Below are 57,671 nucleotides of genomic sequence, written 5' to 3' on the forward strand. Positions count from 1 at the left end.
ACATCACCAGTAACACGGTGACGGTGGAGGTGACGGCAGCGGTGATAACCGCGATTACCGTGACCCCCGCGACCGTTGATGTGGCCCGTGGGTCAAACACAGCAGTTAACCGCCACGGCCACCTACAGTGATCGCACATCATCCGATGTGAGTGATTCTGTGACATGGTCGGTGGGGAATACTGCGACGGCCACGGTGACGCCTACGGGCTTGTTGGATGGGGGTTGAAGCGGGTAGCACCACCCTCACGGCCACAAAAGATGATATCACCAGTAACACGGTGACGGTGGAGGTGACGGCAGCGGTGATAACCGCGATTACCGTGACCCCCGCGACCGTTGATGTGGCCCGTGGGTCAAACACAGCAGTTAACCGCCACGGCCACCTACAGTGATCGCACATCATCCGATGTGAGTGATTCTGTGACATGGTCGGTGGGGAATACTGCGATGGCCACGGTGACGCCTACGGGCTTGTTGGATGGGGGTTGAAGCGGGTAGCACCACCCTCACGGCCACAAAAGATGATATCACCAGTAACACGGTGACGGTGGAGGTGACGGCAGCGGTGATAACCGCGATTACCGTGACCCCCGCGACCGTTGATGTGGCCCAGGGTCAAACACAGCAGTTAACCGCCACGGCCACCTACAGTGATCGCACGTCATCCGATGTGAGTGATTCTGTGACATGGTCGGTGGGGAATACTGCGATGGCCACGGTGACGCCTACGGGCTTGTTGGATGGGGTTGAAGCGGGTAGCACCACCCTCACGGCCACAAAAGATGATATCACCAGTAACACGGTGACGGTGGAGGTGACGGCAGCGGTGATAACCGCGATTACCGTGACCCCCGCGACCGTTGATGTGGCCCAGGGTCAAACACAGCAGTTAACCGCCACGGCCACCTACAGTGATCGCACATCATCCGATGTGAGTGATTCTGTGACATGGTCGGTGGGGAATTCTGCGACGGCCACGGTGACGCCTACGGGCTTGTTGGATGGGGTTGAGGTGGGTAGCACCACCCTCACGGCCACAAAAGATGACATCACCAGTAACACGGTGACGGTGGAGGTGACGGCAGCGGTGATAACCGCGATTACCGTGACCCCCGCGACCGTTGATGTGGCCCGTGGGTCAAACACAGCAGTTAACCGCCACGGCCACCTACAGTGATCGCACATCATCCGATGTGAGTGATTCTGTGACATGGTCGGTGGGGAATACTGCGATGGCCACGGTGACGCCTACGGGCTTGTTGGATGGGGTTGAAGCGGGTAGCACCACCCTCACGGCCACAAAAGATGGCATCACCAGTAACACGGTGACGGTGGAGGTGACGGCAGCGGTGATAACCGCGATTACCGTGACCCCCGCGACCGTTGATGTGGCCCGGGGGTCAAACACAGCAGTTAACCGCCACGGCCACCTACAGTGATCGCACATCATCCGATGTGAGTGATTCTGTGACATGGTCGGTGGGGAATACTGCGATGGCCACGGTGACGCCTACGGGCTTGTTGGATGGGGTTGAAGCGGGTAGCACCACCCTCACGGCCACAAAAGATGGCATCACCAGTAACACGGTGACGGTGGAGGTGACGGCAGCGGTGATAACCGCGATTACCGTGACCCCCTGCGCCCGTTGATGTGGCTCAGGGTCAAACACAGCAGTTAACCGCCACGGCCACCTACAGTGATCGCACGTCATCCGATGTGAGTGATTCTGTGACATGGTCGGTGGGGAATACTGCGACGGCCACGGTGACGCCTACGGGCTTGTTGGATGGGGTTGAAGCGGGTAGCACCACCCTCACGGCCACAAAAGATGGCATCACCAGTAACACGGTGACGGTGGAGGTGACGGCAGCGGTGATAACCGCGATTACCGTGACCCCCGCGACCGTTGATGTGGCCCAGGGTCAAACACAGCAGTTAACCGCCACGGCCACCTACAGTGATCGCACATCATCCGATGTGAGTGATTCTGTGACATGGTCGGTGGGGAATACTGCGATGGCCACGGTGACGCCTACGGGCTTGTTGGATGGGGTTGAAGCGGGTAGCACCACCCTCACGGCCACAAAAGATGGCATCACCAGTAACACGGTGACGGTGGAGGTGACGGCAGCGGTGATAACCGCGATTACCGTGACCCCTGCGCCCGTTGATGTGGCTCAGGGTCAAACACAGCAGTTAACCGCCACGGCCACCTACAGTGATCGCACGTCATCCGATGTGAGTGATTCTGTGACATGGTCGGTGGGGAATACTGCGACGGCCACGGTGACGCCTACGGGCTTGTTGGATGGGGTTGAAGCGGGTAGCACCACCCTCACGGCCACAAAAGATGGCATCACCAGTAACACGGTGACGGTGGAGGTGACGGCAGCGGTGATAACCGCGATTACCGTGACCCCCGCGACCGTTGATGTGGCCCAGGGTCAAACACAGCAGTTAACCGCCACGGCCACCTACAGTGATCGCACATCATCCGATGTGAGTGATTCTGTGACATGGTCGGTGGGGAATACTGCGATGGCCACGGTGACGCCTACGGGCTTGTTGGATGGGGTTGAAGCGGGTAGCACCACCCTCACGGCCACAAAAGATGGCATCACCAGTAACACGGTGACGGTGGAGGTGACGGCAGCGGTGATAACCGCGATTACCGTGACCCCCGCGCCCGTTGATGTGGCTCAGGGTCAAACACAGCAGTTAACCGCCACGGCCACCTACAGTGATCGCACGTCATCCGATGTGAGTGATTCTGTGACATGGTCGGTGGGGAATACTGCGACGGCCACGGTGACGCCTACGGGCTTGTTGGATGGGGTTGAAGCGGGTAGCACCACCCTCACGGCCACAAAAGATGATATCACCAGTAACACGGTGACGGTGGAGGTGACGGCAGCGGTGATAACCGCGATTACCGTGACCCCTGCGCCCGTTGATGTGGCTCAGGGTCAAACACAGCAGTTAACCGCCACGGCCACCTACAGTGATCGCACGTCATCCGATGTGAGTGATTCTGTGACATGGTCGGTGGGGAATACTGCGACGGCCACGGTGACGCCTACGGGCTTGTTGGATGGGGTTGAAGCGGGTAGCACCACCCTCACGGCCACAAAAGATGGCATCACCAGTAACACGGTGACGGTGGAGGTGACGGCAGCGGTGATAACCGCGATTACCGTGACCCCCGCGACCGTTGATGTGGCCCAGGGTCAAACACAGCAGTTAACCGCCACGGCCACCTACAGTGATCGCACATCATCCGATGTGAGTGATTCTGTGACATGGTCGGTGGGGAATACTGCGACGGCCACGGTGACGCCTACGGGCTTGTTGGATGGGGTTGAAGCGGGTAGCACCACCCTCACGGCCACAAAAGATGGCATCACCAGTAACACGGTGACGGTGGAGGTGACGGCAGCGGTGATAACCGCGATTACCGTGACCCCTGCGCCCGTTGATGTGGCTCAGGGTCAAACACAGCAGTTAACCGCCACGGCCACCTACAGTGATCGCACGTCATCCGATGTGAGTGATTCTGTGACATGGTCGGTGGGGAATACTGCGACGGCCACGGTGACGCCTACGGGCTTGTTGGATGGGGTTGAAGCGGGTAGCACCACCCTCACGGCCACAAAAGATGATATCACCAGTAACACGGTGACGGTGGAGGTGACGGCAGCGGTGATAACCGCGATTACCGTGACCCCCGCGACCGTTGATGTGGCCCAGGGTCAAACACAGCAGTTAACCGCCACGGCCACCTACAGTGATCGCACGTCATCCGATGTGAGTGATTCTGTGACATGGTCGGTGGGGAATACTGCGACGGCCACGGTGACGCCTACGGGCTTGTTGGATGGGGTTGAAGCGGGTAGCACCACCCTCACGGCCACAAAAGATGACATCACCAGTAACACGGTGACGGTGGAGGTGACGGCAGCGGTGATAACCGCGATTACCGTGACCCCCGCGACAATAAAAACGAAAGGAGTGAGTCAGTTGACACTGGCTGCTGGCAATAAGCAAACCTTTGCCGCAGTGGGCCACTACTCTGATGGCTCATCAAGCAGGCTAACCGATTTAAGTGTGAACGATTGGCACTCAAGTGACAAGGATGTAGGTTTTTTCGATGCCCCAGGTGTATTGGTCGGTGGTAATGCGCCAGGTATTGTGATTGTTAACGCCACAAAAGATGACATCACCAGTAACACGGTGACGGTGGAGGTGACGGCAGCGGTGATAACCGCGATTACCGTGACCCCCGCGACCGTTGATGTGGCCCAGGGTCAAACACAGCAGTTAACCGCCACGGCCACCTACAGTGATCGCACATCATCCGATGTGAGTGATTCTGTGACATGGTCGGTGGGGAATACTGCGACGGCCACGGTGACGCCTACGGGCTTGTTGGATGGGGTTGAAGCGGGTAGCACCACCCTCACGGCCACAAAAGATGACATCACCAGTAACACGGTGACGGTGGAGGTGACGGCAGCGGTGATAACCGCGATTACCGTGACCCCCCGCGACCGTTGATGTGGCCCGGGGGTCAAACACAGCAGTTAACCGCCACGGCCACCTACAGTGATCGCACATCATCCGATGTGAGTGATTCTGTGACATGGTCGGTGGGGAATACTGCGATGGCCACGGTGACGCCTACGGGCTTGTTGGATGGGGTTGAGGTGGGTAGCACCACCCTCACGGCCACAAAAGATGGCATCACCAGTAACACGGTGACGGTGGAGGTGACGGCAGCGGTGATAACCGCGATTACCGTGACCCCCGCGACCGTTGATGTGGCCCAGGGTCAAACACAGCAGTTAACCGCCACGGCCACCTACAGTGATCGCACATCATCCGATGTGAGTGATTCTGTGACATGGTCGGTGGGGAATACTGCGACGGCCACGGTGACGCCTACGGGCTTGTTGGATGGGGTTGAAGCGGGTAGCACCACCCTCACGGCCACAAAAGATGATATCACCAGTAACACGGTGACGGTGGAGGTGACGGCAGCGGTGATAACCGCGATTACCGTGACCCCCGCGACCGTTGATGTGGCCCAGGGTCAAACACAGCAGTTAACCGCCACGGCCACCTACAGTGATCGCACATCATCCGATGTGAGTGATTCTGTGACATGGTCGGTGGGGAATACTGCGATGGCCACGGTGACGCCTACGGGCTTGTTGGATGGGGGTTGAAGCGGGTAGCACCACCCTCACGGCCACAAAAGATGATATCACCAGTAACACGGTGACGGTGGAGGTGACGGCAGCGGTGATAACCGCGATTACCGTGACCCCCGCGACCGTTGATGTGGCCCGTGGGTCAAACACAGCAGTTAACCGCCACGGCCACCTACAGTGATCGCACGTCATCCGATGTGAGTGATTCTGTGACATGGTCGGTGGGGAATACTGCGATGGCCACGGTGACGCCTACGGGCTTGTTGGATGGGGTTGAGGTGGGTAGCACCACCCTCACGGCCACAAAAGATGGCATCACCAGTAACACGGTGACGGTGGAGGTGACGGCAGCGGTGATAACCGCGATTACCGTGACCCCCGCGACCGTTGATGTGGCCCAGGGTCAAACACAGCAGTTAACCGCCACGGCCACCTACAGTGATCGCACATCATCCGATGTGAGTGATTCTGTGACATGGTCGGTGGGGAATTCTGCGACGGCCACGGTGACGCCTACGGGCTTGTTGGATGGGGTTGAGGTGGGTAGCACCACCCTCACGGCCACAAAAGATGACATCACCAGTAACACGGTGACGGTGGAGGTGACGGCAGCGGTGATAACCGCGATTACCGTGACCCCCGCGACCGTTGATGTGGCCCAGGGTCAAACACAGCAGTTAACCGCCACGGCCACCTACAGTGATCGCACATCATCCGATGTGAGTGATTCTGTGACATGGTCGGTGGGGAATACTGCGATGGCCACGGTGACGCCTACGGGCTTGTTGGATGGGGTTGAAGCGGGTAGCACCACCCTCACGGCCACAAAAGATGGCATCACCAGTAACACGGTGACGGTGGAGGTGACGGCAGCGGTGATAACCGCGATTACCGTGACCCCCGCGACCGTTGATGTGGCCCAGGGTCAAACACAGCAGTTAACCGCCACGGCCACCTACAGTGATCGCACATCATCCGATGTGAGTGATTCTGTGACATGGTCGGTGGGGAATACTGCGATGGCCACGGTGACGCCTACGGGCTTGTTGGATGGGGTTGAAGCGGGTAGCACCACCCTCACGGCCACAAAAGATGGCATCACCAGTAACACGGTGACGGTGGAGGTGACGGCAGCGGTGATAACCGCGATTACCGTGACCCCCCGCGACCGTTGATGTGGCCCGGGGGTCAAACACAGCAGTTAACCGCCACGGCCACCTACAGTGATCGCACATCATCCGATGTGAGTGATTCTGTGACATGGTCGGTGGGGAATACTGCGATGGCCACGGTGACGCCTACGGGCTTGTTGGATGGGGTTGAAGCGGGTAGCACCACCCTCACGGCCACAAAAGATGGCATCACCAGTAACACGGTGACGGTGGAGGTGACGGCAGCGGTGATAACCGCGATTACCGTGACCCCTGCGACAGTCCTGGTGACCAAAGGTCAGACTCAGCAGTTAACCGCCACGGCCACCTACAGTGATCGCACGTCATCCGATGTGAGTGATTCTGTGACATGGTCGGTGGGGAATGCTGCGACGGCCACGGTGACGCCTACGGGCTTGTTGGATGGGGTTGAAGTGGGTAGCACCACACTCGCTGCCTTGAAAGACGGCATTACCAGTAACACGGTGAATGTCAATGTGTGTTTACTAGCTGGTCCATGTATTGATATCTTTGATGCTGGTAGCGGTAAGTTATTTACCAACTCCCCATCGGTGGCTTACTTAGACAGTATTGGTGGCAGTGCAACAAATGGAACCTATACTGAAAACGGAACTTATGGCCCAGCTGGTAATTTCTACCAATTTAACTGGGATAATGCAAACGAACTCTGCACTACCTATAACTCTCAGAATATCGGAGGGCGAAATAACTGGCGCTTAGCAACGGGAGACGAGTTAAAAGTGGAGCTGTTCGATGGATTCGGTAATATGTTTGCCGCGCGCGGTTGGGCGACCGGCAGGCCCTACTGGTCGGTAACACCTGATGGTTCTTACTATTACGACGTGGACATCCGCCTTGGTAAAAACTACAGCAGCCATCCGAACAACCCGTACTACGCATCCTGCGTCTCAAAGCCTTAAGGTTGAACGTTTAAATTTTAATTTTGAAGTGCTAGAGTCATATCTGGCACTTTTTTAGGAGCAGGCAAGTGAATATTGAAGATAAATTAGCATTGGTTGAAAGCAGTCAAAGTGTTGTTGACATCAAAGAGGGTATGTTTGTGCGTTTCTACGAGTAATCACTCTTTGGTTGGCTGCAATGGGTATCCAAACATGACCAATGACCGACATTGAAAGTGTTAAGGAAAACGGTCAAAAAGTTGAACGGAATAGTTCGTTTGTAGAGCGTGATAGAGCGACCTTTGATAGCGATAGAGGCGTGTAGCGCAATAAGCTCACGCCATTCATGCATATCTAACCAATCCACCAATATGGTCGGCATCGTATGTGTTGTTAGTAGCCACTATTCCGCCTTGATGATTCACAATCAAATGCAGCTTAAAGCCATAGAACCACCCCATGGTGCCTTTACCTCTGCACGCCAGCCCCGCCAAGGTTTTATGGCGATGAATACGTAGGTTATGACACACTTTGATGCTAGTTGAATCTACAAATTCGATGCCAGTGGGGTCACTCTTGAGGCTGGCAAAGTAGCTGCAAAGCGGCACTAAAGCAGTGGGTATCACCTCAAGAAAGCGGGTATAACTGAGTAAATTGGGAAAAGCGGATTTGTAGAAATGAGCCAGATAGCCGATGTAGACGTTCTTGAAATCACGGTGGTGAGACATCTGAAAAAGTATGATGATGGTCATCACTTCGCTCATCGTCATACGGCCAGCGCGTTGACGCTTGTGTGTGCCATCGGTTAACAGCGTTTTTTCCCCATTCTGGAATGAAAACAGCGAAAAAATCATCGACATCGCAAAACACTTCCACTAATTTATGCATAGGCCCTCCGGTGTGATGGGGTTTCTCTTGGTAGAAAGATCCGATCACTTGGAGGGCTATTAGTTCAACATTCTTTATCCCGTATATGGACTCCACCTGTTTAGCAATTGCTTTGACAAAAAGATTAGATGCGCACGTATATACGGTTTTTTATTGAAGAAGCTATCTTCTAACCAATGATCTATTCGCACCCTCTGTCCTTATCGAGATTGTAGCGTTATTAACGCTGTCGGGATAAACAGGTTTTCAGAAGGTTGGTCTTACCTATTTGTTAATGCATTTTGCTGAACTTTTTCTAAAACAATACTCTATATGGTCTGACTGTTATATTCGGTTCTGTAATTGAGCAATGCCCATGCGGTGCGAACGGTTTTATTGATTAACGCGACACAAGCACGTTTTATACCCACTCGTCTGACTAAATTGATAAGCCATTGCTGCTTATAGGTTTTCGCCTCTACTGGCAGCCTTGATATAACAGAGAGTGCGCCTTGATAGAGGATTGAACGCAGGTATTTATCGCCACCATGCTTATCTATTCCAATAATAACAACCTTACCTCCACTGCTGTGTTGTTTAGGGGTAACACCAACGAAGACAGCCGCATGCCGGCCATTCTTAAAACCTTGGCGTCACCTAAGCAAGCCAGTAAACCGGTTACACCAATATGACTAACGCCTTCGAGTTTCATCAAGCGTTTACAAGGTTCTGATTGAGTGACCCACTGCTTTAACTGTAACGTTACCGCTTTGTAGTGCTCTTCTGTTGTTTGATATTGTTGCCATAAAATCATGAGCAATGGTTTGATTTGCTCAGGTAAGTCTGTTGATTCTGGCGAAATAAAGTGAGTGATGGCTTGCCTTAATGACTTTTTACCTAACTTGATGACAGCTCCATATTCAAAACACAACGCTCGTATATGGTTACCCAGTGATGTGATTGTTCGGTCGAACCATTTTCTGCTGATTTGAATCGCTTGAATGTTCTGTTGTGATAGGTCTTTAACCTGGCAGAAAGTCATTCCTAACTGTGTTGATGCGATGGCAATGCCGATAGCATCATTAGCGTCTGTTTTTTGATTGCTGATATAGAGTTTTACTTTTTTAGGTGCCATCCCTCTGACTTCATATCCAAATGATTGTGCGACTCGAGCCCAGTAGTGAAAGCTAGCACTGCCTTCCATAGCAACGACACAAAGAGGAGAGTTGGCAAGAAGGTCTTTCGTTTTTTATGGTGACATGGCTTTATTGAATAACAACTCACCATATGGATTCACTTTACAAACTTGAATGACTTTTTTTGCAAGGTCGAGAGATATTATTGTAGGCTTACTCATGTATGGACTCCTTTTGTTTTGGTCTACACCAACTTACGACTGTAGGTTGGTGGAGTCCATACACCGAGTTCAGGTTAAGATAGTTAACACTTGCACCTTGATGCCCTGTGATTGATGTTTGTTTGCACTTCCATCTGATCACACGTTAAGATGTAAGTTCACTCTACTCTAATGATTTATCTGAAAATCATCAGGGGATTCTTCAGAGATCTGCACCTGAGACCAGCTTTTCCCTTCATTGAGTAATAACCGAATATTTTGCCTTAATTCATGATCAGGTTGACGCCCAAAGTATTTGCCTAAGGTTTTAGCCTTTTCGATGCCTTGAGCTTGTCGCTTTCTTTTTTGTCTCGTAATCATATATGGACCCATCCGGTTTGCAAGACATTCGATATCAATTTTGAGAAGAGTTCATTGCACCCATATATTCGGCCTCTTATTGAGGGATTCCTCTGGCCCTGATGGATATTTGCTTCTACTGTCCTTATCATCCCTGCGGCTTCATCAGAGCCTATGTTTTCGTAAGGTTTTTAGTAGATCAGTCTGACTGTCTCATCATCAAATCAAGTGTCTTAGCAACTTGCTGGTTGGTTAATCGTTAACATAATAAGTACATTTGATGTTGTTACATAGCGAGCCGAAACTCTTCTTCACGTGCCGCGATAACCCATGACATTCTGGCGAGCTTATTCGCGACGGCCACACACGCACGATTGAAACCTCGGCGCTCCGCTAGCTGGATAGCCCAACAACTCAACTTATCCGACTTACTCCCACTGTGTCGCAACACCGCTCTGGCGCCGTGGATGAATAGCGTACGTAAATAGGCGTTTCCCCGCTTACTTATCCCGAGGAGGTTATCTTTCCCGCCACTGCTGTGCTGCTTAGGTACTAAGCCACACCAAGCTGAAAAATGTCGGCCATTGCTAAAGTCTTTACCGTCACCCACTGCAGCATAAATCGCCGTAGCGGTGACAGGCCCAACACCAGGAATAGTTTGTAATCGCTGACAAATCACATTGTTATGAGTTTCGTTTAGTACTTGGGTGTCACAACTCTTAAGCCGTTTTTCAATGTCGATAACCTCATCATATAACTGATAAAAGATGGCTTTACCCTTGATGGTCAGCATATTGTCTTCATCGACCAAAATATCTGGTAACTGGGCTTTAAAAGCCGATTTACTTTTGGTAATGACAATACCGTATTCTGCTAACATGCCTCGCACTTGGTTGATTAAGGCTGTTGATTGTTTAGTTAATCGTTCGCGCATACGGTGGAGCAGTTGCACATCTTGCTGCTCGACGCTTTTGGGTTTTACAAACCGCATGTTGGGCCGCTGCGCAGCCTCCGCAATGGCTAGCGCATCGTTGTAGTCATTTTTATTACCTTGCCTAAAAGGAACCACATACTGCGGGGCAATTAACTTAACTACGTGCCCAAATTGCTCAAATTCTCTGGCCCAATAACTCGCGCCGCCACACGCCTCCATAACGATAAGGCAAGGCTCAATTTTCGCGACAAAGGGCAGCAAGTCTTTGCGTCTAAGCATTTTCTTTTTGATTAACTTGCCTGCTTTATCGACACCAACAGCATGAAAAACAGACTTTGCGATATCTAAACCGATTGTAGTAATCTTCATAGGTGGACCCGTCCTCTTTCTGATGAGTTTTAGCGACTACATCGTGGCCCATTGCGAGGCCGATTAAAAGTGGATGGGTCCATTCCATTATCCCTGGCCATTGCAGCGGCTAAATCAATCATGAACTCAGTCAGTACTTTTGCGATCATGGTATGTTCTTTTGTGCCACTTAAGAGGTTCTGTCACATTAAGACGGCGTCAGGTAATAGGCTGTTTTTTTACGATGTTGCCTGCTCATGTATCTAATCCGAAAAGCTTTCCGTCGCCTGCATTACCCCACTGATGTATCGCCCAGTGTGTTCGCTGGTATCTCGCTTATAGCCTCAGCCTGCGTAATCTCGAGGAGATGTTGGCTGAGCGCGGTATTATCGTTGACCACTCCACGCTTCACATCCGTCAGGTACCCTTGCTGGATAAGGTATTTCGACAACATAAACGCTCAGTAGGTCGTCGGTGGCGCATGGACGAAACCTACATCAAAGTCAAAGGTCGGTGGAAATATCTGTACCGCGCGGTAGTACTGCAGGCCAGACAATCGACTTCCTGCTGACCGCCAAACGGGACGCTGCAGCCGCATTGCGCTTCTTTCGCAAGGCCATTCGTCATCACGGCGAACCTGATGTGGTCACCATCGATAAAAGTGGTGACCACACTGCCGCTTTAGCCACGCTCAACGCTGAAAAACCTGATGAGGAAGCGATGACCGTCAGGCAGAGTAAATACCTGAACAACCTGATTGAGCAAGATCATCGAAACATCAAACGGCGGAGTCGACCGATGCTGGGATTCAAATCGTTTCGACGGGTACAGACGCTCCTGGCCGGCATCTAACTGAGCCACATGATACGAAAAGGGCAATATCAACATTCGCAACGTGAGGGATTGTCACCTGCGGAACAATTCTATCTGCTGGCAGCCTAAATAACCGGCAACGCAACTTTTGCTGACTGACCTACGCTAATACGATACAGCCCACATGATTTACTAAAAAATTAATGTAAAGGAGGGGGGGAGACTTGCTTTTTTTTGCATGTCTACATAGTGTTTGTGTGTGCATTTTACAAACTAAAACTTACTTATCTTTGTAAGTTGGTTATAAAAATAAACTCTGGATACTTTAAAATCCATTTTAAATGGATTTTAAATGGATTTTAAATGGATTTATTTTTACCACGACACGGTCGCAAGCTTTTGATTGTTAAATTAATTGCACTCATATGCCGCAAGGGCCTATACATCAGACTCTTGCTATCCGTATCCCTTATCCTGAGGATAATAACCATGTATAGAACCGATGATATTCTGGATAGACTAAACAACAGGAATAAAAAAAGTAAAGCACAGACATCCGATGATACGCCCGCAATTACCCTGTCCGATATCATGGTTCGCTCCTTTCCGGAACTCAGAACGCTGGCGGATAACGCTCTGACGTGGGGGGAAGCCCACTTCTTGTATGAACAGGCGCAGGAGGCATTGAAAGAAAATAAAATCACCGAGTCCCGCATCCTGAGCCGGGCAAACCCACAATTGGCCAACGCTGTCCATCTCGGTATCAAGAGTGCCGCGCAACAGTTCAGCTTTGATGAAATGTTTGGCCAACGTGCCAGCCAGTTTGTCAGACCTGGAGCCGTATCCTCAATGTTTTCACCCGCTGCCTACCTGACTGAATTGTACCGTGAAGCACGAGAGCTGCATCCGGCGGCCTCGCCGTTCAATATTGATGCACGACGCCCTGACTTGGCCTCTCTGGCTCTGTCGCAGGATAATATGGACAACGAACTCTCCACGTTGTCGATGTCCAACGACATTCTGCTGAATAACATTCAGGCAGCGGAATCGCTGGATTATGATGGCGTGATGGAGAAACTTTCCACATTTCGCCATACCGGTGTGACGCCGTTCAGCCTGCCCTACGAGGCCACCCGGCAGTCCATTCTGCTACAAGACGAAGATTTGACCGCCTTCTGGCGTAATCCTTACGTCTCAAAACACATGGACGCTTCCTCGCTGCTAGCTATCCAAGCAAATATCGCCCCTGAACTGTATCAGATACTTACCGAGAACGTTACGCTAGAAAATGCAAAGGCACTGGCTAAGAAAAACTTTGGTGAAATGAACACCATTCTCTTCAATAACCCGGCTTTTATCGCCCGTTATTATAGTCTAACCCATGATGAACTGACATCACTCTTTGGTTTTTCATTCCCAAACCGTGTAGAACTGTCGCCGAGCCGCAGTGGCGTCGAGAAATTTGTAGACGATCAGCTGATCGCCCTTATTGAGCATGACGGAACCGATAATGAGTGGTTTTTAGTCAATCGAACTTATAATACGCAAAATCGTTATCAATTAAACTATGCAGAACTCATCCCTCAGGGAAATCAAAAGTATTTATTTAATTTTAGTGTAACGGATAATCGGGGGCCTGGCTCTTTTGCTTTAGGCACAACGGGACACAACTCAAACGATTTATTTTATCAGGACGATTTTACATTCGTAAAAAATACCCCTATTAGTATCCCGATAACCTTGACCGACGAACAGATAAAAAAACCGGTAGCCATCGGAATATCGCGCATGAATGGTGGTTATTTTTATACTGTTCATTTTACTATCACTCATTATTATGTCGACACCTTTGCGCTGAGTTTAAACAAGATTATCCGCTTGTATAAAGCCACGAAAATTACCCCCGCAGACCTTCGTACCGTCATTGAAAGCGTTAACAGTAACCTCGTTATTGATAACAATGTATTAGAAATACTGTTTTACGTGCGCCATTACATGCAGCGCTATAGGTTGAACGTGCATCAGGCTATGGTGCTGAGTAATGCCGCCATCAGCCAGGTCAGCATCGACCGCCAGCCCAGCGCTTTTGACCGGTTGTTTAACACACCATTGCTGGATAACCGGAGATTTCCCGCCGATGGCGCCGTTCTTAACCTGAACTCCACGCTATCAGTCGACGCCTCCCCTCTGGCGATACTTAAACGCGCATTTCAGGTCAGTAACACCGAGCTGTCGACCCTTTGGGCTCTCGCCGCTGGCGACGAACAGGCTGTATTTAACTGCTCTATCGAAAATCTGTCCGCGCTGTACCGTGTCCGGATGTTGGCGCAGGTGCATGACCTGTCGGTGACAGAGCTTAGCCTGCTGCTGTCCGTTTCCCCGTATGCCGGTAAACATATTGCCAAAATTACGCGCCAGGAACTGGCTGAACTGGTGAATTTCCTTGAGCGCTCTACCCTGTGGCTGAATGAGCAGACCTGGACGGTCAGCGACGTTTTTCTGATGACCACCGAGCGCTACAGTACGCTGATGACCCCCGATATTGAGAGTCTTATCTCCACGCTCAATAATGGCCTTGCTAATCAGATGCTGGAAACAGAGGCGCAGCTTATCAGTGCGACAGCCCCCCTTATCGCCGCCGCTACGCAACTGGATTCGGCAGAAGCCACCCAGGCACTGCTGTTGTGGCTGGAACAGCTTAAACCGCAGGGGCTGGGCCTGAGAGGTTTCTTGGCGCTGGTTGCTAACGAAAATCGCTCACCGGAAGAGACCGCCAGCCTAGTGGCGTTCTGTCAGGTATTGGGGCAATTATCACTGATGGTTCGCAGCACCGGGATAAGCCACAGTGAATTGTTGCTGATGGTGACCCAACCGGCCGTTTTTGAGCCGGGCATCACCACACTGCCGCACAATCTGGCCACACTCTACGGTTTGACATGTTTTCACCGGCAGTTGGGATTGTGCGGTGCTCTGGCCACGGACGTCTTGACGGCCCTGGGCACGCAAAAACTGGATACTGACCTGCTGGCCCGCGCCCTGACGCTGGACATTCAGTCACTCAATCAGGCGGCAGAGCAGGTTAGCCCTGATGCCAGGACGATTAACAGCTGGCAGCAAATGGACGCCGTGCTGCAGTGGCTGGATATGGCGCAGACGATGGGGATAACCCCTGAGGGTGTCGCGAGGCTGGTCGCCGTTAAATACGGCGACCAGACAACCTCTCCTTCTTACGGCGACTGGGCGGCAATAAGCCAGTCCTTGCAGGCTGGTCTTGACGTGCGTCAGACCGCAGCGCTGCACGCTCAACTGGACGAGGCCATCAGCACGGCGCTCAGTGCCTATTGCATTCAGATATTACCATTTAGGGGGGTAACCGACCGCGACACCCTTTACAGCCACCTGCTGATTGACAATCAGGTCTCTGCACAGGTGAACACCACCCGACTGGCACAGGCCATTGCCAGCCTGCAGATGTACGTCAACCGGGCGCTGGCCGGGGCTGATGGGGGCGTCGATAACGGCGTAAAAAGCCGGCCGTTCTTTACCGACTGGGACCGCTACAACAAGCGTTACAGCACCTGGGCGGGCGTGTCCACGCTGGCCTATTACCCGGAAAACTATATCGACCCGACAATGCGCCTCGGGCAGACGGGGATGATGGAAGAGATGCTGCAGTCACTCAGCCAAAGCCAGCTGACTGAGGATACCGTTGAATCGGCTTTCAAAACCTACATGACCCGCTTTGAGGAAATCGCTAACCTGGACGTGGTCAGTGGCTACCACAACAGCCCCAGCGCCGAGACAGGCAGCTCTTACCTTGTCGGGAAATCTGCCGCGGGTGAGTATTACTGGCGCAGCGTAGACCTTGCGATGCTATCAGCCGGGAAATTACCCGCCAATGCCTGGAGTGAGTGGAAAAAAATCAGCACCGCCATCTCATCGTTCAATGATTTAATCCGCCCGGTTATCTTCCAGTCCAGGCTGTATATTGTCTGGCTAGAAAGTCATGAGGCTGGCACGACCAGTGATAAGACCACCTTCACCGCCGAATATACCCTGAAGTATGCCCATATTTTGCATGATGGCTCCTGGAGCACGCCCGTTTCAGTGCCAATGGAAGGTAATCTCCCTGGCGGTGACATGCCTACTGTCGGCATGTATTGTGCTTCAGAATGGGACGGAGACAAACTGTATATTCTTTTCTATCAGAAACAAGCTAACTACATTGCGGCGCCTACCGAGATTGTCGGGGTAAATTTGTTGTTTGATGGCAGCGCCGAACAAATACCGACTCAGCCGGCGAAAGAAATAGCAACGTATATCTACTCCCAGTTAGATACTGCGGGGGCAAAGAGGCTAAATTCCCCGTACACGGGCGGTGAGACCATGGTTACGGCATCGGGTGTCAATCTTCGAAGTAGTATTTGGAGCCCTGATTATTATACTATTCTTTCTCGTGGAGGAATATTTGATATTGTAGCCACGATAAATCAAGATGCGTCTGGTAATCCCATAGTTAATTTGGACTGTAGGGCGCAGGCGTCAATACTTCATATCGGGGAAAGTGAAGCAGCGGTTAGCCGAGTTGACGTGATGAAGCGCTTCGGGAAAATTGGTGATAAATTTGCAATATTCTCGTTCAATGAATCACTTTCTTCAGCATTGTTTGGACAAAAAAATGAATTTGCTACAGTTATCGCCCCGTTATTGACAAACACCTCACTACAGGAAATATACTTATCAAGTCGAACATCAGGTTTAGCGGAACTTGTGCTTGTCTATTCTGACCCTCACTATTCAGAATTGGTTGAATTCACTATTCAGAGTGGATTTACCAGAGTAACAGCGCCTGACCCTGAAATGCAAAACTCTCTGTTGGAGTCTATCGTCATTGCTATAGAGCAAGATACCATGTGGGCCTCGTTTGATTCAAATATCGATACAGGAATATCAACGAGTAATGTAAGGTTGACTTTAACTGCCGGGCGGAACACCCATGAATACAACAATTCCTCGTGCCTTAAATATACGTTTGATGAGTCTTTGTATTTATTTGAAAATGTAAGCTTGGCTATTCCTGTAAGTGACTTTAACCAAAACCGTCTGGACGTCAGCGTTGTATTCAACGCAACCGCGGATGATGGCCGTCGCCTGGGTCAGGAAACCCTGCTGTTTACACTTACTGCCGTCGCAAACAGTAATATCCCCATCATTTCACTGACCAGCAGCGGCGAAAAAGCCCAGTATCTACAAATTGGTCCTCACCGTATCCGGCTCAATACCCTGTTTGCACAGCAGCTCGTGGCCCGGGCCAATTATGGTATCAACAGCGTGCTGTCAATGGAGTCGCAGCTGCTGCCGGAGCCGTCAATGGGCCATGGCGGCTATATCCGGGTGAGGTTACCGCGTTATAATGCGACAACCCACGGGGCTTCCCGTAACGCCCGCATCTCATTGTGGCGGGGGATGCCCTCTGAGGGAGAAGCGGGTTATTACGATGTCTGGCAGGGCACCCTGCTGGATATTGAACAGAGTATTACCCTGTTTATTCCCCTCAGCCGGCTGGAGATTCCGTTTTTTCACATCATTAATTTCCCTTACAGTTTATCTACAGGGCTCGGACTCTATCTGACCTGTGACAATGGCAGGATGAAAGCCGGGACGCTGAGCACCGCCAACAGCGCCGGGCAGCTGCAGCTCACCCGCTTTACCGCCCAAGACCACAAGGCCTTCGACGTAGTCATGCTGGGAGGGCACTTTGAGGAACCCATGGACTTCAACGGCGCCAACGCCCTGTATTTCTGGGAGATGTTCTACTACGTGCCAATGATGGTCTTCCAGCGGCTGTTGCAGGAGCAGCGCTTTGATGAGGCCACCCGCTGGATTAAATATGTCTGGCGGCCGGAGGGCTTTATGGTGAACGGTGCGCCCGCATCCTTTACCTGGAATGTCCGCCCGCTGGAGGAGGACCTCTCGTGGAACTCCCGGCCGCTGGACGCGGTGGACCCCGACGCCGTGGCGCAGTCAGACCCGATGCACTACAAGGTGGCCACCTTTATGGGCATGCTGGACCTGCTGATTGCCCGCGGCGACGCGGCCTACCGGCAGCTTGAGCGCGACACCCTCAGCGAGGCACAGATGTGGTACGTGCAGGCCCTCAGCCTACTGGGTGACGAGCCGTACCGCAATGAAAATACCGGCTGGTCTGCGCCCCGCCTTGACGCCGCCGCCAGCAAAGTGACGCAGGCCAACGTGCAGCAAGCGCTGCTGGCCGTTCGCGAGCAACTGACAGCGTCCGCGTCCCTCAAAAATGCCAATTCGTTGACGGCATTGTTCCTACCACAGCAGAACGAGAAGTTGCAGGGCTACTGGCGTACGCTGGCACAACGCCTGTTCAACCTGCGTCATCACCTGTCCATCGATGGGCAACCGTTGTCGCTGCCGGTGTATGCTCACTCGGCAGATCCGGTTGCCCTGTTGAGTGCCGCAGTATTCAGCGCTCAGGGGGGCAGCAGCCTGCCATCAACCGTCATGCCGTCGTACCGCTTCCCTATCATGCTGGAGAGCGCCCGCACCTTGGTGAATCAATTGACGCAGTTTGGTAACACATTGCTCAGTTTCACCGAACGTCAGGATGCACAGGCGATGTCGGAGCTGTTACTGACCCAGGGTAGTGCACTGACCCTGCAGTCGGTTGCGCTGCAGGACTGCGATATTGTGGCCCTGAAGGCGGACGCCATCGCACTGCAGGAAAGTCGTGAGGGGGCATTGTCTCGCGTTAACAGCTACCGCTCCCTTTATGAGGAGAACGTGAACCGCGGGGAGACCCAGGCTATGGATCTCTATCTCTCATCGTCGGTGATCAGTGCATCGTCCACGGTTCTGCACATGGCAGGCGCAGCGCTCGATCTGGCCCCCAATATATTTGGCCTGGCCAATGGGGGGATGCGGTATGGTGCTCTGTTTAACGCCTCTGCTATCGGTATGGAGCTTGCGGCTTCCGGGACACGCATTGCTGCGGACCGACTCAGTCAGTCAGAGGCGTACCGCCGGCGTCGTCAAGAATGGGAAATCCAGCGCAATGCTGCTGAGTCTGACGTGAAGCTGATTGATGCCCAGTTGGCTTCGCTGGCGGTACGTAGGGAGAGTGCAGCACTGCAAAAAACCTATCTGGAGACCCAGCACGCACAGACGCAGTCACAACTGGCCTTCCTGCAGAACACGTTCAGCAATACGGCGTTGTATCACTGGCTGCGGGGTAAACTGTCAGCAATTTACTATCAGTTCTACGACCTGACCGTCTCCCGCTGCCTGATGGCCCAACAAGCCTACCAGTGGGACTCAAGTAACAGTGCCGCCAGTTTTATCCGCCCCGGCGCCTGGCAGGGTACCTATGCCGGTTTACTGGCCGGTGAAACACTGATGCTGAATTTGTCACAAATGGAGCAGAGTTACCTGGAAAATGATGTGCGGGAGCGGGAAGTGACGCGTACCGTGTCGCTGTCAGAGGTGTATGCCGGCCTGACCGGAGAGCAGGCGTTTACGCTGGCAGATAAAGTCACTGAACTGGTGAATGCCGGCACCGGCAGTGTCGGGAGCGCCGATAATGGCCTGACGGTGAGAGACAAACAACTTCAGGCGACCGTGACCCTGTCTGACCTCGGTATTCACAGTGATTACCCGGCGAGTCTGGGTAATACGCGACGCATCAAACAAGTCAGTGTCACGTTGCCTGCTCTGGTGGGACCTTACCAGGATGTCCGGGCCGTACTTGAATACGGGGGCAGCGTGGTACTGCCGCGTGGATGCCGTTCGCTGGCAGTCTCCCATGGCATGAATGACAGTGGTCAGTTCCAACTGGACTTTAACGATGCCCGCTATCTGCCGTTTGAGGGGATCCCGGTGGCGGACAGTGGCACCTTCACCCTGACCTTCCCCGATGCGGATAACCGGCAGAAACTGCTGTTGCTCAGTCTGAGCGACATCATTCTGCATATCCGTTACACGATCCGTTAATTTCCCCCTGAATGGGAAGGCTCCTGCGGGAGCCTTCCGGGAGTCCATCATGCAAAATCAATCTTCACAAGACCTCGCTTTCACCCCGCTGTCATTGCCCAAAGGTGGGGGAACACTCAGTGGGATGGGGGAAACAATGAGTGGTGCAGGTCCAGGCGGTGACGTCTCGCTGTCACTGCCTTTGCCCATCTCAGCAGGGAGGGGGACAGCACCAGCACTCTCGTTGACCTACAACAGTATGGGAGGTAACGGCCCCTTTGGCATGGGGTGGTCCTGCCAGCCTCTGTCTATCCGCCGGCGTACCACGCATGGCACTCCACACTATGATGCACGTGACTTGTTTTTAAGCCCTGTGGGCGAGGTGATGCATCTTGCCCCTAATACACAAGGGGCGCAAGATATAGAGATACGCGAGACCCTGACGGGGATCCCGCTGGGTGAACGCTACCGCGTCAGCCGTTATCAACCGCGGATTATCACTGACTTCAGTCGACTGGAGCTTTGGGAACCCGTGGACGACAGTGCACAAAAAGCGTTCTGGGTGATATTCAGTCCGGACGGACAGGTGCACCTGTTCGGGAAAAATGCCCATGCCCGCGTCGCCAATCCGGCTAATGATAGCCAGGTTTCGGAGTGGTTACTGGAAGAAACAGTGACCACAACGGGGGAGCATATTTACTATCACTACCGCGCCGAAGATGATGATGGCTGCGACGAGCAGGAAAAAAAACAGCACGGGCGGTGTGATGCTGGTCGCTATCTGGCCCGGGTTAATTACGGCAACGTGACGCCGCAGACGCACCTGCTGGCACTGAATGACGCGTTACCTTCGGATGAAGCGTGGCTGTTTCACCTGGTCTTTGATTACGGCGAGCGCGCCTCGTCTCTCTCTGTGCCCCCCACGTTTAACGCCGAAGGCGAATGGGGCACCCGGCCGGACCGTTTCTCCCGCTTTGACGCCGGGTTTGAGGTGCGCACCCGCCGCCTGTGCACCCAGGTGCTGATGTTTCATCGTCTGCGGGCACTGCAGGGCGAGGCCACCGTCGGTGAGGTACCGGCGCTGGTATCAAGACTGATCCTGAATTATGACCTAGATTCGCGCATCAGTACCCTGGTCTTGGCGCGCCAGGTGGCGCATGAGCCCGATGGAGCTCCGGTGCCGCTGCCCCCGCTGGAACTGGATTATCAGCGTATTGACCTGTCCTCACCTCCTCTCTGGCAGCCTATGCCTGAGCTGGCTGGGCTGAATTCCCTGCAACCTTATCAGATGATCGACCTGTACGGGGAGGGGATCCCCGGCGTCCTGTATCAGGATAGCCCTGGGGCATGGTATTTTCGCTCGCCGGTGCGAAACAAGGGGAACGGTTCACCCAATGAGGTCACTTTTGATACCCTGACACCGCTGCCGCAAATCCCCGCCCAGCAGCGTAATGCCATGCTGATTGACATCAACGGCGACGGCAGGCTGGACTGGCTGGTCACCACGGAGGGTCTGCGTGGGTATCACAGTATGGCCTCGGACGGCAAATGGACGCCTTTTGTTCCGCTGTCTGCGTTGCCCACAGAGTTTTCCCACCCACAGTCAACGCTCACCGATGTGACTGGTGACGGGCTGGCTGACCTGGTACTGCTCGGGCCACGCAGCGTGAGGCTCTATCACAACACGCAGCAAGGATGGGCGAAATCGCTGCAGATCCCGCAACCGGAAGGGGTAACCCTGCCGCGCCCCGATCAGGATCAGCACACGTTGGTGGCCTTCAGCGACATGTTAGGGTCAGGCCAGCAACACCTGGTAAAAATTGATAAACACGGTATCCAGTGCTGGCCCAGCCTGGGGCACGGTATTTTTGGTATACCGTTCTCTCTGTCTGGGTTTGCCCCCGCGACGGCGGATTTTAACCCTGACCAGATCTATTTAGCGGACTGTGATGGTTCAGGCACCACCGATATTCTTTATGCCCACAGCACCTGGCTGGAATTGTTCATCAACCAAAGTGGCAATGAATTTAGTGCGCCCGTGCGTATCGATTTACCCGACGGGGTAAAATTTGACCGTACCTGTCAGCTCCAGATGGCGGACACGCAGGGCCTGGGGGTCTCCAGCCTTATACTGACCGTGCCGCACATGTGTCCCTGCCACTGGCGTCTTGACCTGACCCAGAATAAACCTTGGCTGCTGAATACGGTAAATAACAACATGGGGGCGGAAACCGCGCTGTTCTATCGCAGTTCTGCTCAGTTTTGGCTGGATGAAAAGCAACGCACACAAGAGCAAGGGCAATCAGTGGCAAGTCATTTGCCGTTTCCTCTTCATCTGCTGTGGCGCACCGAAGTCCGCGATGAGATCACGGGCAACGTGCTCACCCGCGCGCTGGACTATGCCCACGGGGCCTGGGACGGCAAAGAGCGGGAGTTCCGGGGGTTTGGCCGACTGGTTCAGGTTGATACGGACACCGCCGCGCGCGGGACGCAGCCGTTGACGGCCTCACCGCCAGCGCCGGTGCGGACCGTGAGCTGGTTCAGCACCGGCATGCCGGCCGTTGATACCCGGTTTATGGATGAGTTCTGGCAGGGGGACGGGCAGGCCTTCCCTGCGTTTTCATGCCGCTTTACCCGATATGATACCGCATCACAGCAGGATAAGACGATAACCCCCTCACCCGGGGAATTTGACTGGCTGCGCCGCGCGCAAAAGGGCGGACTTGTCCGCAGCGAAACCTACGGTGAGGACGGTTCCCCCCTGGCACGCCTGCCCTATGCCGTCACCGAGCAGCGCACGCAGGTCAGGCGGATCCCGGCACTCGCCGGTCAGGAACCCTCGGCCTGGGCCTCTGAAATTGAAAAGCGGCAATATCACTATGAACGTATCGCGGGTGACCCGCAGTGCAGCCAGCGCATCGTGCTGAACAGCGATGCCTGGGGCTATCCCACCGATATGGTGGACGTTGCCTACCCTCGCCGCCCGAGGCCGGCTACCTCCCCTTATCCGGACACCTTACCAGAGACCCTGTTTGACAGCAGTTATGATGAGCAACAGCATGTTCTGCGATTGACCCGCCAACGGCAGAGCTATTACCACCTCGCTCAGGATGAGGTTCTGCTGCTGGGGTTGCCGCACCTGTCCCGGGGAGACGTCTGGGAATATACACCCGACCGGGTGCCCGTGACGGGGCTGTCACTGGAAAGCCTTATCGGCGACGGCGGTTTGCTGGCCCCGGAAACAGACGCCACTTACCTGGGCCATCAGCGCGTGGCCTACCAGGGGACTGATGAACGTCCGGAACTGCCCGGGCTCGTGGCGTATACGGAAGTGGCTGTATTCGATGAACACTCCCTGACCGCGTTTGAAGGGACGCTGGGCGACCAGGACTTACACGACGTCCTGATATCGGCGGGGTATCTGCCGGTTCCCCGTCCTTTCAGCCAGGGTGCCGAACCCGACTGCTGGGCCGCACGTCAGGGGTATACGGACTTTGGGCCTCTGGCCGCATTTTATCGTCCTTTGGCACAGCGCAATACCCTGCTCACGGGGTTAACCCGGGTCACCTGGGATACGCATTATTGCGCCGTGGTTGAGGTTCAGGATGCCGCGGGTCTGCGCACGCAGGCAGAGTATGACTACCGCTTCTTCACGCCTTTCATGATAACGGATGCTAACGATAATCAGCATTACGTTTCACTCACCGCGCTGGGACAGGTTTCCTCCAGCCGATTCTGGGGCACTGAAGCCGGTCTTCCGGTGGGGTTCTCCCGACCTGACGTGGTCAGCTTCTCCCCTCCGGTGTCGGTTAATGAGGCGTTGGCGCTGACTGGGCCGCTGCCGATAGCAGAATGCACCGTTTACGACCTTCACAGCTGGATGCCCCTTGTCCCCGCAGGCGTAAAAGAGGGGGAGCTTGATAGAGAGACCCTCCGCCAGCAGGGGGTGGTTACTGAGGATAACCGGGTGTGTACCTTAGCCCTCCGTCGCCTGGCGTCGCGGTCATCGCTGCCAGAAAGCGCTTTTGCTTCGCTTCCCCGGATCCCACCGCACGTCGTTACCTTGATAACAGACCGTTATGATAATGACCCCGCCCAGCAATGCCGGCAAATCGTGGCCTTCGGTGATGGCTTCAGCCGGCCGTTGCAGGGCGCCATGCGCCATGAAGCGGGTGAGAGCTGGCAACGCGCAGAGGACGGCAGCCTGGTCACCGACAGTGCAGGGCACCCGGTGAGTATTGACGCGGATTTGCGCTGGGCGGTGACTGGGCGGACGGAATATGACGGCAAGGGGCAACCGGTGCGGACCTACCAGCCCTATTTTCTCAATGACTGGCGTTACGTCAGTGATGACAGTGTGCGTCAAGACCTGTATGCCGACACCCATTACCATGACCCGTTGGGGCGGGTATATAGAGTCAAGACGGCGAAAGGTTATCTGAGGGAAAGCCTGTTTACGCCGTGGTTTGCGGTGAGCGAAGATGAAAATGATACCGCTATGCGGGTAGAACAATAACCCGTCATGCCGACTTTTGTAATGGGACGTCGGTAAGCGGTAACCAGAGGACAAATGCCATGCGTAATATTCAGTATGAGCTGCACCACAACACCCCAGAGGTTGCGGTAATGGACAATCGGGGGCTGACCGTGCGCACGCTCCGCTACCACCGCCACCCGGACTCACCCACGGTGACCGATGAGCGTATCACCCGCCATCACTTCAATGCCCTCGGGCAACTGACACACAGTATCGACCCCCGCTTGTGGGCCCTGCAGCAGGCCGATGCCACGGTTGCGCCCAACGTTGCCTATGTCTCCTCGCTGACTGGGGACGTCCTGCGTTCAGAGGGTGTGGATAACGGCATCACTGTGGCGCTGAACGATGCCGCCGGCCGGCCGTATCTGGCGGTCAGCAACATCAGCACTGCCGGTGATGGCACAGAGAACAGAAGTCAGGCAGTGACACGAACCTGGCAGTACGAGGACGCAACGCTGCCGGGGCGCCCGGTGAGTGTGACTGAACAGGCTACCGGTGAAGCCTCCCGCATCACGGAGCGCTTCGTGTATGCCGGCAATACCGATGCGGAGAAAGACCAGAACCTCGCCAGCGTGTGTGTCAGTCATTACGATACCGCCGGACTGGTGCAGACGGACAGCATTGCCCTGACTGGTGTCCCGCACTCGGTTACCCGTCGTCTGCTGAAGGACGCGGACAACTCGGGCACCGTGGCTGACTGGCAGGGTGAGGATGCGTCCGCCTGGAATGACCAGCTCGATGCTGAAACATACTCTACCCTGACCACCGCGGACTCCATCGGGGCGGTGCTGTCCATCACCGATGCACAAGGTAATATACAGCGGGTGGCGTACGACGTGGCGGGCCTGCTGTCAGGCAGCTGGCTGACGGTGAAGGGCGGAAAGGAGCAGCCCATTGTCGTCTCCCTGACGTACTCCGCCGCCGGGCAGAAGCTGCGCGAAGAGCACGGCAACGGCGTGGTGACCACGTACATGTATGAAGCAGAGACGCAGCGCCTGACCGGAATTAAAACGGAGCGTCCGGCCGGGCACGCTGCCGGGACGAAGGTGCTGCAGGACCTGCGCTATGAGTACGACCCGGTGGGTAACGTCCTGAAAATCACCAACGACGCGGAAAAGACCCGCTTCTGGCGCAACCAGAAAGTGGTGCCGGAGAACACGTACGTCTACGACAGCCTGTATCAGCTGGTTAGTGCCACCGGGCGCGAGATGGCCAATGCTAGCCAGCAGGGCAGCAATTTACCGTCCGCTACCGTCCCCCTTCCAACCGACAGCTCTGCGTATACAAACTACACCCGCACTTACACCTACGACGAAGCCGGTAACCTGACACAGGTACGCCATACCCCGGCAACGGGCAGCGGCTACACCACCAACATCACCGTCAGCGACCGCAGCAACCGGGGCGTGCTGAGCACCCTGACTGAAAACGCCGCAGACGTGGATGCGCTGTTCACGGCGGGCGGCCAGCAGAAACAGCTGCAGCCGGGCCAGAGCCTTGCATGGACCCCCCGCAACGAGCTGCTGAAGGTGACGCCGGTGGAGCGCGAGGGTGATATCGATGACAGGGAAAGCTACCGCTATGATGCGGGCAGTCAGCGGCTCCTGAAGGTGAGCGTGCAGAAAGCAAACACCACCATACAGACGCAGCGGACACTGTACCTGCCTGGACTGGAGCTGCACACCACTCAGAACGGCAACACTGAGATGGAAGGCCTGCAGGTGATTACCGTGGGTGAAGCGGGGTGCGCGCAGGTGCGGATGCTGCACTGGGAGAGCGGCAGGCCGGATAGTATCAGCAACGACCAGCTACGTTACAGCTACGATAACCTGACCGGCAGCAGCGGACTAGAGCTGGATGGTGACGGGAACGTCATCAGCATGGAAGAGTACTATCCGTACGGTGGTACGGCAGTCTGGACCGCCCGCAGCGCGGTGGAGGCGGATTACAAAACCGTGCGCTACTCGGGCAAGGAACGCGACGCCACGGGGCTGTACTACTACGGGTACCGTTACTACCAGCCCTGGGCGGGCAGGTGGCTCTCCTCAGACCCGGCGGGGACGGTGGACGGCCTGAATCTGTTCAGAATGGTGCGAAATAATCCTGTGACTATGCAGGATATTGATGGGCTGGCTCCAGGCCCCAGCATATCAATTGCAGACAGAATACGACAATTGAATCTGAGAGATCAAGCTAAAGAAAGTTCACCGTCACAATCTCGCCCTGTTTTTATGGAAGAAAAATTACCAACTCCGTCAGTTTCTACAAAAGAATTTTCTTTAGTAGCAGAGGAAGAAACGGTTAATGTTTCCTCTCAAGCAACCCCTGATTTAGCAATACCTGTAACAGAAAATATAACGATAGATGGGAGGAAGAAATTTACATTGTATCGGGCTGATGGGCGAACTTTTGAAGAGCTGCAGAATAAATATCCTGAAGGATTCAAATCATGGGTGCCCCTTAACACTGAGCAGGCACGTAAATTAGCCAGTATTTTTACAGGAAGTAAAGACATGACAGGATTACCTAATCATCTTATTGATAACATTAACAAGTGGGGGGATTCACCTAAGTTAGCCGACCTATCAACGTACATCAAATATACGAAAGACCGCTCAACTGTATGGGTGTCAACGGCTATAAATACAGAAGCGGGAGGGCAAAGTTCAGGTGCACCACTCTATGAAATATCAATGGAACTATTTGAATCAAAAATAGTTAAAAAAAATGCGGTGCTGGCACCTGAGGGGCGTAAGAAAAACATGGAGTTTTCATTATTGACAGATATGCCTGATATTAGCCAGTCATCAATAATCGCGCTAAACCATGGCCCACTAGGTGATGAGGAAATTTCTTTCATTACGAGGATTCCACTAAGCAATGTTAAACCTTATTCAGCAAGACGTTAGATGCTTATTAGTTATGGGCGCTGACTCGAACCTGCGTAAGCTGGCTTGCTCGCTGAAAGGCTTAGTGTGGCTTGCTGGGGTCCCCCTGTGTCAGGGTAGTCACCCCTTAAAAATCACTATTGTATAAAGACAGAGGGCGGTAACAGAGAACGATATGGCTCGGTATGTAGTGATGTGATGGACGCCTCAGCACCTAAGCTTGCAGTATTATGCCAAGCTTAAAGCTGACAAATAGTTCTGGAGGTATCCATCATGGATATTAAAGTTATTGGTATCGATTTAGCCAAAAATGTTTTTCAAGTTTGTGTTTGTCTTATGGATAACTCTGTCATGAGTAACAAAAAGGTTAACAGAAACAAGCTGCTCGATAAAATTAGACAATTCCCCGAAGGTAGTCTTATTGCTATGGAGGCCTGTGGTACGGCGCATTACTGGGGAAGACAATTTCAAGCTCTTGGTTATCAAGTGCAATTGATCCCTGCTCAACATGTTAAGCCATTTGTTGCAAACCAAAAGAATGATGCCAACGATGCCCTCGCTATATGCGAAGCGGTTTTCAGACCTAATATCCACATGGTTCCAGTTAAAACTGTTGAGCAACAAGACATTAAAGCATTACGTTGTGTACGTAGTCGTCTCGTTCAAAATCGAACCGCCATGGTCAATCAAATTCGAAGCCTAGCGAGCGAGTCTGGTGTGATCTTCTCTGTCGGCAGGTTGCAATTACAAGCGTCACTTAGCCGTATTTTAGCAAATAATGAGCATGAACTGTCTCATACGCTTCATTACCTGTTAAAACTTTTATATGAAGATTTATGTGTTTTAAATGAGAGAATTAATCAAATCGAGCGCGACATTAAAGCGCTATGTCAAATCCAACCTCGCTACAATGCATTGCTGTCGATCCCTGGCTTTGGACCATTAGTCACAGCAAGCTTTATGAGTGAATTAGGTTCGGCTCATCAATTTAAAAATGGCCGGCAATTATCTGCATGGTGTGGCTTAGTGCCATCGCAATCGAGTTCTGGTGGAAAAGTTCGACTAGGATCGATCACGAAAAATGGCAGCTCAGAACTACGTGTTTTACTCATCCATGGCGCCAGAGCCGTTGGCCGATTTGCGAGCAAACGTGATGATAGACTTGGGCGATGGTTTAATGCACTTGCGTTAAGGCAAGGTCGACACAAAGCCGTTGTCGCATTGGCCAATAAAATAGCGCGTATAGGATGGCGGATCCTCACGAGTAACGATAATTTCGACGTTAATAAAGCGTTTGCGTAAGACGTTAAGCATCACGTAAAAGTTTATATGCACTGATGAATAAACGGTCAACCGTACCTATTAGAGCCTGACTTGACCAAGGCATTAAATGCCGATGTAGTGATAAGGTAATAGGTTTCGGATTTACATCATGGCGCGGGTAAAAAGCCTATTTAGACGCCGAATATATGGTAGTGAACCAATCATTCAAAAGTGTTGTAAAAGCTGAGGCGTCCATATATGGTCAAGTAAAATTGGCCACGGTTTTAGAGTCATTCCAATATAAACGTTCTGACTCATTTGGCGTTAACCCACCATTATATTGATGGGGTCTTGTCTCACTGTAATATCCAGTGATGTAATTTGTGATCTCTTTATCTGCTTCTGTAAAATTCCCATAACCACTTACGGGTATCCACTCAGATTTCAAACTTCTAAAGAAACGCTCCATTGGTGCGTTATCCCAACAATTCCCGCGACGACTCATACTTTGCTCAATCTGAAGACGCCATATTAATTGTCTGAATTTCAATCTCGTGTAATGTGAACCTTGATCGCTGTGATATATCACATTCTCAGGCTTACCCCTTAACTCAAATGCCATTTTCAAAGCTTTACAGGTCAGCTCACTATCTGGTGATAATGACAAAGCCCATCCAACAGGTTTGCGGGAAAATAAGTCTAAAACAACGGCTAGATAGGCCCAGCGATTACCGACCCAAACATACGTCACGTCGCCACACCACACTTGATCTGGTTGAGTTACTGCAAACTGTCGATTAAGCGTATTGGGGATTGCAACATGCTCTTGTGTCGCTTTCCGATAAGAATGCTTAGGCTGCTGACAGCTTAATAACCCAAGTTTTTTCATTAGATTACGGGCTCGATATCGACTGAGACCAATCCCTTTGTTAGTCACTAATTGCGCTATCGTTCGCGCACCGGCAGAGCCATGACTAATACGATGTGCGGCCTTCACTTCACTGCATAAAATAGTAAAGTCTGTATCAATATGTTCTTTTCTTTTTAGCCAATACTTATAGCTACTTCGATGCACTTTGAATGCATTACAAATTGTGAGAATAGAGTGGCTCTGCTTGAGTGCGCTGATTAGCGTAAATTGTTCATCGAGTCTGACATCAAGAGAGCGGTAGCCTTTTTTAGGATAAGATTGTGCTCCTCAAGACGAGCTATTTGCTTCTTCAGCTCACGGATTTCAATTTGTTCAGGGGTAATCGGAGATGCTTTTGGTGTGCCACCCTGGCGTTCTAGTTTTAACTGTCTCACCCATTTATCCATAGTGGATTTACCTACGTTCATCGCCTTTGCAGCTTCGATGATGCTATGGTTTTTATCGAGGACTAATTGGGCAGCTTCAAGTTTGAATTCAGCACTAAATGTTTTTCTGGTTGTCGATCTCATGTGTTCACCTAAAGTCATCTACGAGGTAATAATATCACCTCTATTTAGGTGGCCAAAATTAGTGTGCCACTACACTGGGCTGATTTAGGCAACAACGCCATCACTCGGTAGAAGAAGCCGCGACATCATGGGGCGTACAAATGAACCAAACCCCTATGATGAATGCTTATTTTCTCGGCAGTGGGAGCATAAATCCGCTATAATCAGCAGGAATTGGTGTTTTACTTTCAGGCATGCCTTTAATCTTATGTAACATATCTTTGGTCGGCAATGTAAACTTCCCATCGTTTCGGGATAATATCAACTTATTGATATTTTCCCCTTGTTTTAAATGCTGAATAATCTCGTCAATACCAAATGCACGCGACTCATTCAAGGGGTGATCCCCTTTGTTCACCCAAACATGCAGATGTAAAGTAGCGGTTGAAGGTGCTACCGGAAAATGGAAAAATAAATTAACCTTATCTTTTTCAGCGGACACCCCATAGGCATCAACTAAATGCTGCAAGCTATCCCTCTTTAGTTTTTCCAGCATCCCCACATCACTTTGCTCCAAATCCAATATAGAAGTTAATGACTTCACGCCTGATGTTAGCTCAGCGTTATGTTGATTCAATTCCTCATTCTGTTTAGCCAGTGCTTTTCCTGCTGAAGGGTCACTATTAATTTCCTGAATCAAATCATGTGGCAATAAAGGATGAACGGCCCAGGCCGTCAGCTGGATGCCTTCTGATCTAGTGGCAAAATCCGTTATTTTTCCAGCGGTGTAGGTTTGCGACATGTAGGGAATATTCGGGTAAATTAGAAACCCATTGCCTGTCCCTAATGGAGCAGAGTAATGGAAGAGATCGGGATTTTTTTTGTACACCTCATTGTATATCTTATCGCCTGGCTCCCGGCTGTTACCGCGTAGCAGCTCAACCAGAAACTGGGTGGCATTTTCATTTTTGTACGTTTCCTTGAGCTGTGCCAGATTTGTTGTTGTCAGCGATACCTGAGACAGATCGTTAGTTTGATATTTCTGCAAACCTCTTGGGTTTAGCCATCTGAAACTACCATAGTCGTCTTCAGATTTTTTGGATATATAGGCCCCATGGGTTAAATCGGCGGTGCCGAAGTTGCCTTGTTTGATCAAGACATGATATTTGTCTTGATTTAGCTGGCTCAGAGTTTTCCGATTGTCATCAATACCATAAGCATCCAGCGTTCTGCGGATCGCAGAGCTTGCGTGTTGTGTCAGGCTAGCCTGAGAGTTACGTACAGCCCGTACATCCAAGGTCTGATGGAGTGAGCTACTCGAGTCAGCTGGCAAAGTCGCAGCAGAAGGCTGCAAAGCTTGAATTGAAATCACTAGTTATCTCCTCTAGTTGTCATGCTGCACGTTGCAGGTGCGTTGGCTGCACTCAGTTCACTAAAGCTTGCCCGATAGCCCTGCAACGTAAAAGATCAGGTATAAACCGATTACAAAGGCAGGTTTAGAACGTTGTTGTGTACACCTTTAAATGGAATGCCTCTAATATCCTTAATGGAATCTGAGGTCGGTAAAAAATAAGTTCCCCCGTTTCGGTCAAGAACAAGATCGCTGATCTCTTTTCCAGATTTAAGATGCGCAATGATTGTATCGAGCTCGAAAGACCTTGGTTCATTCAGCGGGTGATCGCCTTTGTTTACCCAGGTGTGTAAGTGAAGCGTGGCGGTTTTCTCTGCAACGGGAAAATGAAAAAACATTCTGGTATTGTCATGTTCATTTACAGCATAGACATCTCGAAGATGCTGCACTGTCTCTTGTCGCAATTTTTCGAGCTGTGGAAGATGCTCTTTTTTTAAATTTAGAATGCTGGTCAAGGAGTCAATCTGTGTTTTTTCATCAATCAATTTTTGTGACATGTTCTGGCTTACCTCAAGCCTCACAGGGCCTGATTGATGATGTCGCGACTCTAGAAATGAAGACTGTATACCTGGATGAATCGCGTAGGTACATAAGATGATGCCATGCTTGCTATTTTTTAGTGTCTCGGGAGCATTGATATAAGTATGCAATACATTTTTATCACAGTACGGTGTATTGGGGCTAATGAGATAGCCATGCTGCGTACTATCTATCGGCGAGACAAATTGAACCAGACTCTCATTCTGACGATAAAGCTCAGTATCTAGACAAGCCTCTGCATTGAGTATCTTGGTGAGAAAATCCGGCAAGGGAGTCTCCGAGTAGGTCTCACTGAGCTGTGTTAACTGATCTTTATTCGCAAAGCTGATAACTGCGACATCAGGGGTTTGATATTTAATCAACCCCTTTGGATTTAACCAGTTAAAGTTGCCATAGTTATCCTCACCCCGTTTGGATACATAGGCGCCGTGGGTTAAATCAGGGGTGCCTGAGTGGTCTTTTTTAACCAACACATGATATTTATCCTGATTGAGCTGTCTTAACGCTTTCCGATTATCATCTATGCCATAGGCATCCAGCGTTCTGCGCATCGGAGAGTTTGTAGTATTGCGCACCGCCAGCACATTTAGGGTCTGATTGCGCTGATGACTTTGCTCAGTCGGTGTAATATAGGTAGAACGATGCAATAATTGAATTGGTGCCATTTTCTATATCCTTGATAATAAAGAATCGATTGTATTTGTATTATTAGGCGCCTGCCTGGTAAACAACAGCGCTAGCCAGAATGCTTCCTCACTAGCGCGTTTATATCATCCTGCGCGATAGAGTTGGCGTGGATATCGAGCTCGCTAATATTGACACCTTGTGCCGCCAATCGAGATAAAATATGTTCGAGTTGAGGCCGCTGGGGCGTATAGTGTCCGGAATCAAGATGAAATGATTTCGCTTTTCCCTGTTCAATTAATATCATGCCAGCTGATAAAACCGGCTTACCTTCTGTCGTCGAGGTATGTTGCCATTTGCCTTTTTCATACGGATGAACAAAGATATTTCCGTCGCGATGGATAACAATAGCTGCGTGGCCCTCCATCCCGGCCTTGCCTGGTAGGTGTGTCGTATCTAATAACTTACCCCCTGTTACCCATTCACCTTGTGAAAGCGTTATTCGATAGTCAGTAGCTTGATCTGGAGACAGATAATTTATATAGCAGATACCCTGCGACAGAGGATGTTTAGGTTTATTCTTGAGCATGTTGATTTCAACATCGGGATGCTGATCAATCCATAGAAATAGCCCGGTTTTTGTATTAACGTCTTCCTGCCATGCACTTAATGCACCGGATTGTGCGTCAAGGCCGTTCAACGAAATCCTATCGCGATGATTCGGATCTTTAATTTCCAGCCAGTATTTTTGGTTAGCACCTGCTTCCCCACAGCTTTTTCTTGGCATCATATCTATGATGAATTGTGCGGTTTCTTTGAAACGCATCATGTTTGGGGAGTTTTTTATCGTTTTAATCGGTAGTGACTGAGACTCCCTCTGCTGTTCTGCTTGGTATCCGCTGACCTGAGCGATTTGATTGACTTTAATTTCCGGCATCAAGCCTCCTGCTTTAATCATGGTTAGAATAATTTTTAGTGCGCCATGAAAACCATGAGTGATGCTTCCGATCAGTTGATACGACATGGTACACCTTGCGATAAATGCGTTACTCTCAGCATAAAAAGACAAAAAAGATAAGCGATTTCATATTTTTATCCTATTTCAAACAAAGAACTGAAGTGAATTAATCTGCAAAAACCTCGCATTAACGGAATGCTCATTATCGGTCATATGTTAAATCGCTAGGTTTGCTGTCAAAAACAGACTCACACTCTAAAACGGGTTCTGTCGCAAAGTGAGATCTTTGCGATCCAAATTGGGGAGGCTGTATCCCTCAGATACAATTAAGGGTCGCTTCAGAAAACGGAAAATAAAGTACGCTAAGCAGTTGATAAAGGACGAAACGCCCTGAACTTACCAGAACTTATCTTACCGTTACTGCACCACAAGTAATCTCCGGTCAGGTTTATGTGTTCCCAGCCCAGCGGTGATGGGTACTGCAATAACGCATCATCGACCGCTATTCAATAGCTATTCAGAGTTAGTATTTAAGACGTTGAAATACCGTCCGCAGTGGCCAACATCAGGCTTTAACAGCTTGACGACTGCAAGGGAATGGGTAGAGCAGTTTGTAAAGTGGTACAACGATGAGCATAAATACAGCCAGCTGAACTTTGTCTCACCCAGGCAGCGTCATGCGCTGCAAGATGGCGCTATTTTAGCCAAACGAAAGGAAGTGCTTGAAGTGGCAAAGGCAAAAGTGCCTATGCGATGGTCTAAAGAGGTGAGAAATTGTGAGGTGGAGGGACCTGTGACGTTAACCCCAGACAAGGCTTCAACCGAAGACGCTATAAATGCAGCTTAATATTTGAGCAAATAGTGCCAACTACCTTGAAAAATAACGATCTGGAAGGGTGACACATGGATTACGTGCCAAGGGGCATGGCGTCAATGATGCGTCATTGCAGTACCCATCACCGCTGGGCTTATATCTGGAAAAGTAACCGGATGCAGAATTATGAACAGCCTCAAGGCCTGCTAAAGTTGAACGGTCAAAAAACGGCCTTAACGTACAATAATTTTCGATATCCAAACTGACCCCTGTGTAGCACTCAATGTAAGTGATTTTGACATCACCGTAAATTCCGCCACATCAATGGCAAACCGTTCCAAGTTCAAATATTAATGGCGCCGAACGACGCAGCTACAACAATGATAATAGGGAGTGTCTTCAAGACCAATCTACACTAAAAATTTGAAAATGCCTTAATCCAGATTTACCCTACTAAATTAGCTATGCGATTTTATGAAATCAAAATATGCAAAGCGAATTTCATTAACGAGATTTAATGCAGCTGGAGTTAATTTTTTGTTACGAGGAAAAATTAAGCTATAATGGCCATCAGGAAGCTTATCCTTAACAGGAATAATAGATATCAAGTCTTTGTGATGTGGAGCTAAAAACATAGGTCTAGGACCAACAAACAAATAGTCCTCATTTAATACAAGTTTCCGAGCAATGGTACTTGAATCACCAAAAATTACCGAACCACAAGATTTGACTCCATTAGGAAAAATTACTGTTTCTAAATCGCTATAATATCCATGACTTGCAGCTGGAATATACCATTTTGCAGTCTGTAGTTCAGCTAGTGAAGTACTATTAGCAAGAGGATGTCCTTTGCGAGCGACGACCGAAAAACTACACGATGTCAACCTCTCTTCAACAAACTCATTAAGCATTAAATCGGAAGATACAACGCCAATAAAAAAATCTAGCTTCCCCATACGTAAAGAGCTTAGTAATTCAGAAAGCTGCCCTTCAATAATAGTAATCCGAGTGGAATTATGGCGTTCTTGGAACTTTTTAATAACATCAGGAACAATGCTAGTAGCTGGGAAATGAGAGCAACCAAAAGCTATTTTTCCATCTGATAATTTCTCAATTTGTCGTAATTCATCAACTGCTCTCTCTAACTCATTCAGGATTAAATTCATTCTAGGCTCAAACATCATGCCGGCTTTAGTTAATACAGTGCTATTCATCCCTCTGTCTAACAAGGTAACACCCAGCGTCTTTTCAAGCTCCTGGATACTTCTCGTCAAAGTCGACTGTGTCTGGTGAAGCATTTGTGCAGCAGCACTAATATTACCATGTTGAATAATAGCCCTAAGATTTCTAAGTTGATTTAGTTTCGGCAACGCATTCATTCTATCTCCTACAATATAATGGACTTTCTTTTTTAGTGCATTTCCATACAAAGGATAGCAGTAGATAGGATCACTCTGAGTAATAACTGGAACTAAAAAGCAATACCTCCATCAGCCAAACAACACCAAAATAATAATGGTAATGATTCACGTTTAAGATAAGTGCATTTACTACCACTGAGTGGCTTAGTGAAATTTTATTTATTATACAGCGAGTTAGTCTGGATTGACTAGCGTTGCTAGTTTTAGCCCATGAGACCTAATGTGTACTGCAACCTCATTCGACTTATAGCAAAATATATTATCCAGATAAAAAACCTCTTGATTGTAGGAAGATCTGTTGGCAGAGATAAATCACAGCAACGATTACCCGCCCAAATATACGTCACATCACCACACCAAACGGTGTTAGGTTCGACAACTGCAAATTGTCGTTTGAGTGCATTAGGGATAGTCACATGCTCATTTTCAGCCTTTTTATAGCGGTGTTTGAGGTGTTGGCAACTCACTAGTCCAAGCTTTTTCATTAACCGAGTAGCCCGATAACGACTTAACGCAAAGCCACGTTCAGAGGCGATAGTCGCAATACTCCTAGCCCCCGCAGACTCCCGGCTTTGAGCATGTATTGCTTTGATTTCACATTCTAAAAGCCGCTGCTCAGGTGTCGCCACAAGTTCACGGCTCACCCAATAGCGATAGCTACTCCGGTTCACATTAAATACATGGCATAACACTGAAATAGGATATTTTTTGCTCTGATTGAGTTTCTCGATTATCGAGAAGTGTTCAGCGAGTCCGACATCAATTGTAGTGGCCAACAGTATTTGACCACGGCTTTAGAAACTAAAAATACATAACATTGTAGATTTTAGCGTGTGAATCAGACTTGCCTAGAGTGATTCACACGCTCACTTTTGCCGGATAGACGGCACCTGATGAACATACTCAGTAATTGCTTCTAGAGGAAGGTGACGTGAAAACTTGTCTATTCATATTAGTTTTTATAGGGCAATCACAGATAAATAAAGATCGAGGGAGTAATTACTCTAAGTAGCTTTGGGGCAAAAGTGCGTTAGCTCGAAGCCATCACAAAATGGTAGGATGTTATGCGTAAACCAGACTAGGTAAGTCTGATTCATCGCACGGGTATGGGCTATAGCATTAATTCAAATGGCCTCAGCTTCGAAACAAAAACCGGTAACCTTTGCTTTTGTAAGCAATTTAAATACTCTGATGTTGTCATCGGGGGATTCTTTAAGCTACTTCTTTGCTGTTGAGCAGCTTTGATACAAGAGCTTGGATCTAACTCAAACATGTCGCACAAAAACTCATCTGGATGGATAGCTGATAGTTCAAGTATATTGAGCTCTGATGCAGGAAAATCTTTAAGATTAAACGTTATGATGGCCTCTGCATGCCCTTTTAAAGCCGCAGCAACCACATGCCTATCATTCATATCAGGCAGTGTTAATCCTTTAATTAACGGCTCATATCCTTCGATAAGGCAATCAGGTACATTTTCATTAATCAGTTGTTTCGTACGTTCTAACATTGCTTCTGTGATGCGAGGATTATTCAACAATACATTACGCATCCATTCATCATGGATCTGCTCAGTCCAACGAGCCCTAAATAAGCCCGCATTGGCTAAATACATCAAATAACTACGAAGTGGTGCGGGATACATGACACACGCATCAAAAACAACAGTATACGAAGCCATTAGTAACCCATACCCAATTCCTGATCTAATCTGGAAAGCTCATCAAGTGTTGACAAACGCTGGATTTCCAGTTGCTGCTTATATTTTATCACCGCAGAAAATGGCACTTTTCTTCGATTACCGACTCGAGTAAATGGTATTTCACGTGAATCTAATAACTTGATAAATGTTGGCCGTGACATATTCAAAAAGTCAGCGCCTTGTTGCGTGGTCATTTCGGCATGGATGGGGGTGATATTAACAGAATTACCCTGCCCCAATTGCGTCAACACTTCAATCATCATTTTCAATACGCTAGAAGGTAAAGTGACATCATGCGATTGACCTTGTTTATCAATTACACTTATTTGTTGAGCCTCACCATTACTTTCAATAACAGCAGATAACTCCTGGCTGCCCAACCGAGCCATTGCGATTTCTTCGGCGTTCGGCAAAGTAGTCATGTTCATAATTCATCTCTCAAATATTGGAAAAATTTGTTTCAACCTGCATTATCCGCAATATTCGAAAAATGTCAACATTCGAAATATTCGCAACTACACAGGATTGCTACTACAGTTGAATCAATCTTGTGTAGAGTGATTCACCGGCTTACTTAGGGTATACCCCAAGCAAACTAGCTACATCCCATTGCCAATTGGTTCGCTATATATTGATTTAAAACCCTACTCGCACTAGTATCGTAAACTACACCCTAAAAACACCAAATGAGGCAAAATGTTTATTCGGGCCTACCTGCGCGCATCAACAGATGAACAAGATGCCAATCGAGCCAGAAATGAGTTGGTTCAGTTTTCAGAAAGTAAAAATGTTCGTATAGCCAGTTTTTATACTGAGACGCAATCAGGAGCGAAAATTGAACGGCCTGAACTTGGGCGCTTAATCATGGACTCTCACCCTGGCGATGTTTTACTCATAGAAAAAGTCGATAGATTGTCTCGCCTTCCCTTCGAGCAATGGAAGGTCCTAAAAAGTAAATTGGTAAAAGCCAATATTCATATTGTTGTCGTTGACCAGCCAATGACACATGGGATCTTAAATGGCACAGAAGAACATACCATGATCGCAAAGGTACTGACTGAGTTTATGATTGATTTAGCAGCGGCAATGGCCAGAGATGATTACGAGACAAGAAGAAAGCGACAGGCGCAAGGCATCGAAAAGGCCAAAACCTTAGGCAAATACCTTGGACGTCAGCCTGACCATGGATTAAGGCAAAATATTCGGTTACTACTCGATGAAGGGAAAAGCTGGTCACAAGTGCAGAGTCTGCTTAAATGCAGTCGTTCTACCATTGCCAAAGCAGCTAAGTTGAATGAGCTAAAAACCGATGAATCAATTCTCTAAAGATTTGATTCACTCTAAGGCCAAAAAAAGCCCCGTTGGAAGGAAGATACGGGGCGAAATGGGTCTGTTTTAAGGCTCGCGTGAATCAGTCTGGGGTAGAGTGATTCACAGGCTCAATTTTGGACAGTTTAGAATACTTATTCCAAACCTTTAATGGACAAAACACTCAATGAAGTAGATTAAAAGTCACTTGTTAAGAAGAGAACTGCTTGCTCTTCACCATCAGGAGAAAAATTCAACGTAGCATCAACCAACTTAGTTCTTGCCCGCTCTCTACGTGCCTTAATCAGCTTTAGTTCTTCAAGTTTATATACTCGATTTGCATCATTGAACTTCTCGCCATTAGCGGTAAATCCAATAACTTCCATTTCTGGGTTTAGCTGCTGAAGGATCACAATCAATTCTTTAACGTTCATTGCTATTTTACCTCATGAAATATTTATTGTTTTCTATTGAGTGGATATGTTGTTTTAAATAAATTTAAAGGTATGATAAAGGCTTGCTTTTGATTAATGTAATCAATCGCTTGCTTAACTCTCCCATGATAAAAACTCGTCTTGATATTCTTCAGGAATACCTAATTCATCAACCATTTCAAGCTCCATTTAAACGTTATAATTTTTATGAATAATACAGCAACGAAACAAAAATTAAACCATTGATTTTATAGGTAAACTAGAGTTATTTCAGTTGTATCCGAAATATTCGAGTTTAATTAGAAATGTGCCAGAACTGATTGGCCTGACACGAATTTGGATCCAAGCGCGTGAACCAGACTAGTGTAGAGTGATTCACGTGCCAAACTCCTGCTCTGGCTTTTAGTATAATATGGTGTTGATTTTATAAGGAGATTCTATGGACATAAAAACTAGAAGAATGAGACAAACAGCTTCTATGTATCTTGGAGTATCTCAAAGGCTTTTTGATACAAAAAATGGTGATGATGGTTGGGTTGGAGCTTTAAACGCAGCGCTCGCAATTGAGGTTTTTATAAAAACCCATCTGGCATATACAGACAAAAAAGTACCTAAAAAGCATGGTTTATTCGCGTTGTTTTTAAGGTTAAATGGAAGAGATCAGAATCACCTTATTAAAGAATACAAGGCTAAATCTGAAGGTACTCAACTATCCGGAAATCTTAAAGAAGATCTCATAAAATTCAATAATTTATTCGTTGATGCTCGCTATATTTATGATATAGGCTCCATTAAATCGACTGGAAATGATGTACTTCTTTGTGCGAATATTTTAAGTTCTATTATTTATTCCATGCAAGGGAGTTAGTAATACGATTAAACATAACATCCGTAGTGGTAGGTGGTCGATTTTCCGTAATGACACTTAATCTGCACCAAATCAAGCCTTCTAGCTAGCGCAAGTTTACTGTTGCGCTAGCTCTCCACAACTCACTTTGCAATACCAGTAGTTATTGATGGTTTGATAATTTAGTAAAAATCACTGACAAACTTCTGTCCCAAAGTAAGCAGGTGAATCACTCAGTCTTAGAGTGATTCACCTGCGCTACGATCAATATGAAATCGATAGCTAACGCTTGGCTAAACCGCCAAAGTTAATACCAGCTTCAGTGGTTGAATGCTTATCTTTGTAAATTGAATATAACATTCTTGAAAAGTAGTTAAAGCCCCATATATATAAAGATGGGTATCAACATCCCCTAGCCAAATATAGGATTTTTCATGTCAGATAAATTTGAGACAACATGGTTTTATGCACCACTAGAAACAAGAAGCGAGAGCAGGCCAAGTGGATTTCTAGGACTAAGTAGTAAAAATGTCAAAGTTCCTGAAGGTAAGCTTGTAAATTTAGACGAATTTGCAGAACAATTAGCGCACATGTACAACGCCTTTGATGACAAGGGATACGATGTTATAAATGTTATTCCTATTTCTATGGGCAGCTCCGAGTCTTGTTTCTCAAAACTACGTAACGGACAGAATAATTACGTGGGCGAAACTGGATTCTCAATTACTCGCGGAGCTGTAGTTGTCGGTAAGAAACGCGAATAGTAGAAGTATTTAAAACTATACTCAAACATACCTTATAATTTTGGATTGTCAGTTTAGTGACTCACTGAATTTGGTACGACTTTAGTAACTCAAATCCATAATATTACATACACTTGCTAGTGAATCACTCTGCCCTAGAGTGATTCACTAACTCATTTTTGGACAAAAGCTAGTTAGGTTATTTGCTCTATTTTGATTGGTAGGTATTAGAAGTCGCTTTAAGACGCAGCAATCCAACCAAAACCATTAGATTCTTTTTTGTATGTGCTTGGTAGCCTTGTTAGGTATCCTAAGGCTATCCTTCCATCTCTTACGTCGACTTACCTTTGATGTCGCAATCATAGAGTCTTAGCATGTGATTCAGGTGCTTTGTTGAGGAATTGGTTTATAAGTTTCTTATTTTCACTTCTTCCCCTACTCCTAGCGAAGTAAACAATTGAAATTCACTATTAAAAAAGTTCATTGCCTGATCAAAGAACTCTCTGTCAATCACAGTGGCTTTATTGTTCTCTAATAAGGCTAATAGCCTACTTGCATTAGAATATTGATCCCCATTTCCATCTAACATAGAGAAATTAGCTCTTAGCACCATGTCACTCAATAATTGAACTTGTACGGGCATAACTCGCCTAACTGTAAAGCCATCATTGATTTGTTCAACTGATATATGCTTGTGAAAGAAGCAGTCCAAAAATAAATTTAACAAAGGGTACTCACTTGGCAGAGTCAATTGTTTATCATCAAATGTTATAGTGACTGATTTTAAGTACCCATACTCTTGAGAGCGAGCGTGAGATGTTGTTGGTGTATTAGAAAATGTTGTATCGATAAGTATGTCTATGGTCGGCATGATGAAGTAGTCATTTAGCAGAATATGACCAATGCCTTCGTCAATAAGCTGTTGTGGTGTTGTGGTTCGATTGGATTTTATGAATTGCTCTTTAGTTTGCAAAACCCACCATTGTTGTTTTTCACTGATTTTAAAACGAGAGGCGATAATCAATGGTAAATCGTACAAGTCGGCATATTTTACATATTTATCCAAGAAACCTTTTTTTAGGTTAACTTTATCTTTTTGAGTCGTTTTCACCTCAACCAAAGCGCACATTTTAGGCGAATTATATTCTGTATGATAAATACTGTTGCTAAGGTCAAAAACTGCGAGATAGTCAGGCACTTTTAGCCCATTATCTATCGCAACCCCCTGTTCCAAACCGTTGATGGCCAAGCAGCCTTTCATTAATTTACAAAGAAGCAGAAATTCGTCCTCTAATAGGAGACCGTTAATTCTCCTAATGACTTCCTCAATATCCTCTTCGCCGAGATGGTTTTTTACATACAATTTAAACTCAGCTTCATTTGAACAGCCAAGCCTTATTGATTTGAGGATCTTTAACTGTTCAATTTCTGATAAATCTTTCAAACCATCCATGAATTTAAGCTACCTTATTGGGTTAAGTGGAGCGATTGCTATTATATGGTTATTGCGAGTACAAAGCGGGCTTTGGGGCAAAAGTAAGTGAAAATGCACAGTGAGAGATAAATAGCTCTACCATTTGAGGGTGAGGTAATAGGTGATTTGGACGATGACTCAGAAAAAGATATGGCTGTCCCCGCTATTAACCCGATTATGTTTCAATTACTGTTGACTCATCATGTTCCATTGCTATTTCTGCGATTAATCGTTCTTCTTCTTCCATTTCTTTTGTGACCGCAGCATGCACAATTTTAAGGCCTTGCGATAACTTGTCAGTCAGGATGATTTTTCGCTTTTGACTTACACGCTCGGAAAACTCTTGTTTTAACCAGTCATTTAGAAAGGATTGCCCATCGTATATCGCAATAACATTGGGGTCGATCGACTGCAGATGAAGTATCAGGGCCATATTCACAAGACTTTGTGTCAACGAGTGCTACACACCTTCGGTTTTGTGGCCAGTCTGCTTATTATCGCACTGCCTATTATGTCGTGGTGGCTGAACGTTAGCCTCCTAGAAGCGCTGGTACTAGATCTGGGCTTCGTGGCTTTCTACTTAGTCTATGCTTTTATTTATAACTGGGGCTATGACAAGGTGTTTCCTATCCCCAAATTCCGCCGCTATACCAAATTAGGTACGATAAACCGAAGTTCAGTTCGCACTTGAGTTACGACTGAGGTAATACCAAGGCACCATCAAGGCTTACGCCGGTGCAGGAAGCGAAATAACAGTGAACAGAATGTGAATCATGATCGACTCAGGTGACTTTCGGGAAATGAAGCTTTATACACGCAAACCAGACTAGTTATGTCGAATTCATAGGATCATTCTGATGTAGAGTGATCACGAATGAATTTCCAGCAAAGCAACTATGAGAAGATTTATGGTTGAGATCCCCTTGGCAATTTATGTATTTCTACTTGTGTTTCTTTATTTTCAGGCTGGTCGCTACCAAAAGAGGAGTATACGAGTACAGAACATAAACAAATAAGCGCTGCAATCAACACAGATGCCGTCGGGTTTTCAATAATCTTAATGAATATCGGCCAGAATTTGCGTTTTGATAGATTAAGTTTATCAATACCAAATTGAGTAACATAAAGGTCTACGGCTAACCAAACAGGCGTCCCACACGCGCCAACAATAACTCCACAATGTGGTGAATTAGCAGAAGCTATAAGATTTTCACGTTCAAGCTCTCTGAAAGCGGCGATAAAATTTGTATCGTCTATATCAAACGCTGTCGATAATTTGGTTATACTGACGTACGGCGTTGATAGCTCTTTTATTACGTTGAGTATTTCATACTTCAGTGATGGCATCGTTCATCCTTATGCAATTAACGTTTTAGTATTGCTATTTACGGAAGATAAATCGCTTGTAGGGCTTAACCTCATCATCACTGTAAAACACACAACCTTAACTATCTGTATTAATATGAATTTATCAGTTTTTCATTGGATACTCCACCAAGAAAATACGCGCATGCGCGTTTTCTAAACTTATTATCTGAAAACAGTAACCTTCATGTGTTCAATTTTAAATTAGTACTTTAGATAAAATATCACTTGAGTCATTTAATATCAAAAAAACCAATACTTAAGTGCTAGTCTCTTAAATATTTAATGGCTAGTACTTTCTTCTCTTTGGTCTATACACTAGAAGTAGATTAACACTTTATTTTGGGGGTTATCGATGTTTGTTTCTAAGAGTCTCTTTACAAAAACCGTTTCAGAATTAACCACACAATCGGCTTCAGCGAACGCATTTAGAGAATCATTAAAACAAACCGTACCCTACATTGAGTTTACGCCATCAGGCCATGTTATCTTTGCAAATAAGTTACTTTTACAGACTCTTGGCTATGAGCTAAGCGAAATATTAAACAAACATCATAGCTTGCTCTGCTTTCCTGAAGATGTAGAAAAACCTGAGTACCGTAAGCTATGGCAATCTTTAGCGAATGGAACACCAACCAGTGCACGATTTATTCGAAAAAACAAAATAGGGAATGCCGTCTGGTTAGCTGCGACATACTTCCCCATCATGAACGGTGGCAAAGTCGAGTACGTTGCAAAAGTGGCTTCTGATGTCACAATAGAACAAATGGAATTAGAAAGAAATCAAGCATTATTAAAAGCCATGGACAAATCATTAGCGGTAATTGACTTCACTCCAGGTGGGATTGTTCTTGATGCTAATATAAACTTTTTAAACTGCTTTGGTTATTCAATTCATGATGTTGTAGGAAAACATCACAGGCAATTTTGTGATGACAACTTTTACCGAGAAACGCCCCAATTTTGGTCAGACCTAGCCAAAGGCAGAATTCAAAAAGGCTTATTTAAACGCATTGACAAATATGGTCGTACTGTGTGGTTAGAGGCTACGTATAATCCGATATATAATCACGCAGGTGACGTCGTAAAAATCATAAAGCTTGCAAGTGATATTACTGACAGGGTCGAAAAAGCGATGAGGGTAAAAGAAGCGGCTCTTATTTCTTATCAAACAGCACAAGACACTGTCAACACCGCTGCAAAAGGTAAATCGAGTATTGAACTTTTACTTTCTAATTCAAGAGAAATTAATCATTCTGTAGACGACATCAATGCCTTAATAACTCAATTAAACGAGCAAGCAAAAAATGTCAACGCGATTATTTCGACGATTAGCTCAATAGCAGACCAAACAAATTTACTCGCACTTAATGCCGCGATTGAAGCAGCAAGAGCCGGAGAGCAAGGTCGAGGGTTTGCTGTAGTGGCAGATGAAGTCAGACAATTGGCTTCTCGCACCTCACAATCAACCGCTGAGATAGCGGTCGTAATAACCAAGAACTCAAGCATTACGCAAAGTATTGATTCCTATATCCAAGTCGCCCTTGAAAAAACATCCTATGGAGAGAATCAAGCCATTGAAATAAAAAATGTTATCGATGATATGATAGCTGATGCAAAATTAGTCTCTGATTCAGTTAAAGGACTATCACTTTAAATACCGGACTGATACCTGCAATTTCAGCGTGACATCTATGTACTAAGTTGAAGGATATTAAAGCTCTTTTGGTTGCGGCTCAATCAGCCTCGTTAACCATGGATAATGCATTTTGCCCCAATATTGAGCTATCGTAATGATAGCCTGCTCAGTGAATAAAAAAGCTAGCCTCGGCAGCTAGCTTCTTTCCCTCTATCGACCATTGACCACCGGATTAAGTCGGTTTAAACGCTTAATTACAGATCGTTACTGGCTTCATAAGCGAGTTCTCTACGTGGTGCAACCGTTCTGTAGGTCGGTCCATTTGGGTACTCGGAATGAACAAAATAATCGACTTCAAAACTCAGAGGATTAGGCAAACTACTGCCATCGCCTCGTTTAACCATTAACTTATAGGACATTGCCCATAGAGCCTGAGCTTTATAGGGCGGCACATTGATCGACTTTTCTAAACTACGCTCAGAAAACTCAGAAATCCCCGTTGTATCAGTCCAACCTAATTCTACGCTGACAGTGGCAGACACTTTCCCACCCGTACCGAGGAAACTTACCCCTGTCTCAGCAGAGACAGAAACCCCCGTCGTAGTACTGAAGGTTTCACTCTTACTATGGCTAATACCTGTCGTAATCGTTTCTTTAATGGTCTGCTCATTACTAGTCTGATTATGGTCAAAAATCTCTGTACGATAACTCACATATCTTTCTAAGCGGTAGAAAGGTGAGTTAAGCAATTTCCAAGCAATGTTTTTGCTTTCATCTTTAATCGCCGTGAAAGGCAGATAAACTACCCTGTCGAGGGATGCTTGCGTACTTGAAGGTGGCGCATCAAAACTGGTCAACTTAGGTACAGCAGGTTCAGGACTGACATCGAATGGCAATTTGAGATTAAGGCAATGTAAAGCAGCGGCCCCAACGGGTTTATTGTAACTGTTATTCGCAACAAAAGTATTGGCTGCGATTAATGCTTTATCCGAGTCGGTATAACCTTCTGGTGCCACCACCTCAAAGGAATCAAAATCACTGGAAGAGCCAGTACCATGATCTGCCCAAATCTCAGCACCAATATCGGCGGGATATGCAAGATCGCTTCTGACACAGACAATATCTTCAAGGGATGGTGGATTTTCATGTCCTTCCATGAATACATCCCCCAGAGCAACATACCCATCAGGTGCTTTAGGCCGCCAACATGAACCATCCTTATGAGCACCAGAGCCACTGTCCTTCCATATCCGGTCAAAACCAATAGGATGCTTTAAAGGTACTTGGCCATCACTATTTGCCTTCACGCACAAAGCGGCAAGATTGCCATTAATATTACCATAATGGCCGACCCCGACCGAGCCGAGCGCAAAAAATCCCGCTGGAGGTTCGGGTTGCCAAAAAGCCCCATCGGCACTCCCACCACTCCCACTGTCATTCCAGCGTAGGGTAAAACTGTCAGTAAACGTTAAAATAAGTTCGCCAAACGCTTTCTCTGTTTCTACGCTCATAACTTTCATCCTTTAATAGTTAAGATTGCAATATCGATCAATAACACGGTTGTGTCTGCTTAAGCATCAGCACTCCTTGCAGCATGCAAAATAAACATTAATATCATGCATTTAAAATTAAATGTTGAATGTTAATAGTCTAAGCATTACGACTAAAGATGTTCAGCAGACATTAGGTATAGGGGATATAAACATCGGATGCCAGTGAGGAAATGATTATCCAACTTAAGTCGTCAATCACAGGTAAATGACCTTCTCTCAAATTGCTCCTCTTCGCATGACACTAACGGGCTGAAATCATCGCTCATCATCAAAATTTGCGACTTTTAACCTATTTAGCTTTTGCCAATCCTTCCTTGGTGGCAAAAGGTCATTTAATGGTCCAAAATCAGAACCTTACTGATGATAAATAATTAAGCACATATGAATTTGCCGACGAGTTATAAACCCACCTATAAATTGGGCATCTTTTTTCTGATATTGGGATTGATACTCAGCGGCTTAATCTCATGGCAGATAGGACGGATGAACGCCCACGTCATCGGACAAGCTTTACAGGAAAATGCTGAGCTTATCAGTGAGAACGTCATCAACCGTATTAAGTTATATCAATATGGCTTGCGTGGGGCTCAAGGGACAATCATCACCGCAGGTGAGCACAATATCAGCCGTGCGATATTCCATCGTTACAGCATAACTCGTGATATTGATGAAGAGTTTCCAGGCGCTAGAGGATTTGGTTTTATTCGTCGAATATCCAGCGCAGATGAAGCCGCATTTTTAGCAAGAGCCAAAAATGACGATTGGCCTGACTTCAATATTCGGCAACTGACCCCACACAGCGGCGAAAAGTATGTGATTGAGTACATTGAGCCGATAGACAGAAACCGTGCTGCCGTTGGGTTAGATATTGCATCCGAAGCCTATCGTAAAGAAGCGGCAGATGCCGCGTTATTATCCGGAGAAGTGCGGTTATCGGCTCCTATCACGTTAGTACAAGCCACAGGTGAACCTCAGCAATCATTTCTGATATTACGACCGATTTATCGTAGCGTTTGGGTACCCAAAACCGTCGAAGAAAGGCTTTCTGCTGGTTATGGTTGGAGTTATGCTCCCCTCGTGACAAACGAAGTGTTAACGAATTTAGCGCTTAATCAAAAGCAAACTAAATTGCTGCTCAGTGATATTACCCAAGCACAGCGCCCCATTCGATTTTTTGAGACGCATGCCAATGATGCCTCGCTACCATCAGCATATAGCCACACACTGACAAAAAATATTTTTGGCCGCAAATGGCAGGTCGAAGTCATTGCCTACCCCGCCTTTATTCAGTCATTACACCTTAATCAACCAAGCTTAGTGCTGCTCAGTGGCGGGTTATTCAGTTTACTGTTGGCCGCCTTTATCACTGTGTGGTCCTTAAGTTCGCAACGTAAGCGACAAATGCAAGCTGAGCAGGCAAGACGGGCCAGCATCTTAGAGCATTCCCTCGACGGCATTATCAGCTTTAACCTTGCAGGCCAAATTACGAGTTGGAACCAAGGCGCTGAGCAGCTATTTGGCTATAAAGAACATCAGGTATTAGGTCAATTAAATGCAGAATTGATTATTCCATCCAATAGCGTCTCGAAAGAACACGCTCTGTTTACCGAAGTGCTCTCAGGAAAAACAGTATTAAATCGAATATCAAGCCATCAGCGCCAAGATGGTAGCCAGTTATCAACCTCTACGACAGCGCTACCTATCTACAATGAACACAATGAGATTGTAGGGGTAAGCCAAACTATCCGCGACATCACCGTCCAACAAGATGGCGAGCGGCATATTCTAAATTTGAATGCGCGTTTAGAACAAGAAGTCACCAAGCGTACCAATGCACTCCAGCAAGCATTACTCGAAAACCAGACGTTGCTCGACACCATCAATCAACAGTTGCTCTACTCTGTTACCGACCCGAATGGCGTCATCTTAGAAGTGAATGATAATTTTTGCCACGTAAGTGGCTATTCACGCAAACAACTATTAGGTAAAACCCATGCCATTTTGAACTCTGGTGAGCATGATGCTGCATTCTGGCGCACCATGTGGACCCAAATAAAATCGGGCCTATCTTGGCATGGTGAGATTTGTAATCGTGACCGACACCAAATGCTAAAATGGTTTGATACTGTGATTGGCCCTGTCTTTAATGAAAACGGCGATATAGAACGTTTTGTCGCATTAAGAACCGACATCACAGAGCGCAAATTGGCGCAAATTGAAAAAAATAAGTTAGGTTCGTTATTAACGAACGTACTCGATGCCGCCTCCGAAATGTCCATCATTGCAACGGACAAAAAGGGCGTGATCACGATTTTCAATCGTGGGGCCGAGCAATTACTCGGTTACGCCGCCGTGGATATGATCGGGCTATCAACACCGGCACCGCTACATTTGCCCGAGGAAGTCGCGGCAAGATCGGCTGAATTGTCCAGTGAGTATGGTGAAGATATTCAAGGCTTTGATGTGTTCGTCTATAAAGCGCGAACCCTTGGTTCTGAAACTCGCACTTGGACCTATGTGCGAAAAGACACCAGTCAATGCCAAGTCTCTCTCTCTGTCACGGCCATGCTGGATAATGTCGGTGAGATTATTGGTTATTTAGGCATTGCGATTGATATTTCCCAAGTACTACAACAACAAAAAGCACTTATCACCGCGAGCAATCACTTAAGTAAGGCTGCGGAAGTCGCCAAGCTTGGGATTTGGAGCTGGGATTTACTCAATAACTCCCTCGAATGGAATGAGCGGATGTTTGCGATTTACGATCACCCCCTAAGTTTACAGGAGAAAGGATTAACCTATGAACATTGGCGTATGCGGATCCATTCAGATGATATTGACTTCGCCGAGGCGAAGCTAAAAGCGGCAGTAGAAGAAAAAGACCAATATGACCCCATTTTTAGAGTCGTCAGAACCGATGGCACCATTCGTTACGTGCAAGCTGGCGCCCAAATCGAACGCGATGTCACGGGACAGGTTACAAAAGTCATCGGTATCAATTTAGATATTACCGAACAGCGGCAATTGGAAGAAACCTTGAGAGAGGCTAAACATGAGGCTGATGCGGCTAATGCGGCAAAGTCTGCATTTTTAGCCAATATGAGCCATGAAATCCGCACTCCAATGAATGCGGTCTTAGGGATGCTGCAATTAATGCAACATACCTCAATGTCAGTGCAACAGCAGGATTATGTCACCAAAACCCAAACCGCAGCGAAATCATTATTAGGGTTACTGAATGATATTCTCGATTTTTCAAAAATCGATGCCGGTAAATTAACACTCGATCTGCACCCTTGTTCAATCGAACTGCTTATGCGAGACCTTGCAATAGTGCTGTCGGGTAACCATGGCAACAAAAATGTCGAGGTCATGTTTGACCTTGATTCGGCTTTACCCGCATGGCTCTTAGCTGACCAACTGAGGCTGCAACAGATCTTGGTTAATTTAGCAGGTAATGCCCTTAAATTTACACGCCACGGTCAAGTCACTGTCGCCATGGAATGCTTACGTCATGAGGCCAATACCGTTACTGTGCAAATTTCAATTTCAGATACCGGTATTGGCATTAGCGAAGAGCAAATAGAGCGTATTTTTACGGGCTTTGAACAAGCAGAATCGTCAACATCAAGGCGATTTGGCGGTACAGGGCTGGGATTAGCGATAAGCAAAAAGTTAGTCGAACTCATGGGAGGCCAATTAAACGTCACCAGCCGTGTGGGTGTGGGTAGCCGCTTTTGGTTTGATGTGACGTTCTGCGTCATGGAAGTTGAAGCCACTCAGGCCATTGACCTCAGTGGATATCATATTTTAATTGTCGATGATAACGAACTTACTGTCGAGATTTTGCATAAGATTTTGACTGACTTTGGCTGCAGTGCAGAAACCGCCTCGGGGGGATATCAAGCGCTTGAAAAAGTAAAACAAGCCAATACAAACGCAAGACCATTCGATGTCGTACTAATGGATTGGCGTATGCCAGATCTTGATGGGCTACAAACCGCTGATTTAATGTGTAACTCTCACTCAGATAGCCCTATTCCGCTCATCGTTATGCTCACCGCCTATGGCCATGAGGTGATAAGTGAAAGTCAGCATATTAAAAATGTCCCCTTCGTGAATTTTTTAACTAAACCGGTCACATCACAGATTTTAGCCGAGGCGATAATCAATGCTATCGAAGGCAAAACGATGACAGTGAATCCTATGCCGCACTCGCAACGATTGTTATCTACACTCGCCATTTTAGTGGTTGAAGATAATCAACTCAACCGACAAGTGATTGATGAGCTGCTGAGTTATGAAGGGGCAAACGTGCAACTTGCCAACGGCGGCGTTGAAGGGGTGTTTCAAGTTTTAGAAAGTGGAAACGTATTCGATATCGTGATCATGGACATACAAATGCCCGATATGGACGGCCTAGCCGCAACACGGCTTATCCGCGCTGATAGCCGATTTGCGGATCTGCCCATTCTAGCGATGACTGCCAATGCATCCCAAAGCGATAAACAGGATTGCTTCGATGCGGGTATGAATGACCACGTGGGTAAGCCAATCGACATGCAGATATTGCTCCCCAGCATTTTGCGTTTAGTGGGACAGGAAGAAGTCCCCTCATTAGCGCAACAGCATCAGCCAGCGGAGTTACAGGCTCCACTCGACGATATGGACGATATGCCATTACTGGATGACATCAAGCTAATACTGCGTCGTTTTGGCGGTAATCAAGCATTTTTCCAGAAAATGGCGAAAGGTTTTGCACCTGAAATGTTGAAACAACTTAATCTATTCAAGCAGTCTACTAAAGTATTTGAGTATGCCACTGCGGCGGCCGTGGGACATGGTATCAAAGGTCTTGCCAGTAATTTTGGTGCACTGCGTTTAGCCGCTTATGCCGCATTTTTAGAGAAACAACTCAAACAAAAAGACCTTGAGTTCATTGAGATAAAAGCGTGGACCGAACAATTAGAATTATTAATCAATGAAAGTACTCAGCAACTATCTACCTACATCCCTCAGCCTGAACAGACTGTATTAGCTCAAGATAAAATAGCAAATGAAATCGATTCTCAAACGTTAATGCCGAGTGCTTGGACTGAACTGAACGCCCTCATGCTCCTCTTAAAAGCGAACAATTTAGAAGCCATGACTTTCGTTGACCGATTAATCAAAAAATTACCACACCATCCACAATGGATAACGCTACAGGGGCAAGTACAAGCACTCGAATTCGATAAGGCATCAGACACTTTACGCATCATCATGTTGGAGAATAAATAATGCATCTTACGGAAATCATCCCGCAAGCCAATCGAATCAAGGGAAAAATTCTTGTCGTTGACGACCAACCCCTCAATATAAAAATATTGCATCAGCTTTTTCATGAAGATTATGAAATGTTTATGGCCACCAACGGAGAGCAAGCCATCGCAGTCTGCCAGAATGAACTGCCTGATTTAGTGCTTTTGGATATAGAAATGCCCGGAATGACGGGCTATGAAGTGTGTCAACGGCTCAAAGCCGATCCCGCAACAGCCAATATCTCCATTATCTTTGTTACCGCGCATTTTGATGAACAAGAAGAGGTGAAAGGCTTTCAGCTTGGCGCCGCTGATTTTATTCATAAACCCATCAATCCGATTATCACGAACGCGAGGGTGAATAATCAGTTTATCCTCAAACAACAAGCCGATTTACTCCAATCGATTGCTTTACTGGACGGGCTCACAGGGATTGCGAATCGGCACCTGTTTGAGCAACGACTTCCAGAAATATGGAAATACTGCTGCAGAAATAGTGCACCATTATCAGTGGTGATGTTAGATGTCGATTCATTTAAACTTTTCAACGATCGCTATGGTCATCAGGAAGGAGATCAATGTTTACGTCTCGTTGCGAAAGCGCTACGCACAGCGATACACCGCCCGAACGATTTAGTGGCGCGCTATGGTGGTGAGGAATTTATTTGCCTATTACCGGACACTCAGCATTTAGGCGCGATGCACATCGCACAACTCATCGTCAACGCAGTGCAAGCCTTACACATCGAGCATTTAGGCTCCAGTTTTCAAGAGGTCACGATTAGTGCTGGCGTTGCGAGCATGCAGCCTCATCGGCATTTAAAATGGCAAACACTTATCGAAACGGCGGATAAGCAATTGTACCTTGCGAAAGAACATGGTCGTAATCAAGTCAGCGGGGTTAGCCTGTTACGGTAAACAGCATTATTGAGTACAAATTGTAAATTTTGATTTTTGAAATTATCAAAACTGAAATTTGACATTCATCGTGTTCAACTGAATTTGGCTACGGCTTTAGGAACTAAAAAAGACATAATATTGTAGATGGTAGCGTGTGAATCAGACGAGGTAAGTCTGATTCACTAACTCATTCTACCCTAGTCAGGTATCCTGCCATTTTGTGCTGACTTTGGTTTGACGCGCATTTGCCTCAAACCGATTTAACTATAGGCATCTTCATCTGCAAACACGCGAAAGTTTGCAATACTTGAATTAATCTAAAAGGAAAACCGAACTGTTCTATGTCATATAAGGTGTTAAGTTATAGTTGTTTACTACAAGGCAGGTCCCATCATTATGATGGGTCATCGATATATTTTGAGGTTTAAAAGCATTCAACTTAACGTCATGTCAAGTTTAATAAAGGTTTCATCAACTTCCTCAATAATGAGTTAGATGTAATAGCCAACACTCATAATTACCCCCCAAAAAAGACGAATGGATTGTGTGCTTCATAAAGCATTAAAAACGTCATGCATAGGCTGGCGTTAGGATTTTATGGAAGCACTCGCTTCGTATAAATAATAGCGGCGATATACTTAACTCTCGCGGTACTCATCTTGTTTTAGACGCTTGAGGATGCAACAGTCGCTAACATGGTGGTTATCGCAGGATACTAAGGATGAAAGTGAGGCCTCTAGCTTGGCCAACTCCCGCTGAGTTTGGCGAATATGCTCGAGTTGCTCCGCAATGATCTCATCGACCACTGCGCAAGAGTTGTGAAGATGCTGCTGGACTTCTACCAAACGACGAATGTCGCTCAGGGCAATATTCAACGCTCTGCAGCGGCGGATAAAAATGAGGGTATCCACATCCTGCGGGGCGTAGTAGCGGTAACCATTGGCCATTCGCTTGGGGGAAGGCAGCAATCCTTCCTGCTCATAGAAACGGATAGTTTTTACTGGAACCTGTGAGGCGGATGCCAGTTCGCTGATTTTCATCTTGACCCTCCAGTAACTGTAAGCTTTAGCCTGCATCATACCACTTACTGATTATTTAACGCTATTGGACATACCCATGCCTCACTTATCGCCCTTAGCCTTTCTGTTATTATCCTTGGGCGCCACTTCATCCTATGGCGCTCCGGTCAATGAAAAAGACGAACACGCCGCAGAGCCGGTCAGCCAGCATGAACATGAAGCCTCCCATGAACAAGGTAGCCATGATGACAAACATACCGATGAACACGGTGACGATCATGACGAGGGAATGGAACGAATTTTGGTTCAGTCCACTCGTTTAGGACGAGTAGTTGATGATCAGCCCATGAGGGTTGAAGTGGTCACTCACGAGGAAATCGAGGAAAAGGCGGCTATGCGGCCAGGAAACATTTCCATGATGTTAGCAGAAACGGGTGGGGTACGAGTGCAAACCACATCACCCGCCCTCGGTAGCGCGAATATGCGTTTGCAGGGAATGGATGGCCGCTACACTCAATTGCTGGCAGATGGTCTACCGCTATACGGCAATCAAGCATCATCACTCGGTTTACTGCAAATTCCGCCTACGGATCTGGGACAGGTAGAGGTTATAAAGGGCTCGGCTTCATCCCTCTATGGTGGCTCGGCTTTAGGCGGGGTTATTAATTTGGTATCTAGACGACCGGGCGATGAATTTGCTGGCGAGACACTCCTTAACCTGACCTCTAAAAATGGCCAAGATTTTACGGGTTACGCCGAATCTCCCCTCAGTGACAATCTCAAGGGATCTATTACAGCAGGTGCCCATTATCAAACCATCGAAGACATAGATGCCGATGGCTGGGCCGATCTGCCAGAATACGAACGTTATACCCTGAGACCAAGGCTGTTTCATGAAGGTGACAATGGCGATAACCTCTATGTGACTGCTGGCTACATGACAGAAAATCGTCGAGGTGGAACGCTAAATGGGCACACAGTGGCCGATGGTAATCCCTTTATCGAGACTCAGAACTCAGAGCGTATGGATGCAGGTCTTGTCTATCATAGACCCGTTGCTGATACCTTGACCTTTAGTACCCGCGCCTCCGCCATGGTGCAGGAACATTTCCACGGCTATGGGGTTGATAACGACAACGATAAGCACGGCAATTACTTGCTAGAGACCAGCCTGTCTGGCTATCGCGACAATCTAGATTGGGTGATTGGTGCGGCGTATCAATCAGATACGTATGAATCGGACAACTATTCCGACTTTGACTATTCTTTCGATGTGCCGGGGCTTTTTGCAATGGTGGACTACAGCTTGATGGAGGATTTGATCGTCTCTGTCAGCGCCCGTATGGATCACCATAGCCAATATGGTACCGAGCTTAGCCCCCGATTCTCGCTCTTGTACCGTGCCGATGGTTTCACAGTACGCGGCTCCTATGGTCAAGGCTATTACGCACCAACCCTATTTGTGGAAGAAATCGAAGCCGCTGGCTTGTCGCGACTTGAGCCTCTTGGGGAGCTCAAGGCAGAAACCGCTCGAACGGCCTCAGTAGATTTTACCTACCGCTTCGATGATTTAGAAACTAGCCTTACCCTGTTTGGTTCGAATATCCGTAATGTGACCGAGCTTGAGGCTTTTTCCTTGGAAAACAATGATACCTTCGACAGAGTCCGTCTAGTCAATGCTGAAGGAGAAAGCCAGATCCGCGGTTCAGAAATGCTGCTACGCTACTACCTTGGCGATCTCAAGCTGACAGCAAGTTACCTTTATCTGGATGCAACCGAGCCGACTCAAGGCCGAACGTCTCGCCGTGAGATAGCATTGACGCCCAAACACTCCGCAGGATTCGTGGTGATGTGGGAGCAACACGGTAACTTTCGCGCTGGGTTCGAAGCCTATTACACTGGCATTCAACGTCTAAATGACAACCCTTATCTGACCGAGTCTGAACCCTACTGGCATCTTGGCCTGATGGGGGAAATGACCTTTGGCCGCTACAGTTGGTTTATCAATCTGGAGAATCTGCTAGACATTAAACAAAGCGATACTCATCCGCTGCTGTTGCCCGAAAGGACTCCTGCGGGACAGTGGACAACTGATATCTGGTCGCGTAACGATGGATTTATTGCCAATGCAGGAGTCAGGATTAAATTCGGTTAAACTCTTATGCCTAGGTTTGCTTTCACGGATACCGAGCAAAATTAGGGATTAATTTTTAACTCAAAGCATGGACATTATTTCTAAAATATCTGTTATTGATTAACATTTTTTGCCATGGTGGCATGCAGTGAATCTGTTCCGACAGAGGCATTCGTGCCGCTAACGGATAGAGTTTTAAATATACTGCTACGATTTAGGGATAAACAACTATTATGAAATTATGGCTGACGATTAAGCAAAAATGCAGAATTTATCATTTCAAGTAAGCGTATTATTGAGCGAGCAATTAGTGTCTCCAATTCATATTTATACTACATATAATTTCCTTCCGGCAAAAAGCTGATATTTGTAATAATATCAGCTTCATAAATAGCGTTAACCGATGTAGCAGAAACGACTCTCTATTTCTTTGGAAATTACGGCTCTGATGTTGTGTTGAATTTATTTTTTTTCAAAACCTCTGCAATAGCAACATCTAACTGCTGTTGAATATCTAAAGACAATCGTCCAAATTCATAAGCGAAGTTTCGCCCTTTAATACGTTTTCTTGCATAAATGCCAGAACTATCAAATGTTGCAAGATTAGTAACACTAACTAGTGCTTTATTCTTCATATCCTTAGCGATTTGAAGTTCTGCTTTTATCGCTTTGGTGATAGCTGATTTACGTTCTTCCCTTGAATATTCAGCCTGAATAATGACAACTTTTTTAATCAAACCATTGATGAATGATAGTAATTCATCTTCAAATTCATAGACTTCCATAACTTTATTCAGCAAAGCATAGTCAGTGTGTGACAAGTCATTAGCCACAGGAAAAAGCTTCACCAAACGTTCATCGACCTTAGCGGCTTTTAAAGCTTTACTCACACCAGCCTGACTCATTCCAAGTTGAGCAGCTACTTCAGCCTGTGTAATCTTAGGATTCGCTTTTTCCAAAGATAAGCATTGTTGGCCAATTTCACGTAGGTTATGTTCTTTTGCGGTTTGGAGCTGTTTAGCTAGAGCTTTAGCATCTGAAAGTGAAATATCATCTTTAGTTACCAGTATGCGAAATATATCAACTTCACCATTTTGCAGTAAAAACCAAGCTCTGCGTCGAGAACCATCTAGCACATCGAGTTTACCATTCACTTCTCTAGCGACGGCTGGGTAAAATTGCTGGAAGGCTAATGAATCGAGATCTTGTAGAGAATCTGCATTTAATAATGCCTGGTCACGCCCGTTAACATCAAAAGTCACATAGGTACTATCGCGAACTTGTTCATATGATAACGTTGCTTCGGTAAATGTAGCGGTAGCACCCGAAGCTAATTGCCATAAGAAGCTTTTACCTACAGATTCTAGGCCAAATAAATTTTGAAGAGATAACGTTACGTCTTCACTTACTTTTTCAATTTCAGTTGTTATTTGGCGTTTTA

General features: G+C 47.7%; 39 protein-coding genes and 8 pseudogenes (1 of these 47 running past the window's edge). 25 read left to right on the plus strand and 22 right to left on the minus strand.

Annotated features, from left to right (window positions below):
• The first annotated feature begins 87 nt into the window (after window positions 1-87).
• The 11 genes from HQQ92_RS00005 to HQQ92_RS00050 are packed head-to-tail and all read left to right on the plus strand — an operon-like array spanning window position 88 to window position 7,305.
• Window positions 88-228, plus strand: coding sequence for an Ig-like domain-containing protein (locus HQQ92_RS00005; protein WP_173242318.1), 141 nt, complete (start codon window positions 88-90; stop codon window positions 226-228).
• Window positions 218-394 (plus strand): hypothetical protein, encoded by a 177-nt coding sequence (locus tag HQQ92_RS00010; protein WP_173242316.1) that lies wholly within the window; start codon window positions 218-220, stop codon window positions 392-394. The genes HQQ92_RS00005 and HQQ92_RS00010 overlap by 11 nt, the downstream gene beginning before the upstream one ends.
• Window positions 342-491 (plus strand): Ig-like domain-containing protein, encoded by a 150-nt coding sequence (locus HQQ92_RS00015; protein WP_254306276.1) that lies wholly within the window; start codon window positions 342-344, stop codon window positions 489-491. Before HQQ92_RS00010 ends, HQQ92_RS00015 begins: the two co-directional genes overlap by 53 nt.
• Window positions 481-1,179: an Ig-like domain-containing protein gene (locus HQQ92_RS00020; RefSeq protein ID WP_173242322.1), complete on the plus strand. Its 699-nt coding sequence runs from the start codon at window positions 481-483 to the stop codon at window positions 1,177-1,179. Before HQQ92_RS00015 ends, HQQ92_RS00020 begins: the two co-directional genes overlap by 11 nt.
• The gene (locus HQQ92_RS00025; RefSeq protein WP_173242324.1) at window positions 1,136-1,441 is read left to right on the plus strand and encodes an Ig-like domain-containing protein; all 306 of its coding nucleotides are present in this window, start codon (window positions 1,136-1,138) and stop codon (window positions 1,439-1,441) included. The genes HQQ92_RS00020 and HQQ92_RS00025 overlap by 44 nt, the downstream gene beginning before the upstream one ends.
• Window positions 1,389-1,652 carry an Ig-like domain-containing protein gene (locus HQQ92_RS00030; RefSeq protein WP_173242326.1) on the plus strand — a complete coding sequence of 88 codons (264 nt, stop codon included), beginning with the start codon at window positions 1,389-1,391 and terminating at the stop codon, window positions 1,650-1,652. The genes HQQ92_RS00025 and HQQ92_RS00030 overlap by 53 nt, the downstream gene beginning before the upstream one ends.
• A 1-nt stretch (window position 1,653) precedes the next feature.
• Entirely contained in the window at window positions 1,654-4,557 is a 2,904-nt protein-coding gene (locus HQQ92_RS00035; RefSeq protein WP_173242328.1) for an S-layer family protein, read from the plus strand.
• Entirely contained in the window at window positions 4,557-5,228 is a 672-nt protein-coding gene (locus HQQ92_RS00040; protein ID WP_173242331.1) for an Ig-like domain-containing protein, read from the plus strand. Before HQQ92_RS00035 ends, HQQ92_RS00040 begins: the two co-directional genes overlap by 1 nt.
• Window positions 5,218-5,394: a hypothetical protein gene (locus HQQ92_RS23575; protein ID WP_173242316.1), complete on the plus strand. Its 177-nt coding sequence runs from the start codon at window positions 5,218-5,220 to the stop codon at window positions 5,392-5,394. Before HQQ92_RS00040 ends, HQQ92_RS23575 begins: the two co-directional genes overlap by 11 nt.
• The gene (locus tag HQQ92_RS00045) at window positions 5,351-6,388 is read left to right on the plus strand and encodes an Ig domain-containing protein (RefSeq protein WP_217272593.1); all 1,038 of its coding nucleotides are present in this window, start codon (window positions 5,351-5,353) and stop codon (window positions 6,386-6,388) included. Before HQQ92_RS23575 ends, HQQ92_RS00045 begins: the two co-directional genes overlap by 44 nt.
• Entirely contained in the window at window positions 6,388-7,305 is a 918-nt protein-coding gene (locus HQQ92_RS00050; protein WP_173242333.1) for an Ig-like domain-containing protein, read from the plus strand. The genes HQQ92_RS00045 and HQQ92_RS00050 overlap by 1 nt, the downstream gene beginning before the upstream one ends.
• A 244-nt stretch (window positions 7,306-7,549) precedes the next feature.
• Here the strand turns inward: HQQ92_RS00050 and HQQ92_RS00055 are convergent.
• The 7 genes and pseudogenes from HQQ92_RS00055 to HQQ92_RS23910 all read right to left on the minus strand — a co-directional run.
• Window positions 7,550-7,687, minus strand: a pseudogene (locus HQQ92_RS00055) (IS4 family transposase); the annotation flags it as partial.
• Window positions 7,638-8,160 (minus strand): annotated as a pseudogene (locus tag HQQ92_RS00060) (IS982 family transposase); the annotation flags it as partial. The pseudogenes HQQ92_RS00060 and HQQ92_RS00055, both read right to left, overlap by 50 nt.
• A 320-nt stretch (window positions 8,161-8,480) precedes the next feature.
• Window positions 8,481-8,738 (minus strand): annotated as a pseudogene (locus tag HQQ92_RS23970) (IS110 family transposase); the annotation flags it as partial.
• The gene (locus HQQ92_RS23585; RefSeq protein ID WP_217272594.1) at window positions 8,708-9,286 is read right to left on the minus strand and encodes a hypothetical protein; all 579 of its coding nucleotides are present in this window, start codon (window positions 9,284-9,286) and stop codon (window positions 8,708-8,710) included. The gene HQQ92_RS23585 and the pseudogene HQQ92_RS23970, both read right to left, overlap by 31 nt.
• Before the next feature lie 390 nt (window positions 9,287-9,676).
• On the minus strand, window positions 9,677-9,868 hold the full coding sequence (locus HQQ92_RS00070) for a hypothetical protein (RefSeq protein ID WP_375539953.1): 192 nt from the start codon (window positions 9,866-9,868) through the stop codon (window positions 9,677-9,679).
• Window positions 9,869-10,133: 265 nt separating this feature from the next.
• Window positions 10,134-11,150 (minus strand): IS110 family transposase, encoded by a 1,017-nt coding sequence (locus HQQ92_RS00075; protein WP_173242335.1) that lies wholly within the window; start codon window positions 11,148-11,150, stop codon window positions 10,134-10,136.
• A gap of 86 nt (window positions 11,151-11,236) precedes the next feature.
• Window positions 11,237-11,326: pseudogene (locus tag HQQ92_RS23910) on the minus strand (resolvase); the annotation flags it as partial.
• 60 nt (window positions 11,327-11,386) lie between these two features.
• Between HQQ92_RS23910 and HQQ92_RS00080 the strand changes: the two are divergent.
• The 5 genes and pseudogenes from HQQ92_RS00080 to HQQ92_RS00100 all read left to right on the plus strand — a co-directional run bounded on the left by HQQ92_RS00080 (window position 11,387) and on the right by HQQ92_RS00100 (window position 28,664).
• Window positions 11,387-12,071 (plus strand): annotated as a pseudogene (locus HQQ92_RS00080) (IS6 family transposase).
• Window positions 12,072-12,431: 360 nt separating this feature from the next.
• Entirely contained in the window at window positions 12,432-19,958 is a 7,527-nt protein-coding gene (locus HQQ92_RS00085) for a neuraminidase-like domain-containing protein (protein ID WP_173242337.1), read from the plus strand.
• A 49-nt stretch (window positions 19,959-20,007) separates the two neighbouring features.
• Window positions 20,008-24,453 (plus strand): SpvB/TcaC N-terminal domain-containing protein, encoded by a 4,446-nt coding sequence (locus tag HQQ92_RS00090; protein WP_217272595.1) that lies wholly within the window; start codon window positions 20,008-20,010, stop codon window positions 24,451-24,453.
• Between the two features lie 59 nt (window positions 24,454-24,512).
• On the plus strand, window positions 24,513-27,383 hold the full coding sequence (locus HQQ92_RS00095) for an RHS repeat domain-containing protein (RefSeq protein ID WP_173242339.1): 2,871 nt from the start codon (window positions 24,513-24,515) through the stop codon (window positions 27,381-27,383).
• A 252-nt stretch (window positions 27,384-27,635) separates the two neighbouring features.
• Window positions 27,636-28,664, plus strand: coding sequence for an IS110 family transposase (locus HQQ92_RS00100; RefSeq protein WP_173242341.1), 1,029 nt, complete (start codon window positions 27,636-27,638; stop codon window positions 28,662-28,664).
• A 223-nt stretch (window positions 28,665-28,887) separates the two neighbouring features.
• On the opposite strand, the gene HQQ92_RS00105 is transcribed toward HQQ92_RS00100, so the two are convergent.
• The 4 genes from HQQ92_RS00105 to HQQ92_RS00120 all read right to left on the minus strand — a co-directional run bounded on the left by HQQ92_RS00105 (window position 28,888) and on the right by HQQ92_RS00120 (window position 33,643).
• A protein-coding gene (locus HQQ92_RS00105) for an IS3-like element ISSba5 family transposase (RefSeq protein WP_173242343.1) occupies window positions 28,888-30,065 on the minus strand; the annotation gives its coding sequence in 2 pieces (ribosomal slippage) (window positions 28,888-29,807 and window positions 29,807-30,065; 1,179 coding nt in all).
• 166 nt (window positions 30,066-30,231) lie between these two features.
• Window positions 30,232-31,416, minus strand: a complete 1,185-nt coding sequence (locus tag HQQ92_RS23915) for a hypothetical protein (protein WP_173242345.1) — start codon at window positions 31,414-31,416, stop codon at window positions 30,232-30,234.
• A gap of 110 nt (window positions 31,417-31,526) precedes the next feature.
• Window positions 31,527-32,660, minus strand: coding sequence for a hypothetical protein (locus tag HQQ92_RS00115; RefSeq protein WP_173242347.1), 1,134 nt, complete (start codon window positions 32,658-32,660; stop codon window positions 31,527-31,529).
• Window positions 32,661-32,731: 71 nt separating this feature from the next.
• Window positions 32,732-33,643, minus strand: a complete 912-nt coding sequence (locus HQQ92_RS00120; RefSeq protein WP_173242349.1) for a hypothetical protein — start codon at window positions 33,641-33,643, stop codon at window positions 32,732-32,734.
• Window positions 33,644-34,085: 442 nt separating this feature from the next.
• Between HQQ92_RS00120 and HQQ92_RS00125 the strand changes: the two are divergent.
• Window positions 34,086-34,424: pseudogene (locus HQQ92_RS00125) on the plus strand (IS3 family transposase); the annotation flags it as partial.
• A gap of 425 nt (window positions 34,425-34,849) precedes the next feature.
• On the opposite strand, the gene HQQ92_RS00130 reads toward HQQ92_RS00125, so the two are convergent.
• The 4 genes and pseudogenes from HQQ92_RS00130 to HQQ92_RS00145 form a co-directional block, all read right to left on the minus strand.
• Window positions 34,850-35,770: a LysR substrate-binding domain-containing protein gene (locus tag HQQ92_RS00130; RefSeq protein WP_173242351.1), complete on the minus strand. Its 921-nt coding sequence runs from the start codon at window positions 35,768-35,770 to the stop codon at window positions 34,850-34,852.
• Between the two features lie 332 nt (window positions 35,771-36,102).
• Window positions 36,103-36,582 (minus strand): annotated as a pseudogene (locus HQQ92_RS00135) (IS3 family transposase); the annotation flags it as partial.
• A gap of 341 nt (window positions 36,583-36,923) precedes the next feature.
• On the minus strand, window positions 36,924-37,493 hold the full coding sequence (locus HQQ92_RS00140; protein ID WP_173242353.1) for a PIN domain-containing protein: 570 nt from the start codon (window positions 37,491-37,493) through the stop codon (window positions 36,924-36,926).
• Window positions 37,493-37,942: a helix-turn-helix domain-containing protein gene (locus HQQ92_RS00145; RefSeq protein ID WP_011839999.1), complete on the minus strand. Its 450-nt coding sequence runs from the start codon at window positions 37,940-37,942 to the stop codon at window positions 37,493-37,495. The genes HQQ92_RS00140 and HQQ92_RS00145 overlap by 1 nt, the downstream gene beginning before the upstream one ends.
• A gap of 268 nt (window positions 37,943-38,210) precedes the next feature.
• Between HQQ92_RS00145 and HQQ92_RS00150 the strand changes: the two genes are divergently transcribed.
• Window positions 38,211-38,840, plus strand: coding sequence for a recombinase family protein (locus tag HQQ92_RS00150; RefSeq protein ID WP_173242355.1), 630 nt, complete (start codon window positions 38,211-38,213; stop codon window positions 38,838-38,840).
• Window positions 38,841-39,019: 179 nt separating this feature from the next.
• On the opposite strand, the gene HQQ92_RS00155 is transcribed toward HQQ92_RS00150, so the two are convergent.
• Window positions 39,020-39,256, minus strand: a complete 237-nt coding sequence (locus tag HQQ92_RS00155; protein ID WP_173242358.1) for a hypothetical protein — start codon at window positions 39,254-39,256, stop codon at window positions 39,020-39,022.
• A 439-nt stretch (window positions 39,257-39,695) separates the two neighbouring features.
• Here HQQ92_RS00155 and HQQ92_RS00160 point away from each other — a divergent pair, with 439 nt between their 5' ends.
• Window positions 39,696-40,124 carry a hypothetical protein gene (locus HQQ92_RS00160; RefSeq protein WP_173242360.1) on the plus strand — a complete coding sequence of 143 codons (429 nt, stop codon included), beginning with the start codon at window positions 39,696-39,698 and terminating at the stop codon, window positions 40,122-40,124.
• 413 nt (window positions 40,125-40,537) lie between these two features.
• Entirely contained in the window at window positions 40,538-40,867 is a 330-nt protein-coding gene (locus HQQ92_RS00165; protein WP_173242362.1) for a hypothetical protein, read from the plus strand.
• Window positions 40,868-41,252: 385 nt separating this feature from the next.
• Here HQQ92_RS00165 and HQQ92_RS00170 read toward each other — a convergent pair whose 3' ends face one another.
• Together HQQ92_RS00170 and HQQ92_RS00175 are read right to left on the minus strand one after the other, a co-directional pair.
• Entirely contained in the window at window positions 41,253-42,299 is a 1,047-nt protein-coding gene (locus HQQ92_RS00170) for a hypothetical protein (protein ID WP_173242364.1), read from the minus strand.
• A 196-nt stretch (window positions 42,300-42,495) separates the two neighbouring features.
• Window positions 42,496-42,774: a hypothetical protein gene (locus HQQ92_RS00175; protein WP_217272599.1), complete on the minus strand. Its 279-nt coding sequence runs from the start codon at window positions 42,772-42,774 to the stop codon at window positions 42,496-42,498.
• On the opposite strand from HQQ92_RS00175, the gene HQQ92_RS00180 reads away from it, so the two are divergent.
• Window positions 42,736-43,011 (plus strand): chlorhexidine efflux transporter, encoded by a 276-nt coding sequence (locus HQQ92_RS00180; protein ID WP_217272596.1) that lies wholly within the window; start codon window positions 42,736-42,738, stop codon window positions 43,009-43,011. The genes HQQ92_RS00175 and HQQ92_RS00180 overlap by 39 nt on opposite strands.
• A gap of 215 nt (window positions 43,012-43,226) precedes the next feature.
• Here the strand turns inward: HQQ92_RS00180 and HQQ92_RS00185 are convergent, their stop codons facing one another.
• Window positions 43,227-43,667, minus strand: coding sequence for a hypothetical protein (locus HQQ92_RS00185; RefSeq protein ID WP_173242368.1), 441 nt, complete (start codon window positions 43,665-43,667; stop codon window positions 43,227-43,229).
• Between the two features lie 448 nt (window positions 43,668-44,115).
• Between HQQ92_RS00185 and HQQ92_RS23840 the strand changes: the two are divergent.
• A pseudogene (locus HQQ92_RS23840) lies at window positions 44,116-45,273 on the plus strand (methyl-accepting chemotaxis protein); the annotation flags it as partial.
• Window positions 45,274-45,578: 305 nt separating this feature from the next.
• On the opposite strand, the gene HQQ92_RS00195 reads toward HQQ92_RS23840, so the two are convergent.
• Window positions 45,579-46,835 (minus strand): Vps62-related protein, encoded by a 1,257-nt coding sequence (locus tag HQQ92_RS00195; RefSeq protein WP_173242372.1) that lies wholly within the window; start codon window positions 46,833-46,835, stop codon window positions 45,579-45,581.
• 423 nt (window positions 46,836-47,258) lie between these two features.
• Here HQQ92_RS00195 and HQQ92_RS00200 point away from each other — a divergent pair, with 423 nt between their 5' ends.
• Window positions 47,259-52,157, plus strand: a complete 4,899-nt coding sequence (locus HQQ92_RS00200; protein WP_173242374.1) for a PAS domain S-box protein — start codon at window positions 47,259-47,261, stop codon at window positions 52,155-52,157.
• Window positions 52,157-53,095 carry a diguanylate cyclase domain-containing protein gene (locus HQQ92_RS00205; protein ID WP_173242376.1) on the plus strand — a complete coding sequence of 313 codons (939 nt, stop codon included), beginning with the start codon at window positions 52,157-52,159 and terminating at the stop codon, window positions 53,093-53,095. The genes HQQ92_RS00200 and HQQ92_RS00205 overlap by 1 nt, the downstream gene beginning before the upstream one ends.
• A gap of 620 nt (window positions 53,096-53,715) precedes the next feature.
• Here HQQ92_RS00205 and HQQ92_RS00210 read toward each other — a convergent pair.
• Entirely contained in the window at window positions 53,716-54,117 is a 402-nt protein-coding gene (locus tag HQQ92_RS00210; protein WP_173242378.1) for a MerR family transcriptional regulator, read from the minus strand.
• A gap of 76 nt (window positions 54,118-54,193) precedes the next feature.
• Between HQQ92_RS00210 and HQQ92_RS00215 the strand changes: the two genes are divergently transcribed.
• Window positions 54,194-56,251, plus strand: a complete 2,058-nt coding sequence (locus HQQ92_RS00215) for a TonB-dependent siderophore receptor (RefSeq protein ID WP_173242380.1) — start codon at window positions 54,194-54,196, stop codon at window positions 56,249-56,251.
• 416 nt (window positions 56,252-56,667) lie between these two features.
• On the opposite strand, the gene HQQ92_RS00220 is transcribed toward HQQ92_RS00215, so the two are convergent.
• Window positions 56,668-57,671, minus strand: partial view of a ParB family protein gene (locus tag HQQ92_RS00220; RefSeq protein WP_173242382.1) — the 3' portion only. The gene runs 94 nt beyond the window's last position; only the last 1,004 of its 1,098 coding nucleotides appear in the window; the start codon falls outside the window, past its right edge; the stop codon is at window positions 56,668-56,670.

It is taken from the genome of Shewanella sp. DC2-4, from assembly GCF_013248875.1.
Lineage (GTDB): Bacteria > Pseudomonadota > Gammaproteobacteria > Enterobacterales > Shewanellaceae > Shewanella > Shewanella oncorhynchi.

What these genes read in the sequence shown, in the direction of transcription:
- HQQ92_RS00010 (WP_173242316.1), top strand. Translation starts at nt 218, where the DNA reads ATGGGGGTTGAAGCGGGTAGCACCACCCTCACGGCCACAAAAGATGAT.
- HQQ92_RS00015 (WP_254306276.1), top strand. Translation starts at nt 342, where the DNA reads ATGTGGCCCGTGGGTCAAACACAGCAGTTAACCGCCACGGCCACCTAC.
- HQQ92_RS00020 (WP_173242322.1), top strand. Translation starts at nt 481, where the DNA reads ATGGGGGTTGAAGCGGGTAGCACCACCCTCACGGCCACAAAAGATGAT.
- HQQ92_RS00030 (WP_173242326.1), top strand. Translation starts at nt 1,389, where the DNA reads ATGTGGCCCGGGGGTCAAACACAGCAGTTAACCGCCACGGCCACCTAC.
- HQQ92_RS00040 (WP_173242331.1), top strand. Translation starts at nt 4,557, where the DNA reads ATGTGGCCCGGGGGTCAAACACAGCAGTTAACCGCCACGGCCACCTAC.
- HQQ92_RS23575 (WP_173242316.1), top strand. Translation starts at nt 5,218, where the DNA reads ATGGGGGTTGAAGCGGGTAGCACCACCCTCACGGCCACAAAAGATGAT.
- HQQ92_RS00050 (WP_173242333.1), top strand. Translation starts at nt 6,388, where the DNA reads ATGTGGCCCGGGGGTCAAACACAGCAGTTAACCGCCACGGCCACCTAC.
- HQQ92_RS23585 (WP_217272594.1), bottom strand. Translation starts at nt 9,286, where the DNA reads ATGGCACCTAAAAAAGTAAAACTCTATATCAGCAATCAAAAAACAGAC.
- HQQ92_RS00070 (WP_375539953.1), bottom strand. Translation starts at nt 9,868, where the DNA reads ATGATTACGAGACAAAAAAGAAAGCGACAAGCTCAAGGCATCGAAAAG.
- HQQ92_RS00075 (WP_173242335.1), bottom strand. Translation starts at nt 11,150, where the DNA reads ATGAAGATTACTACAATCGGTTTAGATATCGCAAAGTCTGTTTTTCAT.
- HQQ92_RS00085 (WP_173242337.1), top strand. Translation starts at nt 12,432, where the DNA reads ATGTATAGAACCGATGATATTCTGGATAGACTAAACAACAGGAATAAA.
- HQQ92_RS00090 (WP_217272595.1), top strand. Translation starts at nt 20,008, where the DNA reads ATGCAAAATCAATCTTCACAAGACCTCGCTTTCACCCCGCTGTCATTG.
- HQQ92_RS00095 (WP_173242339.1), top strand. Translation starts at nt 24,513, where the DNA reads ATGCGTAATATTCAGTATGAGCTGCACCACAACACCCCAGAGGTTGCG.
- HQQ92_RS00100 (WP_173242341.1), top strand. Translation starts at nt 27,636, where the DNA reads ATGGATATTAAAGTTATTGGTATCGATTTAGCCAAAAATGTTTTTCAA.
- HQQ92_RS00115 (WP_173242347.1), bottom strand. Translation starts at nt 32,660, where the DNA reads ATGGCACCAATTCAATTATTGCATCGTTCTACCTATATTACACCGACT.
- HQQ92_RS00120 (WP_173242349.1), bottom strand. Translation starts at nt 33,643, where the DNA reads ATGTCGTATCAACTGATCGGAAGCATCACTCATGGTTTTCATGGCGCA.
- HQQ92_RS00130 (WP_173242351.1), bottom strand. Translation starts at nt 35,770, where the DNA reads ATGAATGCGTTGCCGAAACTAAATCAACTTAGAAATCTTAGGGCTATT.
- HQQ92_RS00140 (WP_173242353.1), bottom strand. Translation starts at nt 37,493, where the DNA reads ATGGCTTCGTATACTGTTGTTTTTGATGCGTGTGTCATGTATCCCGCA.
- HQQ92_RS00145 (WP_011839999.1), bottom strand. Translation starts at nt 37,942, where the DNA reads ATGAACATGACTACTTTGCCGAACGCCGAAGAAATCGCAATGGCTCGG.
- HQQ92_RS00150 (WP_173242355.1), top strand. Translation starts at nt 38,211, where the DNA reads ATGTTTATTCGGGCCTACCTGCGCGCATCAACAGATGAACAAGATGCC.
- HQQ92_RS00155 (WP_173242358.1), bottom strand. Translation starts at nt 39,256, where the DNA reads ATGAACGTTAAAGAATTGATTGTGATCCTTCAGCAGCTAAACCCAGAA.
- HQQ92_RS00160 (WP_173242360.1), top strand. Translation starts at nt 39,696, where the DNA reads ATGGACATAAAAACTAGAAGAATGAGACAAACAGCTTCTATGTATCTT.
- HQQ92_RS00165 (WP_173242362.1), top strand. Translation starts at nt 40,538, where the DNA reads ATGTCAGATAAATTTGAGACAACATGGTTTTATGCACCACTAGAAACA.
- HQQ92_RS00170 (WP_173242364.1), bottom strand. Translation starts at nt 42,299, where the DNA reads ATGGATGGTTTGAAAGATTTATCAGAAATTGAACAGTTAAAGATCCTC.
- HQQ92_RS00180 (WP_217272596.1), top strand. Translation starts at nt 42,736, where the DNA reads ATGAAGTATCAGGGCCATATTCACAAGACTTTGTGTCAACGAGTGCTA.
- HQQ92_RS00185 (WP_173242368.1), bottom strand. Translation starts at nt 43,667, where the DNA reads ATGCCATCACTGAAGTATGAAATACTCAACGTAATAAAAGAGCTATCA.
- HQQ92_RS00195 (WP_173242372.1), bottom strand. Translation starts at nt 46,835, where the DNA reads ATGAGCGTAGAAACAGAGAAAGCGTTTGGCGAACTTATTTTAACGTTT.
- HQQ92_RS00200 (WP_173242374.1), top strand. Translation starts at nt 47,259, where the DNA reads ATGAATTTGCCGACGAGTTATAAACCCACCTATAAATTGGGCATCTTT.
- HQQ92_RS00205 (WP_173242376.1), top strand. Translation starts at nt 52,157, where the DNA reads ATGCATCTTACGGAAATCATCCCGCAAGCCAATCGAATCAAGGGAAAA.
- HQQ92_RS00210 (WP_173242378.1), bottom strand. Translation starts at nt 54,117, where the DNA reads ATGAAAATCAGCGAACTGGCATCCGCCTCACAGGTTCCAGTAAAAACT.
- HQQ92_RS00215 (WP_173242380.1), top strand. Translation starts at nt 54,194, where the DNA reads ATGCCTCACTTATCGCCCTTAGCCTTTCTGTTATTATCCTTGGGCGCC.